Origin of the sequence: Arthrobacter sp. AOP36-A1-22 (assembly GCF_052377615.1) — a bacterium.
Classification (GTDB): domain Bacteria; phylum Actinomycetota; class Actinomycetes; order Actinomycetales; family Micrococcaceae; genus Arthrobacter_H.
The window spans coordinates 1-56398 of the sequence record NZ_JBQSWX010000023.1 but is presented as its reverse complement, the minus strand read 5'-3'; the positions used below and the strand labels follow the sequence as shown (position 1 = coordinate 56398).

Sequence of the window (56398 nt, the reverse complement as noted above, 5' to 3'; positions counted from 1 at the left end):
GCTAGGCTTCGACGGTAGTGACAGTGGTGGGGCCGGGGGGGGGCGCCCGGGGCCCCCCCCGCGGGGCCCCCCCCCCCGTTGGGACTTCGTTGGTGCCAGGCAACTTGCACCTTTTCAGGAAGAAGCTGCCGGTCGGCTACTTCACCTGGGCGATGATGGTCTCGGCGACCTCGCGCATGCTCAGTCGCCGGTCCATCGACGTCTTCTGGATCCACCGGAAGGCCTCGGGTTCGGTCAACCCCATTTTGGTAGTCAAGACGGATTTGGCGCGCTCGACCAGCTTGCGGGTGGCGAACTGCTCCTGCAGGTCATCGACCTCGCGTTCGAGGGCGATGACCTCCTCGTGGCGGGACAGGGCGATTTCAATGGCCGGGATCAAGTCGTTCGGGCTGAACGGCTTCACGACGTAGGCCATGGCACCGGCTTCGCGGGCCCGCTCGACGAGTTCCTTCTGGCTGAAGGCGGTGAGCAGGACGACGGGGGCGATCCGCTCCTTGACGATGATCTCCGCGGCAGAGATCCCGTCCATCACGGGCATCTTCACGTCCATCAGGACAAGATCGGGGCGGTGCTCACGGACCAGGTCCACCGCCTTCTCACCGTTATCTGCTTCGGCGACGACCTCGAACCCCTCACCCGTGAGGATCTCGACGATATCCAGCCGGATGAGGGTCTCGTCCTCGGCGACAACTACCCGGCGGGCCGGCGAGGGAGTTGCCTCGGCTGTGTCTTCTGTCATGGTGATTCTCCTGGCTGCCCCGGGAAATCGGGGCGGTGGGTTCTCGGATTCAGTAACAAGCCTATCGGCATGTAGAGTTGTTTAGCGCACCGCGTGACTGTGATGTTCTGCCCGTTTGATTCGGGCGGTTTGACAAGTCCGCGGGGCGAGTTGGGCCCGAGTGGCGGAATGGCAGACGCGTCGCACTCAAAATGCGATATCGAGAGATGTGTGGGTTCGAGTCCCACCTCGGGCACCGATCGGCCCCGACCCCCGGATGACCGGGGATCGGGGTCTTTTTCGTGGGCGGAGCCCCTGGCCTTTCCGGGTCTCCGGGGCGCTGGAAGTGGCGATCTTCAGACACCGCTGCGTGACCTTGTCTGCCGGTCGGTGCAGCAGCACAGGGCCGGCGACGCACGCGGCATGCACGAACCCAGCGAGGCGCTGGAAGGCCGGCAGGTTCTGGGCGGATGCCTCGCGGTCATGGGAGTGGGCAGCGGTCCCGCGTCTCACTGACCGCATACGGCCGGCGCGGTATCGGTGATGGACAAGTGCCCCGGGGGGAGCTGCTGCATGAGTTGGACCAAGACTTTGCCGCCCTTCTGCTCGTGTGGGCGCGCCACCATGATCACCCGATCGCCATGGCTGGTGGTGGTGTTTGAACATCGCGGAACCGTCGAGACGTCTTTCTCCGCCCCCGGCGTTTGGGCTGGGTGCTGACGCCCTGCAGTTCTGAACCGGACGGCGGGTACCTCGGCGAGCCAGGGGAGCGTCAGTCGTCCAGGATCATGGTCTTGTTCCTGGAGTCCTGTGGCGGGGCATGCTGGCCGACGCTGGTCGGAGGGGGCCTGGAGGCTCCCGGGGGGCGGCAGCGGCGGAAACCGGCTCCGTAGTCGGGAGCGCCCCGGGGGATGCGACGGCGACGAGGGGGAGGTCCTGCTCTTGGCCCCACGCCGTCCAATAGGCTGTGGGGCGGGTGGCAAAGGAACGAGTCAGTTCTTCGCGGGTGCCACCGACGAGGCGGGTGAGTCGTTCGGCGAAGTGTGGTTCGATCGCCGCGACGGCAACGAATCCGTCGGCTGTTGCGTACACTCCATACGCAGGTATCGCACCGCCGAGGACGGCACCGGGAGAGGTGAGTCCGTGCCGGGTGCCGGCGGCTGCGGCGTGCGCCGCCTCTTCGAGGACCACCTTCTCGTGGACGCCCTGAAGGCCCTGGTCGCGCTGACGCAACGCCGAAAGGGTGGCGACCACTGCGCGTTCGGAACCCAGGATGTCGGCGACCGGTACCAGCGGCAGGGCCGGGGGAAGCAGTGTTCCATGCTCGGCCTGGTAGGTGAGGTCGTGACCTGGCTGCTCGGCCCGGGCGCCGTCGTGCCCGACGATTTCCACCAGGGCGATGCCGCGGGTCTTCAGTATCTCGCCGAGATCAAGCCGGGCGAGGGCCGAGGGGCGCATCGACGTCAGCAGGACGTCGGCATCGGTGAGAAGTTCTTCGAACTCCGACCTGCTGGCCGGGTCCTTCAAGTCCAGGGGGACGACGTCCTGCCCCGTGACGAGTTCCTCATACCAGTGGGGGGCGACGCTCCGGAGCGGGTCGCCCTGCGGTGGTTCGACCTTGATGACGGTTGCTCCGAGCTCGGTCAGCCGGGATGCGGCCAACGGCCCCGGGAGGTTGATGGCAACCGAGACCACGACAATGCCTGACAGCGGGTGGGACATGAACTCTCCTAATGACTGTGACCTGAATTACTCTTTGTACAGTTGTGCAGCATGCAGTTCGATCGTTCAATGGTTTGTGGTCTAGCATAGCCTTGTGGATAGAACGAAGGCATCAAACCCGGCAGGCCTGTCGACGGCATGGTCCTCCAACGACCTGACCTCCAAGGCCCGGATCCGCAATGCGGCGCTCACCCTGTTTGCGCAGCAGGGGGAGGACGGCACTTCCATGCGGGCGATCGCCACGGCAGCCGGGGTGACCGTCGGGCTGGTCACCCATCACTATGGGACCAAGGACGGGTTGCGGGAGGCCGTGGACACCCTCGTCGTCGAGCTCTTCGCCGATACCCTCGCAGCCTTGCCGAACGAGGGGGGCCCTCGCCGGGTCCTCGGCTTGCGGGACGAGGCCGTGGCCGGGATGCTGCACGCCAATCCGACGATCGTCGACTATCTGCGGCGGTCCCTCCTGCACGGACCGGGACGCCCCGCCGACATCCTGAGCCGGCTGGCCGCGTTGACGGCCGAGCAGACCCGCGTCCTGCGGGACGCCGGAGTGGTGTCGACTGATCGCAGTGTCACCGAGCAGACGGTCACCACGATCGTCCGCCAGCTCGGGCGGCAGCTGCTGCAACCACTGGCCAATCGCATCGTCGACGAGTTCGGCGAACCCGGCGAAAACGCCCCGGAACTCTATGTGGGCGTCAAATCCTGATCGGCAGGCACCGTCCCCCCGGTGGGACCCCGGACTCCGTGCCCGGCACCGTATGATCGCCCTGTAAACGTTCAAAGGAGAATGATGTCAGCACGGATTCCGCCCGCCACCGCTTCCGATGTCCTGGACCTCGATGGTCTGTTGAGCGCCCCCGAGCTCGAACTGCGCTCCACGGTCCGCGCCTTCGTGGACTCACGGATCCGACCGAACATCGCCACCTGGTACGAGGAGGCCCGTTTCCCCGTGGAACTGGCCCGTGAACTCGGCAGCCTGGGCTTGCTGGGCATGCACTTGGAGGGGTATGGCTGTCCGGGCCGCAGTGCCGTCGAATACGGGATCGCGGCGATGGAACTGGAGGCCGGTGATTCGGGTCTGCGGACCTTCGTCTCGGTCCAGGGGTCCTTGGCCATGTCGGCGATCCACCGGTTCGGTACCGAGGAGCAGAAGAACAAGTATCTGCCGTCGATGGCCGCCGGAGAGGTCATCGGCTGTTTCGGACTCACCGAGCCCACCGCCGGATCGGACCCGTCGGCGATGGCCACCACCGCGGTGCACGACGGCGATGGATGGGTCCTCAACGGCGCCAAACGGTGGATCGGGTTGGCTACCATCGCCCAGATCGCCGTGATCTGGGCCATGACCGACGAGGGGGTCCGCGGTTTCCTGGTGCCCACCGACGTCGCAGGCTTCACGGCCACCGTGATCGAACCGAAGCTGTCGATGCGCGCCTCCATCCAATGCGATCTGACCTTCGAGGACGTGCGGTTGCCGGATTCGGCGTTGCTCCCCGGTGCGAAGGGGCTGCGCGGCCCGTTCTCCTGCCTGAACGAGGCCCGCTACGGGATCATCTGGGGCGCGATGGGAGCTGCCAGGGATTCCTACGAATCCGCCCTGGAGTATTCCAAGGAGCGGATGCAGTTCGATCAGCCGCTGGCCGGGTACCAGATCACCCAGGTCAAGCTGGTGGATATGCTTCTGGAGATCCAGAAGGGCACGCTGCTGGCCATCCATACCGGACGGCTCAAGGATGCAGGAACCCTGGAGCCGGTGCAGATCTCGGTCGGAAAGCTGAACAACTGCCGGGAGGCGATCTGGATCTGTCGGGAGGCGCGGACGGTCCTGGGCGGTAACGGGATCACCTTGGACCATGCGCCGATGCGCCATGCGAACAACCTCGAATCGGTGCGCACCTACGAGGGGACCGACGAGGTCCACACCTTGATCCTGGGCAACCACATCACCGGCATCCCGGCCTTCAGATGAGGACCGGCGGTGGGCCCCGCGACTGGTTCGGGGCCCGACCAGCTATTCGAAGGGCGAGGGGTCTCCCATGCCGACCCGGACGATCTCGGGCACCCCGCTGGAGAAATCCACCACGGTCGTCGGTTCTGTGCCGCATTCACCGGAGTCGATGACGGCGTCGACCTGGTGGTCCAGGCGTTCCTTGATCTCCCAGCCCTGGGTGAGGGGTTTCTCCTCGTCGGGCAACAGCAACGTGGTGGACAGCAGGGGCTCGCCCAGCTCCGCCAGCAGGGCCTGAACCACCCGGTGGTCCGGTATGCGGACCCCGACGGTTTTCTTCTTCGGGTGCAGCAGGCGCTTGGGCACCTCGGAGGTGGCCTTGAGGATGAAGGTGTAGCTCCCCGGCGTGGCCGCCTTCAGACTTCGGAAGACCGCGTTGCCCATCTCCACGAAACGTCCCATCTGGGCGAAGTTGCTACACATCAGGGTGAAGTGGTGTTTGTCATCAAGCTGTCGGATGGTGCGGATCCGATCCAAGGCCTTCCGGTTGCCCAATTGGGCGCCGAACGCGTAGCAGGAATCGGTGGGGTAGGCGATCAGCGCACCGTCCTGCAGCAGGTCAACGACCTGTCCGAGGGCACGGGGTTGCGGATCCTGAGGGTGGACGTCGAAGAATCTAGCCATGACAGGAGACTACGACCCGCAGGCGGAACTTGCACGCGACGCCCCGCCGTACGGACCGCGGAGTTGACTGGCGCCCCGCCGGCCCTAAGATGAATGTGCGCCGCGGGTGACGAATGTGTGACCATGGTATGACTTCCGGGTCGAACTACTCCCTGCGGTACGACCGCGCTCTTTTGCCATCTCAAGATTGGTTCCTAGATGGATCTCACACTCATCGTTGTCCTGGTGATTGCCCTGGCTCTGTTCTTTGATTTCACGAACGGGTTCCACGACACGGCCAACGCCATGGCAACCCCGATCGCCACCGGCGCCATCAAGCCCAAGACGGCAGTAGCCCTCGCCGCGGTCCTGAACCTGGTGGGTGCCTTCCTCTCCACCGAGGTCGCCACCACGATTTCAGGCGGACTGATCAACGAAGGGGACAACGGGTTCTCCATCGGACCCGAAATCATCTTTGCCGGCCTCATGGGCGCCGTCGTCTGGAACATGCTGACCTGGTTGCTCGGTCTGCCCTCCAGCTCATCCCACGCCCTCTTCGGCGGACTCATCGGTGCCGCGATCGCCGGTGCCGGTTTCTCCGTCGTCAACTACGGAACCGTGATCTCCAAGGTGCTGCTTCCGGCCTTGCTGGCTCCGTTGATCGCCGGCCTGGCTGCCTACCTATGTACCAAATTGGCCTATTGGGTGACCAAGCGCCCTTCGGGCCTCTCCTCGCCCAAGCGCGGAGGTTTCCGTGTCGGTCAGGTCTTCTCCTCCTCGTTGGTGGCCCTGGCCCACGGCACCAACGATGCACAGAAGACGATGGGCGTCATCACCCTGGCCCTGGTCGCCTCGGGGCTGCAGGAATCGGGAAGCCACGTCCACTTCTGGGTCATCGCCGCCTGCGCCTTGGCCATCGCTCTGGGCACCTACGTGGGCGGCTGGCGCATTATCGCCACCATGGGCACCGGCCTCACCGAGGTCAAGCCGGCCCAGGGCTTCTCCGCCGAGGCCTCGACCGCCGCGGCCATCCTAGCCTCCTCGCACCTGGGCTTCGCCCTGTCGACCACCCAGGTGGCCTCCGGTTCCGTGATCGGTTCGGGTCTGGGACGCAAGGGGGCCTCCGTCCAGTGGCGTACCGCCGGGAAGATCGCCACCGGGTGGCTCTTCACGCTGCCGGCAGCTGCCGTCGTCGGCGCCTTGGCCGCTACCCTGACCTACTTTGGGAACGTCGGTTTGGTTCTGGTGGCCGTCATCGGTTTCGGCGTCGTCCTGTTGATCTGGTGGCTCTCCCGCAAGGACATCATCGGCCCGCATAACGGGGTTTCCGATGTCGATGAAGCAGGTGGTGCCATCAGCATCCCCACGAAGAAGCAGCGTCGCAAGATGCGTAAACGCCAACGTGAAGCCGAGCGGGCCGAGGCCGAGCGCATGGCCCGCGAACTCAAGAAGGCTCAGAAGAACAAGAAGAAGGAAGCCAACGGCAAGACGAAGGTCCCCACGGCGTCGGGATCGAAGTCCCGGGCACAGGAAGCTTCGGCGCCGAAGCGCGAAGCACGCGGAACGGAGGAAAAGCGATGAACATCGAATGGCTCTCCTTCCTGACCGTCACGCTCGTGACCCTGATCGGCTCCCTCTCGCTCGTGGCGCTCTACTCCTTTGCCGTCCGGCTCAAGGCGATCGCCGAAGACGAAGTCCGGGGTGCCGGTCTGGCGAAATCCGGGGCCGTCGTCTGCTTCGTGCTGTGCGGCTGCCTGGTGCTGCTGGGCATCTACCTGATCGTGCCGCAGCTCGGGGGCTCGGGCGGTCACTGACGCACGCCCGGCGGGGCGACGGAACCGGTATGGCACCATGGGGCCATGACCCGCTTCCGCTATTTCGTAGCCGCCAGCGTCGACGGATACATCGCCGACGAGCACGACTCGCTGGAATGGCTGACCACCTACGACGACTACCATGTGGGGTTCCGCGATCCGGCAGCTGCCTTCCTCGAAGAGATCGGCGCCGTGGTCATGGGGGCCGACACCTACCGTTGGCTGAGCACCCATATGGACGACACCGGAGCCCCGTGGCCGTATGAGAACACCCCGTGCTGGGTCTTCACCCACCGGGAACTGGCGGCCGTGCCCGGCGCCGATCTGACCTTCATCCGCGGTGACGTCGGGGAATGGGCCGGCGATATCGCCGCGGACGCCGGAGACCAGGACGTCTGGGTACTCGGGGGCGGCGGGCTGGCCGGACAACTGGTGGACTCCGGTCATCTCGACGAGCTGATCCTGTTCACCATTCCCCTCCTGCTGGGCGGCGGACGGCCTTTGGCGAGCCTGCGCGCCCCGATGGGACTGAGTCCCACCGGCAGTCGTGAATTCGGCAGGGGAGTGCGTGAAACCCGGTACGACGTCGGCAAGCCTCCCTCCGTGCCCCACACCGGCTCCTAACCACCGATTGGCGCGACGCCGCCAGCGGTCCTAGGCTCGATCACTACCTCCGTATGCAGCGAAAGGACACGACCCATGAAACTCAGCCACCTGCCATTGCGTCTGACCACCGGCGCCTTCATTCTCAACTCAGGGGTGGGCAAGTTGCAGTTGGAGCCCGAAGCGGCGGCCGGACTGCAGAAGATGGGTGCCTCCGCCTTTCCCCAGCTGGCCGACCTCGACCCGGAGCAATTCGGCAAGGTGCTCAGCACGACGGAGATCGTCCTGGGGTCCTCCCTGCTGCTGCCGTTCGTACCGAGCCGCCTGGCCGGCCTCGGACTGACTGCCTTCTCGGCCTCCATGGCGACGATGTACTTCAAGACCCCGGGGATGACCCGCGATGACGGGCTGCGCCCCACCCAGGAGGGCACGGTCATCGCCAAGGACTTCTGGATGCTCGGCATCGGGCTGGCCCTCATCCTCGATTCGGCGCGGAAGAAGAAGCGCAAGACCACCTAGGACCCACCAGCCTCAGTTGGCCGCATCCCCCGGAGGACCCGTGGGGATGCGGCCGTTTTCTGCCACCAGTCGCAGCCAGCGGCGGGTGCGGCGTCGACTCCCGAAACGCACTGTCTTCATCGGGCCGTCGGCGGCGAGGAACGCCTTGACGTGCGCGCGCTTGGGCGCGAAGGAACGCCCGTGCCACAGCAGGATCGAGTCGTTCGAGAACAACTGCTTCCAGGTCTCCGTGTTGCCGTTGCAGACCGGTTCTTCGGTAACCACCCGACGGATGCTGCGGGGATGAGGACCCGGCTCGGGGCGTCGGATGTGGTGGCGGCCGGTGCGTCCCGGCCATCGGTCACGAGGGGCCCAGGATCATGTTCGTGATCCGGGCGGTGCAGACCCGTCGGCCTTCCTCATCGGAAATGATGATTTCGTGGGTCGTGGTGCTGCGGCCCAGATGGATGGGCGTGCACACCCCGGTGACGAGCCCCGAGATCCCGGCGCGATGGTGGGTCGCATTGATGTCCACTCCCACCGGGCGGCCTCCGGGGCCGGCATGCACCGCTGCGGCGAAGGAACCCAGCGTTTCGGCGAGCGCGACGCTCGCCCCGCCGTGCAGGATCCCCGCCACCTGCTGGTTCCCCTCCACCGGCATCGTGGCCACCACCCGTTCGGCGGTGATGCCCTCGAACATGATGCCCAGCTTCTCCACCAGGGGCCCGACTCCGTGCCCGCTGAGCATGGGCCACATCCGTTCCGGCACCTGATGCCGTGCGAGCTGCTCCTCGAAGGGGTTCGATCCGGCGTCATGCCCTGCGTTGGCGGCCGGGCCGCGTGTGTCTTTGTCCGTCATGGGAACTAGGCTGGCACCTGTGAGTCAATCAACCAAAACCGCTGCCAATGACCTTTCCCGTCTGCTCGTCATCGACGGCCACTCGATGGCCTTTCGTGCCTTCTACGCGCTGCCCGCGGAAAACTTCGCCACCGACACCGGACAGCACACCAACGCGGTCTACGGTTTTGTCTCGATGCTCATCAAAATGATCGAACAGCGCAAACCCACCCACGTGGCGGTGGCCTTCGATCTGGACACCCCCACCTTCCGTTCCGAGGAGTACAGCGAGTACAAGGCAGGCCGGAGCAAGACCCCGGAGGAGTTCCACGGCCAGATCGATCTGATCCAGAAGGTCATGGAGGCGATGAACATCCCCTCGATCACCATGGACGGCTTCGAGGCCGACGACATCATCGCCACCCTCGCCCGGGTCGGCGAAGATGAAGGCTGGGACGTGCTGGTGGTCTCGGGGGACCGGGACGCCTTCCAGCTCATTACCGAAAAGACCACTGTCCTGTACCCGAAGAAGGGCATCTCCGACATCCCGCCGATGGACGCCGCGGCCGTGGAAGCGAAGTACTTCGTCCAGCCGGGGCAATACCCGGACCTGGCGGCACTGGTCGGGGAATCCGCGGACAACCTGCCCGGGGTACCCGGGGTCGGACCCAAGACCGCCGCGAAGTGGATCAACCTATACGGCGGACTCGAAGCCATCTTGGACCAGGTCGATTCCATCAAGGGCAAGGTCGGCGAATCCCTCCGGGCGCATCTGGACGACGTCCGCCGCAACCGGCGGTTGAACCGGTTGCTCACCGACCTGGATCTGCCGGTCGAGCTCGGGGCCCTGGAACTGGAACACCCGAACCAGGACGCCATCGAGGAACTCTTCGACGCACTGCAGTTCAACACGCTGCGCAAGCGCCTGTTCGACCTCTTCGGAGCCGACGAGTCCGAACCGGAGCCGGAGATGCAGGTCCCGGCCCCGACCGAGCTGGACGACGCCGAGGCATTGACCGGGTGGTTCCGCGCCCACGGGGGACACCTGATCGCCCTGCAGCTGGATACGGTGCGCTCCGCCGGCGGCGGGGACGATGCGGTGGGTATCGCGCTGGCCGCCGACGCGGCGACCGCCTACATCGGGTTGGAGGAACTCGACGAGGCAGCCGACGGGGCCCTGGGCACCATCCTGGCCAGCGGTCACTACCCACTGGCCCTGCATGACTTCAAGACCGGCTACAAACTGCTGGCCGATCGCGGGATCGAACTGCGCGGGGTCGTGGACGATACGATGATCTCCGCCTATCTCATCCAGCCGGATCGGCGCAGCCACGAACTGGCAGATATCGCCCAGCACCATCTGCGACTGACCCTCAAGGCCGAGGAACAGGCGCAGGAAGGACAGCTGGCACTGGAACTCGAGGGGTCGGGCCAGGCCGCTGCGGCCGTGCGGGCCGCCTACATAGTGCGGGAACTGAGCCTGTACCTGGCCGGGCAGGTCCTCGAACGTGGAGCGACCGGATTGCTGGCGGAGATGGAATTGCCGTTGTCGGTGGTGCTGGCCGAGATGGAACGCACCGGAATCGCCATCGACGCCCGACAGCTCGATGACCTGCTGGCCGATTTCACCACCACCATCGATGCGGCAACGGCCGAGGCCTATGCGGCGATCGGTCATGAAGTGAACCTCTCGTCGCCCAAACAGCTGCAGGTCGTGCTGTTCGAGGAACTCGAACTGCCCAAGACCAAGAAGATCAAAACCGGATACACCACCGACGCCGATTCACTGGCCGACCTGCTGGCCAAGACCCGGCACCCGTTCCTGGCCTCGCTGATGGCCTACCGCGATGCCACCAAACTGCGGCAGACGGTCGAGGGGCTGAAGAAGTCCCTCGCCGAGGACGGACGGATCCACACGACGTACGCCCAAACCGTTGCGGCCACCGGGCGGCTGTCTTCGCTGAACCCGAACCTGCAGAACATCCCGGTACGCAGCGAGGCCGGACGGCGCATCCGTGAGGTCTTCGTGGTCGGCGACGGGTACGAGACCCTGCTGACCGCCGACTATTCACAGATCGAAATGCGCATCATGGCCCACCTCTCCGGAGACGAGGCACTGATCCAGGCGTTCAAGGACGGGGAGGACCTGCACCGGTTCGTCGGTTCACATGTCTTCGGTGTCGAACCGGCGGAGGTCAGCGGGGAAATGCGCGCCAAGGTCAAGGCCATGTCCTATGGTCTGGCCTACGGGCTCAGCTCCTTCGGCCTGTCCAAACAGCTCAACGTCCCCGTGGACGAGGCCCGTGGGCTGATGAAGGACTACTTCACCCGCTTCGGATCCGTCCGCGACTACCTGCGCTCGGTCGTCGACCAGGCCCGCCGGGACGGCTACACCTCCACCATCGAGGGACGCCGCCGCTACCTGCCGGATCTGGCCAGCGACAACCGCCAGCTGCGGGACATGGCCGAACGCGCTGCGTTGAACGCGCCCATCCAGGGGTCGGCGGCGGATATCATCAAACGCGCCATGCTCGGGGTCGACGGCGGGCTGCGCGAACAGAAGCTGGGTTCACGCATGCTCCTGCAGGTCCATGACGAACTCGTCCTGGAAATCGCCCCCGGCGAACTCGAGGCAGTCACCGCCCTGGTCCAGGACCACATGGGCTCCGCGGCCGAGCTCTCGGTCCCACTCGATGTCCAGATCGGCACCGGGCACAGCTGGCAGGAGGCAGCACACTGATGAATGATTCGACCCCCCATACCAACGGCTTGCGCCATGAGATCTTCGACGCGGGGATCCTCCCCGCCGCCGGCGAAGTCGAGCCGGCCCCTGACACGCGTACCGCCAACTGGTTCCGCGCGGTCCGTACCGGCTTCCACGCCCAGCCCTACACCACCGCCGAGGCGGCACGCATCGCCGCCACCTACCGGGTCGATGGGCGTCGGCTGTTGGGGGTGTACGACGACGATGCCCCGGCGCCGTCGCTGGACCCGGCCATCCCGGTGGCCACCTTCGCCGAATTCACCAAGACGCTGAACACCGGCGCGGGGCGGATGATCGACAGCCACCTCATCACCGTGGTCACCGTCCGGCCCAGCCATCGCCGCAGGGGCATCCTGCGGACGATGATGACCGATTCGCTGGACCGCGCCCGTGCTGCGGGTCTGCCCATGGCGGCACTGACCGCGACGGAGGGCACCATTTACGGCCGGTTCGGTTTCGGGCCGGCCACCACCCTGGACACGGTCAAGGTCGACGTGAAGGGCGGGTTGAACGTGGTGGCTCCGCCCGAAGGCACGGTCCTCACCGTGGATCCTTCCTCCCTGCTCGAGCTGGCCCCCTCCCTGTTCGAGGAGTTCCACGCCACACACCGCGGGTCGATCGGACGCCAGGAGGCCTACACCCTGCGCGCCACCGCCCGGCTGGCCCCCGAGGAGGCCAAGGATGATCCTGCCCTGCGGGCGGCGGTGTATCTGGATGCCGAGGGGGTCGCCCGGGGTTTCCTGACGTATGCCTTCGCCGGTTGGGAGACCACGCCGCTGACCATGGAGGTCCGCGATCTGGTGGCGACGACCGCGGCCGCCCGGCGTGAACTCTGGCGCTACCTTGGGGCCCATGACCTCATCGAGCGGGTCGTCTATGACTCTGCAGCCCCGGATGACCCGTTGCCGTGGTCCCTGGACGATCCGCGCAAGGTCGCCGTCACGGAGACCGAGGACCTGTTGTGGCTGCGCATCCTGGATGTCCCCGCGGCACTGGCCGCCCGGGAATACGCGGCGGACGGGGCCCTGCGGCTGCGGATCACCGACCCGCAGGGATATACGACGGGAAGCTACCAGCTGGTCGTGGAGGGGGGAATCGGATCCGTCCGGGTCGAAACCGACCCCGATGAGCCGTCGGATCTGGAACTGGATATCGGCTTGCTGGGCTCGCTGTACCTGGGCGGAACCGGCGTCCGGACATTGGCAGCTGCCGGGCGGGTGCTGGCCAGGAACGAGGACGCGGTGGATCGCGCAGCCCGGTTGCTGGACCTGGGGCGGGCCCCCTACGCGATCAACGGTTTCTAGACCCGGTTTCCGGGCCTGGATCCGGCCGCGAAGCCACGGTGCGATCGGCGCCATGGCGACGCGCCCGACGTTTTGACCGCTCGTGGGCCGGGGACTAAACTAATAAGGCGACTGCCGGGGTGTTTCATGCCCTGTCTCGCAACAATTTCAGTTCCATCTTCGGAATATGCCGGGACTTCCGGCCTTCCGACTGACGTTTCTATCCACATCGGAGCCCCTACTACATGACCATCACCTCCAACGAGAAGACCGGTACCCCGCAGGTCGCGATCAACGACATCGGTACCGCTGAAGACTTCCTCGCAGCTGTCGACGCCACCATCAAGTACTTCAACGATGGCGACCTCGTCGAAGGCACCGTCGTCAAGGTCGACCGCGACGAAGTCCTGCTCGACATCGGTTACAAGACCGAGGGTGTCATTCCGTCCCGCGAGCTTTCCATCAAGCACGATGTTGATCCGGGCGACGTCGTCGCCGTCGGCGACAACGTCGAGGCCCTCGTCCTCACCAAGGAGGACAAGGAAGGCCGCCTGATCCTCTCCAAGAAGCGCGCACAGTACGAGCGTGCTTGGGGCGACATCGAAAAGATCAAGGAAGAGGACGGCGTCGTCACCGGCACCGTCATCGAGGTGGTCAAGGGTGGGCTCATCCTGGACATCGGCCTGCGCGGCTTCCTGCCGGCATCGCTGGTCGAAATGCGCCGTGTGCGCGATCTGGCTCCGTACATCGGCCAGGAGATCGAAGCCAAGATCATCGAGCTGGACAAGAACCGCAACAACGTGGTCCTGTCCCGCCGTGCCTGGCTCGAACAGACCCAGTCCGAGGTCCGCTCCACGTTCCTCAACAAGCTCGAAAAGGGCCAGGTCCGTCCGGGCGTCGTGTCCTCCATCGTCAACTTCGGTGCCTTCGTGGACCTGGGTGGCGTCGACGGCCTGGTGCACGTCTCCGAGCTGTCCTGGAAGCACATCGACCACCCGAACGAGGTTGTCGAGGTGGGCCAGGAAGTCACCGTCGAGGTCCTCGAGGTCGATCTGGACCGCGAGCGCGTCTCCCTGTCGCTGAAGGCGACCCAGGAAGATCCGTGGCAGACCTTCGCCCGCACCCACGCCTTGGGCCAGGTCGTCCCCGGCAAGGTCACCAAGCTGGTTCCCTTCGGTGCATTCGTTCGCGTCGAAGACGGCATCGAGGGCCTCGTGCACATCTCGGAGCTGGCCGTGCGCCACGTCGAGCTGGCCGAGCAGGTCGTCTCCGTGGGTGACGAGCTCTTCGTCAAGGTCATCGACATCGACCTGGAACGCCGCCGTATCTCGCTGTCGCTGAAGCAGGCCAACGAAGGGGTCGACCCCGAAGGCACCGAGTTCGACCCGGCGCTGTACGGCATGGCCGCCGAGTACGACGAAGAGGGCAACTACAAGTACCCGGAGGGCTTCGACTCGGAGACCAACGAGTGGCTCGAAGGCTACGAGACGCAGCGCGCCGTCTGGGAGCAGCAGTACGCCGACGCCCAGGCCCGTTGGGAAGCCCACAAGGAGCAGGTGGCCGCACACCTGGTCCAGGACACCACGGCACCCGAGGCCGGCGGCGGTGGAGCGGGCGAGTCCGCTTCCACCAGCTACTCCTCGGAGGCCCCGGCGGAGGACGCCGGCACGCTGGCTTCCGACGAGGCCCTCGCCGCACTGCGCGAGAAGCTCACCGGAGCCTAGGCTTCAGCCACCGGGCTGAACCAGCCAGGGCGGGGCCCGCACACCATGGTGTGCGGGCCCCGCCTTTTTTAATAGGCGGCAGCCTAGCTCCGGTTGGAGACGGTGACCGTGAACTTCGGGTTGCGGGCCACCTGACGGGTGGGGCCCACCAGCCTGGCCAGGTGCTGACGATAGCCCAACGGGGTGTTCCAGACGCACCATAATTCCCCGCCGGGGGCCAGGACGCGGCCGGCAGCGGCGATCAGCTTCAGGGCGATGCCCGCATGGATGGCGTTGCCGACATGGAAGGGCGGATTCAGTACGACCAGCTCCCGCGAGCCATCGGCCAGACCCGACAGGGCATCATCTCTGACCGCCAGGATCTGATGGGCCACATCGTTGGCTTCGGCGGTGGCGTGGGTGGAGGCGACTGCGGCGGCCGACTGGTCGCAGGCGAGCACTCTTTGTCCCGGGCGGGTGAGGGCCAGGTAGGCGGCAATGGTGCCGTTGCCGCAGCCCAGATCGACCGCTTCCTCCGCGTCCCGGGCTTCGGCCAGATGCGGCAGCAGGAAACGCGTGCCCGGATCAAGTTTTGCGCCCCCGAAGGTGGCGCCGAAGGCCCGCAGTTCAAGCGGCTGGGCAAGCCCGACGTCGTGGGCGGAAGCCAGCGGGAAACGTGGCACGGGTCGATCACCGTCCTGGCGGGGCGCCCTGGCGGTCAGCACGCGTGATTTCCGGGCCCCCAGGCCGGCGCTGACGTGGCTGAAATGGCGTTCGAGGACGTCGTTCATCGCCCGGGACATGTGTTTGGTCCGCCCCCCGGCCAAGAGAGCCACGTCGGGGTCCGCGTGCGCTGCCGCCCAGGCCGCGATCTCCTCCAGCGCCGCCAAGGACCGGGGCAGTTGCAGGATGACCAGCCGGGCCCCGGCGAAGAGTCCGGCGCCCAACGGCATCAGAGTGAGGCTGGATTCCCCCTGGCCGGGGGAGCCGACCCCGGTCCTCTCGGCATTGGCTTCGATGGCTTGTTCACCCGATAGCGCGTCCTGGTGGACCCGCACCCCGCGGGCCCCGGCGGCCACGGAGCCCAGGGCCAGGGCCCCATAGTGGTCGTTGACCACCGTCGTCGTCCCCTCCGAGGTGCCGAGCCCGTACCCGGCCGCGGTATCGAGCAGGAGGAGATCGGCGCCGTCGTACGCCTGCAGTTCGGGGGACTCCACATCGGGCCAGCGCCGGAGACCTTCGGGAATCGGGGTGTTCATCGTTGTCCCGTCACGGCAATATCCGTCCATTCGGTACCCTGCGCTACGGCTGTTCCGGCTCCCGCCGTCAGGGTGGCCAGCCGTTCCGCGAAGTCCGTCGCCGCAGTGGGTCCGTCGGGGACAGCCACCCGCAACGTGGCCGACGAGGGTCCGTAGTCGGTACCTAGAATCGTGGTGCCGTCCTGACGCAATTCGTTGTCCCACCGTCCGGACTCGGCATGGGGCGCGTCGATGGCAAATACTGCCAGGCGTTTTCTCACGAGAAGATCGGCGCTGTCCATGGCTCCGGAGACGGACTGGGAGTAGGCGCGCACCAGACCCCCCGCGCCCAGGAGCACACCGCCGAAATACCGGACGACGACGGCGGTGATGTCACTGACATCGCATTGTCCGGAAGGCATTTCGCGTTTGGCCAGGGCCTCGAGCATCGGCAGACCAGCGGTCCCCGAGGGCTCGCCGTCGTCACTACTGCGTTGTACCATCCGGTCGGGGCCCAGCAGGAACGCCGAGCAGTGGTGGCGCGCATCGAAATGCCTGCGGCGCAGTTCGGCGATGAAATCCCGGGCTTCGGCTTCGGTGGTGGTGCGTCGCAGGTAGGTGATGAACCGGGACCGTTTCACCTCGAGCTCATGCTGGTGATCGCCGGCCACCGTGGTGTATTGAACCACCGCACTCCCCGTTTCGCCCATCGGTCCAGTCTAATGCGAGTTCACGGGACCAGGGCTGCGGAGCACGGCCCGTCGGACTACCGGATGGTCACATCGCCCGTAGACTCTCCACCACCGGGTGGTCCGTCCGGCCCGCGCATCATGGGGCGTGGGCCTGGAGGGATGGCGACTGTGTCGTCCTGACTCCGGACAGCTCGGAGGAAACGGGGAAGTCGTGGACGTAGTGGTCATTGGCGCGGGCCTGGCGGGCCTGCACGCCGCCGGACTGGCAGCCGCCCAAGGACATGAGGTCACGGTGCTGGAGGCCACCAGTCGGGTCGGTGGACGGGTCGATACCGAGGTCATTGATGGTTTCCGGTGCGACCGCGGATTCCAACTCCTGAACCCGCGCTACCCCGAGGCGCGTCGCGCGTTGGATCTGCAGGCTCTTGGTCTGCAGGCCTGGGGACGCGGAGTCGCAGTGCGCGGCGACGAGGGGCTCCGCGTCCTCGCTGATCCGCTCCGCCATCCCTCCCGGCTCCGAGGGCTGGTCAGCGGTTTGCTGGCGCCCAGGGATCTGCCGGCTGCCCTGCGGTGGGTACGAAAGGCCGGCGATGACTCGCTATCGCTCCACGAATCCCTGGACGGAGCGGCATTCTCGACACCGTTGCGAGGGATCATGGGCCTGTTCTTCGCAGGAGTCCTCGGGGATCCTGATCTTGAGGTTTCCGCCCGCTTCGCCCGTCGGCTCGCCGGATACTTCGCGGTGGGAACCCCCGCCTTGCCGGGGCAGGGAATGGCGGCGATCGCGCATCAGCTGGCCACGCCACTGGCGGGGCGTATCCGGTATGGGCACGTGGCGGAGAGCCTGACCCGCCAGACAGGTCGCTGGACCGTCAGCTGTGGTGCGGGAGAACGCTTCACCGCCGACCGGGTCGTGGTCGCTGCCGGTCCGACGGCGAGCGCTCGTCTGCTGGGCGAGACGGCCCCGCCGATGCACTCCCTGACGACGTGGTGGTTTTCGACCGAACACCAGCCCAGCCGACTGCCGTTCCTGCATCTTGATCCGCGCGCCGGTGTCCGGCTCGCCCACACGTCGGTCGTCTCCAATGTCTGTCCTTCCTACGCTCCGGTGGGTCGGCACCTGGTTCAGGCGACCGCTGTGGGAGCACATGGTCTGGACGACGAATCGGCGCTGAATCAGGCCGCAGCCATCCTCGGTGTCCAGACCCCCGACTGGCAGCTGCTCGTTCGCCATGACATCAGGGACGCCCTGCCCGTCATTTCCCCGGGGCATGCCCCACCGACCAGTGCGTTGGACGGCGTCGTGCTAGCCGGTGATCAGAGCGAGGCTTCCATCCAGGGTGCGCTGGCCAGCGGGGCGGCGGCTGCCGCAACACTCGGCAGTGGAGGGCCAGGCAGCCCTGCTGCGTCGAAGACCCCCGGTACCTTTGAAGTGCGGCTGCGGCGTCCCGGTGATGCTGCCACCCTGTGGGCAAGACTCACGGATCTGGACACCCACAGTGCTGCCATCCCGTTCACTAACGTGACCCCGCGGGGTGCCCGGATGAGTGAGGGCCTGGCATTCGTCGGGCTGACCCGGCTGGGCCCTTTCGCCCTGTCGGACCGGATGCTGGTGCGCCGCGCCGAGGCACCCACGGGGAATCGTCGCGGCAGGTTGGCCGTGTCGAAATTCGGACCCGTGGCCGGTGAGGTCGAGGCCACTGTCGAACAGCAGGGCTCCGACGTGGAGGTCGTGTGGCGCCAAAGCCTGCGACCTTCCTGGCTTCCCCGCCCGCTCAGACCGGCTGCCGCGCTGGTCGCGAAGACCGCCTATGCGGTGGGCCTGCGCAAACTGCTCGCGTGACCTGTTTCCGGACCCGCCTGTGGACGCGGTGCCATAAGCTGGAGCCATGCTTGATGTTGGACTGACGGGCGGGATCGCCTCGGGAAAATCCGCGGTGGCCACGCGCCTGGCCGAACGCGGTGCGGTGCTGATCGATGCCGATGCCATTGCCCGCCGGGTGCTCGAACCCGGCACCGAGGGGCTGGCCGCGGTCGTGGAGGCTTTCGGCCCGGACCTGGTCGACGCCGATGGTGAACTGGACCGTGCCCGGCTGGGCGGCATCGTGTTCGCCGATCCGCAGGCCCGCGAGACACTGAACGGGATCGTCCATCCACGGGTCCGCGCCGAAGCAGCCCGGATCCGTGGTGAAGCCGCCGACCGGGAAACGGCGGACCGGCCCGTGGTCGTGGTCCAGGACATCCCACTGCTGGTCGAGACCGGGCAGGCCGCCTCCTTCGACGTCGTCGTCACCGTCCAAGCACCCCGTGCCGAACGGGTCCGCCGGATGGTCCAGGACCGGGGGATGGGCGAGGACGACGCCGTGGCCCGGATGGCTGCCCAGGCCACCGATGAACAGCGGGCCGCCGTCAGTGATGTGGTGTTGGAGAATTCCGGGACCCTGCAGGAGCTGCAGTCGGCGGTGGATGACCTCTGGACCGGGACTTTGCAGCGGCTGGCCGGACGCCCGGGCCCACGCGACGGGGATCCGGGATGAGGCGCAAGGGTCCGGCCGCGACCTACCGGTTCGGGTACGGGATGAAATGGGTGACGTGGCTGTTCATGGCCACCGGGGTGCTCTGGGTGGCGGCGATCGTGCTGTGGCTCGTGGCCGGTGGCCGCGTTGAATTCACGACCGGGTCGGCGCCGTGGAGCTGGCAGGTGCTGGTGCCGGCCTGGATGACGTTGGCGGGGATCGTGCTGGCCCTGGGGGGATGCGTGGTCTTCGCGCAGCAGATGTTCGTTGCCATCCTCGGCAGGTTCGAACACGACGGCTTATTGGACCCTCCTGGACGGTCGGGCAAACGCCAGCGCCCACCGGCCTGAAGCCCGGTGCGACTGCGGGTCCATCCCGGTCCGTGCCCTGCGGGTTTAAGCCCTGAGCCGTAGCCGTGCACAGCCCTCGACGCAGAGCGTAGCCTTGGACCCATGAGTCTTGCCCAGGAGATCAACCGCGTCGTCGCCCCGTTCGAGGTCATCAGCGATTTCGAACCGGCAGGAGACCAGCCGCAGGCCATCGCCGAGCTTGCCGAACGGATCAACGGCGGGGAGAAGGACGTCGTCCTGCTGGGGGCCACGGGTACCGGCAAGAGCGCCACGACTGCCTGGCTGGTGGAGCAGGTCCAGCGTCCGACCCTGATCCTGGTCCAGAACAAGACCCTGGCGGCCCAGCTGGTCAACGAGTTCCGGGAACTGCTGCCGAACAACGCCGTCGAATACTTCGTCTCCTACTACGACTACTACCAGCCCGAGGCCTACGTCCCGCAGACCGATACGTTCATCGAAAAGGACTCCTCCATCAACGAGGAGGTCGAACGGCTGCGCCACTCGGCCACCAACACGCTGCTGACCCGCCGGGACGTGGTCGTGGTCGCCACCGTCTCCTGCATCTACGGTCTGGGGACGCCGGAGGAATACGTCGCCGGCATGGTCACCCTGCGCAAGGGCATGGAAATGAACCGGGACGAACTGCTGCGCAAATTCGTGTCGATGCAGTACGCCCGCAATGACATGGATTTCCACCGCGGGACCTTCAGGGTGCGCGGGGACACCGTGGAGATCATCCCGATGTACGAGGAGCAGGCGCTGCGCATCGAGTTCTTCGGTGACGAGATCGAGCAGATCCACACCTTGCACCCCCTCACCGGTGACGTGATCCGCGAGGAGGAGGAGATGTACATCTTCCCCGCCAGCCACTATGTCGCCGGGCCGGAACGGATGAACCGGGCCATCAAGGACATCGAGGACGAGCTGCAGGTGCGGCTGGAGGAACTCGAGGGGCAGAACAAGCTGGTGGAGGCCCAACGCCTGCGCATGCGCACCACCTACGATCTGGAAATGATGCAGCAGATGGGGTTCTGCAACGGCATCGAGAACTATTCGCGGCATATCGACGGTCGTGGCCCCGGCACCGCCCCGCACTGCCTGCTGGACTACTTCCCCGACGACTTCCTTCTGGTCGTCGACGAATCACACGTGACGATCCCGCAGATCGGCGCCATGTACGAGGGCGACATGTCGCGGAAGCGCACCCTGGTGGAGCACGGTTTCCGGCTGCCCTCGGCCATGGACAACCGTCCGCTGAAATGGGATGAATTCCTGGAGCGGATCGGACAGACCCTCTATCTCTCGGCGACCCCGGGCAAATACGAACTCGGCAAATCCGACGGATTCGTCCAGCAGATCATCCGACCCACCGGACTGCTGGACCCGGAGATCATCGTCAAACCCACCAAGGGCCAGATCGATGACCTCCTCGAGGAGATCCGGACCCGGACCGCGAACAACGAGCGAATCCTGGTGACCACGCTGACCAAGCGGATGGCCGAGGACCTCACCGGCTACCTCAGCGAACACGGCGTCAAGGTGGAGTACCTGCACTCCGACGTCGATACCCTGCGCCGGGTCGAATTGCTGCGTGAACTGCGGATGGGGGTCTTCGACGTGCTGGTCGGCATCAACCTGTTGCGTGAGGGGCTGGACCTGCCGGAGGTCTCCCTCGTGGCGATCCTCGACGCGGATAAGGAAGGTTTCCTGCGTTCGGGGACCTCGCTGATCCAGACCATCGGCCGTGCCGCACGCAACGTCTCCGGCCAGGTGCACATGTATGCCGACCGGATCACCGACTCCATGTCCCACGCGATCTCCGAAACCAACCGGCGCCGCGAGATCCAGGACGCCTACAACCAGGAGCGCGGTGTCGACCCGATGCCGTTGCGCAAGAAGATCGCGGACATCACCGACCAATTGGCCCGCGAGGATGCCGATACCCAGGAGCTGCTGAATAATCAGCGGTTGGCCAAGGGGGCCCGCCGCTCCAAATCCACCACCGACAAGGCCGAATCCCAGGTCCGACAGGACGGGTTGGCGGCGGCGCCGGCCGAGGACCTGGTGGGGCTGATCACCGATCTGACCGAGCAGATGCACGGGGCCGCCGCGGAACTGAAGTTCGAATTGGCGGCGCGACTCCGCGACGAGGTCGGGGACCTGAAGAAGGAACTGCGTCAGATGCAGCAGGCCGGCCACGCCTGATCCGCGACAGGCCCCAAGCGCAGTGGGGTAGGCTTGTGCCCGGCGTAGGGGAGTATCCCGAACACTGTGGACGTCAACACGCCCGGCAATGCCGCCGGGCCGGGCACAGTGGCCGATCCCGATCCCGGGCGGCGGAGAGACTTGCGGCAATGCCCCCTGTCCCCTGCCGGCGCTTCCTGCGCCCCGAGAGGTTACCGTGTCGGACCATCTGACCACCCAATTCGAAGTCATTTCCCTGGCCGCCCTGGGCCTGATCCTGCTGTTCGACCTGCTCTATGTGGTCAAGCGTCCCCATGAGCCTTCGATGAAGGAAGCCGGCCTGTGGGTCGGTTTCTACGTCACCCTCGCGCTCGTCTTCGCCGGGGTGCTCTTCTGGCAGGCGGGCCCCGACTACGGCCAGGAGTTCGTCGCCGGCTGGATCACCGAATACAGCCTGAGCGTGGACAACCTCTTCGTCTTCATCATCATCATGGCCCGCTTCGCCGTCCCGCGGAACTACCAGCAGGAAGTGCTGATGTTCGGCATCATCATCGCGCTGATCCTGCGCGGCGGGTTCATCCTGGTCGGGGCGACATTGATCGAGCACCTGACCTGGATCTTCTACATCTTCGGCGCCTTCCTGCTCTGGACCGCCTGGAAGCAGGCCACCGACAGCGACGACGACGAAGGTGAAGGCGAAAGCAGCCTGGTCGCCAAGGTGACCGCCAAGCTCCCCGTCGCCAAGAAGTATGACGGAAACAAACTGCGCACCACCGTGGGTGGAAAACGCATGTTCACCCCGATGGTGCTGGTCTTCGTCACGATCGGCATGACCGACCTGCTCTTCGCCGTCGACTCGATCCCCGCCATCTTCGGCCTGACCCAGAGCCCCTTCATCGTCTTCACGGCCAATATCTTCGCCCTGATGGGATTGCGCCAGCTCTACTTCCTGCTCGGCGGGTTGATGGAACGACTGATCTTCCTCAAACACGCCCTGTCGATCATTCTGGCGTTCATCGGGGTCAAGCTCATCTTCCATGCCATGCACGAGAACGAGCTGCCGTTCATCAACGGGGGCCAGGGCATCGACTGGATCCCGGACATCAGCACCGGTCTGTCTCTGATCGTCATCGTCGCCACCCTCGTGATCGCCACCGTCGCCAGCCTGCTCAGTCCGGCAGGCAAGCGCGCGGCTGCCGAGGCGCAGGCCAGGAGCAATGCCGACAAACACGACGAGGACGACATCTAGCCCCCGTCCCGGGGCCGCCGCGGCACCCCGGCGTTGGTAGGCTACAGCGGTGAGCGAGAACCAGGGCGCCGTTCCGGTGCAGTCAATCCCCGGAAACCACCAACGCCGGGTGGTCCTCTCGCTGTCCCTCGGCCAGCTCTTCAGCGGCCTCGGAAACGGTTCGGGGTTGGCCCTGGGATCGCTCATGGCAGTGGATCTGACCGGGAGCAATGCCTACGCCGGCGCCACCACGATGGCGATCTCCGTCGCCGGCGCCCTGACCGCCCTTCCGCTGGCCGGATTGGCCATCCGGCGCGGACGACGGGTGGCGCTCTCCGCCGGCATGCTCGTCGCCGCGCTGGGTGCCCTGGGAATGCTCCTGACCCCGATCCTTGAGAGTTTCCCGCTGCTCCTGGTTTCGGCCGCGCTGTTGGGGGTCGGAAATGCCGCCAACCTGCAGGCCCGCTTCGCCGCGACCGACCTCGCCGAACCGGCCACGCGGGGTCGGGACCTCGGGCTGGTGGTCTGGGCCATCACCATCGGCGCCGTCACCGGACCGAACCTGATCGGCCCCGGCGCCGCCATGGGCCGGTCCCTGGGCCTGCCCGATGAAAGCGGACCCTTCATCTTCTCCATGGCAGGAATGCTGATCGCCGTCCTGATCCTCAATATCGGGCTGCGGCCCGATCCGCTGGGCAGCTCCCGGGAACCGGGCACCCCGGCACCGGTACGGCTCTCGCTGGGCGGCGGCCTGTCGGTGCTGCGGCATAATCCGGCGGCCCGGCTCGGGGTCATCACCATCGTGATCTCCCATCTGGTGATGGTCGCCGTGATGTCCATGACCCCGGTGCACTTCAAGGACCTGGACGCCATCGCCGCGGGGGCGAGCGGGGGAGCCATGGCAGGGCACCATGCGAGCCTGGATGTCCTGGTGCTCATCGGGTTCACGATTTCACTGCATATCGCCGGAATGTATGCCCTCTCGCCGTTCATCGGGATCCTGGCCGATCGATGGGGGCGCCGGCAGACGATGCTGGCCGCACAGGCGGTGTTGGCCTCCTCGCTGGTCTGCTGCGCGGTGGGGGCGGCAAGTCAGCTGGCCGTCACCGTGGGGCTGGTCTTTTTGGGGGTGGGCTGGTCGTTGGCGACGGTGGCCGGCTCCGCGTTCGTCTCCGAAAGCGTTGAGCTCGGCCACCGGGTCCCCGTCCAGGGACTGTCCGACGCCCTCATGGGGGCCGCCGGGGCCATCGGCGCCGCCGGCTCGGGCCTGGTGCTCGCCTTCTGGGGCTTCAGCGGGCTGAACGTGGCCTGCCTGGTGCTGGTGGTGCTGGTCGGGCTCGGGGGAGTCGCCGAACTGCGTCGGCACCGTAGGACGATCCTCGAGGTCGGGTACGACGACGCCGTCGCCGGCTGAGCCGCCGGGAACCCTCAGTCAGGCCGACTGATGGCCGGCTCCGCCGATTCCGCGTCGGAAGGGGACGTCATGCCCAGCAGCCGGGCGAAGATGCCCGCCCCGTCGTCGGCGATTCCGTCATGGTGGAAGTCGGCGGTCTCCCAGACGCGTAGGCCACGGACCTTTTCTGCCGTGGCGCGGCTGATGTCCCGGTCCACGTACACGTCATCGGAGTACACGGCGGCCGCCACAGGCACCGTGGTGGCGGCGAGCTGTTCGGCGTCGTACAGGGCCGGCCACTGCTCATGATCCGCGAGGATCCGGGCCACGTCCTCCAACGGTCGGAGGAGGGGATCCTCCCGGAAGTACCAGCTGTAGACCATCTCCCCGGTAAGCAGGGGCTCGGCGGAGGCCGGATCGAACTCGGGGAACTCGGCGGCGACGCGTTCGGCGGCCCAGCGGGTGGCCCGCCCGTGCGCGTAGATCGATTCGTGCAGTAGGGCGTAGAGCGGATTCGGGCCCCGGCTGGCCTGCTGGAACAGCACCCCCGTGAAGGCATCCGACAGCCGGGGGCCGTCGGGGGTGGGGATGAACGCCGATTCGAAGACGAAGTGGAGCTGGTCCATCCGGGTGTTTCCGCCCAGGAACTGGCCCAGGATCTGGACGAGGCCACCCGTGACGCCCCGTCCGTCGGGGAGTTGCTCATGTTCCTGCTCGACGTGGCGCATGATCCGGTTCAGGACCAGGCGGTCCTCGGGATACCGGGCGAAGTACTCGGTGTTGCGCGCGGCCATGCGCGCATACGTGGCCCGGTAGACCTCTTCGGGGTCGCCGTCGACCGGCCCCAGGCCCCCGGTGACCAGACAACGGTCCAGCGATCCGGGGGCCAGCGACAGGTAGGTCAGGGTACAGAATCCCCCGAAGCTCTGCCCGAAGGTGCTCCACGAATCGATGCCCAGTTCGGCACGGATGGCCTCGGCATCACGCACGATCGAATCGGCACGGAAGTGCGTCAGATAGGAGGCCTGCGCCGCGGCATCACCCCGCAGTGGCAATGATTGCCGGTTGGCGGGGGTGCTCAGCCCGGTCCCGCGCTGGTCCAGCAACAGGATCCTGAAGGTCTTCGCTGCCTCGGCCATCCATCCCGTCAGCGAGGAGACCCGGGGGCTGGCAGCTCCCGGCCCGCCTTGCAGATAGAGCAGCCACGGCAGCTGGCCGGGGTCCTCGTGCTCCAGGGAGGAGACCTCCCGGGCGAAGACGGTGATGGTCTCACCATCGGGCCGGCCATGGTCGAGCGGGACGGTGAAGTAGTGTTCGGTGGCGCGGAGGCCGCGGAACTCGTGGGTGGCGGACACACGGTGCATCAGGGCGGTCATGTGATCAACACTACCGGCCCCGGCGCCGGCCCCCGACGTCCAATCGACACCGGGGGCCCCTAGGCTGGGACCCGCCGTGGCCGCCGGTCGGAGGCCGAAGCACCAACCCGTCTTCCATCGGATGAAAGAGAGCCAAGCCCATGATGGGAGGCCACCATGCTGCCAGTGGTGCAGCGGTCTGGATCGCCGTCACCACCCAGCCGGTACTGGGCTTGGGTCCGGTGGCGGAGTGGCTCTCCTTCCTCCCTGCCCGCATCCCGTTGGGTTTCGGCCTGCTGGAGGTCTCTGACGCCGGGGTGCTCGCCGGGGCGCTGGTCTGCGCCGGGGCGGCCCTGCTGCCCGACGCCGACCACCGACACGCCAGCATCGCCCAGTCGCTGCCGCCGGTGTCGAACCTGATGTGCGCCGGGATCGGCCGGGTGGCCGGGGGACATCGCAACGGCACCCATTCCCTGCTCGGGATCGCCCTCTTCACCCTGATCGCCCATGCATTGGGCCTCTGGGAGGTCCATTCCCCCCGGTGGGGAACGGTCTTTCCCGGGGCGGGACTGTCGGCGGTACTGCTGATCGCCTTTGCCCTGAAGGCGTTGAAGTTCATCCCGGATGCCATGCGCAAACTGCCGTGGGTGGTGTCCATTCCCGCCGGGGCCTTCGTGGCCCTCTTCGCCCCCGAGGAGCAGTACTGGTTCGTGTTGGCCGTGCTGCTCGGAACGGCGACCCATGTCCTGGGGGACCTGCTGACCGTCGGTGGCTGCAACCTGCTGTGGCCGCTTCGACTACGCGCGCCAAGTAAGCTGCGCAGACTCCCGTTGCTGCGCCAGATCTGGCGTCCCAGCGGCAGGCTGGCCGTCCCGGTCCTGGGTGTGGCCGGGTCCTGGCGCGAATGGTTGCTCTGCGTACCGGTCTCGCTCTACGCATTCCTGGGGATCATGGCGCCCGTCCTGGGCATCGCCGCGGCCAGATCCCAGCCGTTGTATGCCGCGTTCCTTCCCTGAGACACCACCCCGGGGCGACGGCGCCGGGGCCCGGGCCCTAGTCGAGCCGGCCCACACCAGTGACGGTCACCACGGCGGTCCCCGCCTCGTCGGAGTCCGCCAGATTGATCACGGCGTCAATGCCCCAGTCGTTGTTCCCGGCAGGATCCTTGAAGATCTGCCTGACCTTCCATTCGGTGGGGGACGGGGTGATGATCAACAGTTGGGGGCCGCGGGCGGCCGGCCCGTCATCGATGTCGTCGTGTTCGTCGAAGTAGTCGTCCATGGCGTCCGCCCAGGCATCGGCGTCGAAGCCGTGGTGCCCGTCGAGCTGGCCCAGGGTTTGTTCCTGCTCATCGGCGAAGAGCTGGACACGACGGAACATCTCGTTGCGGACCATCACCCGGAAGGCCCGCTCGTTCGAGGTCAGGCGTTCGGGCTTCGGCGGGGTGATCTGCGCCGAGGGGTCCTGGGGCATCTCCCCGCTGGAGAGCTTCTCCCATTCGTCCAGCAGCGAGGAGTCGGTCTGGCGGACCAGTTCGCCCAGCCACTCGATGAGGTCCTCGAGATCCTCACGCAAGGCATCGCGGGGCACCGTCTGGCGCAACGCCTTGAAGGCATCGGTCAGGTAGCGCAGCAGGATGCCCTCCGAGCGCGCCAACGAATAGAAGGCGATGTACTCCCCGAACGACATGGCCCGTTCATACATGTCGCGGACCACGGATTTGGGGGCGAGCTCGAAATCACCGAGCCAGGGGGCCCCGCTGCGGTAGGTCTCGAAGGCCTCGCCCAACAGTTCGGCCAACGGTTGCGCATAGGTGACTTCGTCGAGCGCGTTCATCCGCGCCTCGTATTCCATCCCCTCGGCCTTCATCGCGGCCACGGCTTCGCCGCGGGCCTTCTTTTCCTGGGCGTTCAGTACCTGGCGTGGCTTCTCCAGGGTTGCTTCGATGACCGAGACCACGTCGAGGGCGTAGCTGGGTGAATCCCGGTCCAGGATCTCCAGGCTGGCCATCGCGAACGGGGAAAGCGGCTGGTTCAGCGCGAAGTTCTCCTGCAATTCAACGGTCAGGCGCAGCATGTTCCCGTGTTCGTCGGGCTCTTCCAGACGTTCGACCACCCCGGTGGCCAGGAGCTCGCGCAGGATTCCCAGGGCCCGACGCAGCAGGGCACTCTGTCGAGCCGGCGGCTCATGGTTTTCGGTCAGCAGCTTGCGGGCCGCGACAAAGGAGTTCCCGGGGCGCTCCAGCAGATTGAGCAACATCGAGTGGGTGACCTTGAACGACGAGGTCAGGGGCTCGGGGGTGGAGGCCACCATCTTGTCGAAGGTCTTCTCGGACCAGGAGACGAAACCCTGCGGCGGCTTCTTCTTGACCACCTGGCGTAGCTTCTTCGAGTCATCGCCGAACTTCGCGACGGCCTTGGTCATCGACTTCTTGTTTTCGATGGCGAATTCCGGGGCCTGGACGACGACGGTTCCCGCCGTGTCGTAGCCGGCTCGTCCGGCCCGGCCGGCGATCTGGTGGAACTCGCGGGCATTCAGCGGCCGGGTGCGGATGCCGTCGTATTTGGAGAGTGCGGTCAGCATCACCGTGCGGATGGGGACATTGATGCCCACCCCGAGGGTGTCGGTGCCGCAGATGACCTTGAGCAGGCCGGCCTGGGCCAGCTGTTCGACCAGTCGGCGGTATTTGGGCAGCATGCCGGCGTGGTGGACCCCGATCCCGTGACGGACCAGGCGGTTCAGTGTCTTGCCGAAGCCCGTGGCGAAACGGAACCCGGCGATCAGTTCGGAGATCCGGTCCTTCTCCTCCCGGGTGCACACGTTGATGCTCATCAGGGACTGGGCGCGTTCGATGGCTTCGAGCTGGCTGAAGTGCACCACATAGACGGGAGCCTGCTGGGTGGACAACAGTTCCTCCATGGCTTCCTGGACCGGCTCCTCGGAATAGTAGTAATGCAGGGGGATGGGGCGCTCGGCGTTGGCCACCGTCGTGGTGTGCCGACCCGTGCGCTGGGTGAGTTCGTCCTCGAAGCGGGTGACGTCGCCCAGGGTCGCGGACATGAGCAGGAACTGCGCCTGGGGCAACTCCAGCAGCGGGACCTGCCAGGCCCAACCGCGTTGCGGGTCGGAGTAGAAGTGGAACTCGTCCATCACCACAGGGCCCAGATCGGCGTCGCCCCCTTCGCGCAAGGCGATGTTGGCGAGGATCTCCGCGGTGCAACAGATGATCGGAGCGTCCTGGTTCACCGAGGAATCCCCGGTGACCATCCCGACGTTCTCGGCTCCGAAGATCTCACAGAGGGCGAAGAACTTCTCCGAGACCAGCGCCTTGATCGGCGCCGTGTAATAGCTGCGGTCCCCGCGGGCCAACGCATGGAAGTGGGCGGCGACGGCCACCAGGGATTTCCCGGAGCCGGTCGGGGTCGCCAGGATGACGTTGTTGCCCTCGACCAGTTCCATCACCGCCTCGTCCTGCGCCGGATACAGGGAAATCCCGCGATCCTCCGCCCAGGTCAGGAAAGCGGCATAGGTCGATTCGGCGGTGGCCCCACGCGGCGGGGAATCAGGCAGCAGGTCAGTAAGATTCATGGTCCCTCCAGCCTATCGTCCAGCGACCCCGGCGTCGGTGTGCACGCGTCGAACCCGTCGAGGCCGGAATAGGGTGGGGCCATGAAATGGAACCCCGCCAAGTACGTCCAATTCGCCACCCACCGCGACCGCCCCTTCTTCGAGCTGATCGCCCGGATCGAAGAAGACGCCCCGAGGCGGGTCGTCGACCTGGGTTGCGGTCCGGGTCCGCTGACCGCCGCACTGGCCGATCGGTGGCCCGACGCCCGGATCACCGGGCTGGATGCCTCACCCGAAATGATCGGGAAGGCCACCGCGGATCATCAGCGGCCCCGTGTGGACTTCGCCGAAGCCGACGCCGCAACCTGGACTCCCGAAGCGGAAACCGACGTCCTCATCAGCAATGCGATGATGCAGTGGATTCCCGGGCACGGGGAGCTCATGGCGGGATGGCTCGATGCCCTCAAGCCGGGCGCGTGGTTCGCGGCCCAGGTACCGGGCAACTTCGAGGCCCCCTCGCATGCGTTGATGCGAGGACTTGCCGCGGAAGCGCAGTGGGCGGACCGCTTGCAGGGATTGGTGCTGCGCAAGGACGCGGTCGCCGAACCGGAGACGTACCTGCGCCTGATGTTCGACCATGGTTTCGAAGCAGACGTGTGGGAGACCACGTACGAGCAGATCCTGCACGGTCCCGACCCGGTGCTCGACTGGGTCCGCGGTACGGCACTACGCCCGATCCTCTCGGTGCTGGAGGATGCCGACGCCGCGGAGTTCGAGGCGGAGTACGCCGCGCTGGTCCGTGAGGCCTACCCTCCCTTCACCGGCCCGGATGGCGGGGAACTGACGGTCTTCCCCTTCCGGCGCATCTTCATGGTCGGGCGCAAGGAGGACCGGCGGTAGGCATGGAGGCCCGCATGAGGCCGATAGGGCCGCGGTCTTGGCACCGGCCTAGCCGCCGGATTCGTTGCACTGCTGCGGATCCCCGTAGGGGCTACGTGCACCGTTGATCAGCCAGTTGAGTCCGTCCCAATGCATTTTGTACTCGATCGCCCAGTCTGAACAGTCCTGCTGGCCGTCCTTGCTGTCTTCAGTGTCCTGCACCGTTTGTAGCTGGACGAGGGCCACCAGGTCGTCGCCGTGTCCGCTGACATCAACGACGTTGAATCCGAGCCAGTACGACGAGGCCAGACCTGCCTGCCATGTGCCCAGTCCGCCCATGCCCTCCTGCATTTCAGGAGTGAAAAAATCGAATGCCGCCTCGTAGGCGCCATCGTTGATGCCCTGACCGTGGATCTGCAGGCTCTGGGCAATGTTCATGGCCTGATCGTGCTCTGAGTCGATGGAGACCTCGACCTCGACGCTCCGGGCCAGGGCATCTTCGCACTCGGCAGGCCGCACCGGGACGTTCCGTTGCTGCCATGCCTCGACTGCTTGTGCCGTACGGGGTCCGGAGACGGCATAGGCCATGCCAGCGACGGATCTCTCACTGCGGCGGTCCGGACGCATGCTCATGACCCCTGCAACCGAGCCGTCCCGGGTGATGAGAGGGCCACCGCTGTTCCCGGGGTTGACCGGTGTGTCTGTCAGGACGAAGTTGCCGGAGTCCACTTCGGATTCGGGCGCGCCTCGTTTCAGCCCGCTGACCGTTCCCTTGGAGAAGGAAAGGTCGTCGCCAAAGGGGAAACCCAGCGCCGCCACCTCGGTCCCGACGGGTGGATCCTCCTGCCGCAAGGTAAATACATGGCCCGGGGCGGTGTTGTTCAGGCGCAACAAGGCGAGATCAGCGTTGTTGTTCACTCCCATGACTTGAGCCCCGGAGAGATCGCCGTCGATCTGGGTCGTGACTGAAGTTGCCCCCTGTACGACATGGGCTGCCGTCACGAGCAAGTCATCCGCGACCAGGAAACCCGAGCCGGTCCCTCCACCGTCACAGGTGACGACCTGGATTTTTGCCAGGCCGCTGGTGACGTCCTGTGCCGTCTCGGGCCACGTCGCGACCGACTCACTCGAGGCGGCTGGTGTAGTGGGTGGGGAGCTTGGTGGTGGGGATGGAGTTTTCGGTTCCGGTGCGGAGGAGGTCGCTGGTGACGAGGGGGCCGCAGGTCTTGGCACATCGGCTTGGGGTGAAGCAGTCAGGGCCGCTCCGCCGCCTGATAAGGCACTGCAGCCGGTGATGGCAGTTCCGATGATGGTTCCCAACGCGATCAACTGATACGTTTTTCCGGTCCGGGGCTTCACGTCGGCTCACTCTCCTTGTCGTCGGAGCCGCCCGGGCAATCTTGGTGGACAGCGCGAAAGTTGACTTAGCTTAGAGCGTTCTGCCGGCTAGGACCAGTGTTCAAGGGATCCCGTTCTACGGGGGCTGGTGAAGGGCGCGGCCTTTAGTCAGCGGACCACGTGGTGACCGATGGTGGGAGGAGTGGCTGCGGAATCTGGGGGGCCCGACGCCGGGGGTATCTGTTGCCGCACGGAAGTGTCTGCGTATGGACGGCGCCTGCCCTGGGGTGCTGCCCTCGGGAACTTGAAGTATCACCGAGGCTTCGAAACCCCCGGAATGGGGAGCCGTGGGACGTCCCGTCCAGCTACAGTTCCATGGTCGGGAACCGTGGCCCGACCGGGAGGCCTCCGCGCAGTCAAACCTTCCCGTGCCGTGTCCGGGGTGGTAGAGCTGGGGTCAGCAGCGACGGAACACCGCACAGGAGGAACCGGCCATGGAAAACCCACTACCCCGCGCCTACCAGAGCTATCTGGAGGGGGCCGAACCAGCCTTCCTCGATACCGTCCGACCCGTCATGCAGGAATCCGTGGCCGAAGGCGAATACGGGGTCCTCGTGAGATTCCTCGGATCTGGCGTCCAGGCCCTGGTGTCGGAGACGGTCCCGTTCGGAGAGGTCCGGGAACTGCATAACGAGTAGGGGGCGCCAGCCAGCCGTCTACCAGCCGCGCTGTTTCCATTCAGCCAGTTGCGGGCGTTCCGCGCCCAGGGTGGTGCCCTTCCCGTGACCGGGATGGACGAATGCGTCATCCGGGTACTGCCCGAAGAGACGCTCAGAGACGTCCTCATGCAGGGAGGCAAACCGGGAGGGGTCGCCATCGGTGTTCCCCAAGCCTCCGGGGAAGAGGCTGTCACCGCTGAAGATATGCGTCGGGCCCGAGGGGTCCTCATACACGTAGGCGATGGAGCCGGGGGTGTGTCCACGCAGGTGCACGGCCCGCAGATCGAAGCCGTCGAAGTTCCCGATATCGTCCTGGCCCAGGACCACAGCGGGTTCGACTCCCGTGGCCGCCCGGATCCCTTCCACGTCGTCGGCCCCGCAGGCCGTCCGCACGCCGGTCTCATCGGCCAGCTCGCGCAGCGCCCGGACGTGGTCCCAATGCTGGTGGGTGGTGGCGATCAGCTCAAGGTGCGGGGTCACCGCCGCGTCCTCGGCGGCCTCACTGATCAGACCGCGCAGTGCCGGTGCGTCGGCGGCGGCATCGATCAGCACCTGCGCGCCGGTCTGCTTATGGGTGATGAGGTAGGCGTTGTTGTCCATCGACGAAACGGACACGCGGCGGATGGTGACCTCCGCCAGGTCATGCAACAGCGAATTCTCTGGGCTCATGCCGCCAGCCTAGGCGCTCGCCGGAGCGGGGGAAAAGCGCCGGCGGGTACTGTGGGGGGCACCCGAAGCCACGGCCAGCGATGACCGGCCCGGATCCCCGAGGAGACCCAGTGAACGACGACGTCTTGGATTTTGTCGCCATCAGCAAGGACGTGCCTGAGAACCCGTATGACCAGATCCGCCAACAGATCCTGGAGGCCATCGGTTCGGGGAAGCTGGTTCCGGGAACCCGGCTGACTTCGGTCCGGGCGCTCGCCGGACGACTGGGGGTCGCCGTGAACACGGTGGCCCGGTCCTACCGGGAACTCGAACAGGCAGGAGCAGTCCAGACCCGAGGGCGTCACGGGACCGTCGTCCTGGCCACGGGCTCCGAGGGCGACCGCAGACTCGCGTCCGCGGCCCAGGAACTGGCCTCGCAGGCCAGGACCTGGGGCGTGGGGGAGGACCGCGCCGTTGAATTTCTGCGGGCCGCCTTCCGCGTGCAGTGAACACCGGCGGTCCAAACCCGCTGAAACCCGCAAAAACATGAGTCTTCGAACGTGTGTTCGAGGCCGAATTCGACTACTCTGGACCCGTGGCTATTTCCTCCAGCGAATTGCAATCCGTTCCCAGCGTTTCCATGGAATCCATCGAGCGTGCCCACGACCGGTCGCGACTTCTCGTGAAGGGCGCCCGGGAGCACAACCTGCGCAATGTGGATCTGGATCTCCCGCGGGACGCGATGATCGTCTTCACGGGCTTGTCCGGATCGGGCAAGTCCTCCCTGGCTTTCGACACGATCTTCGCCGAGGGCCAGCGCCGCTATGTCGAATCGCTCTCCGCCTATGCCCGCCAGTTCCTCGGCCAGGTCGACAAGCCGGACGTGGACTTCATCGAAGGACTGTCCCCGGCGGTCTCGATCGATCAGAAGTCGACGTCGAAGAACCCGCGTTCCACGGTCGGGACGATCACCGAGATCTACGACTACATGCGCCTGTTGTGGGCCCGTGTCGGCCACCCGCACTGCCCGGTGTGCCATGAACCGGTCACCCGGCAGACCCCGCAGGCGATCGTGGACCAGCTGCTCGAGCTCGAGGAGGGGATGCGTTTCCAGATCCTCGCTCCGGTGGTCCGCTCACGCAAGGGCGAGTTCGTCGACCTTTTCAAGGAGCTGGCTGCCAAGGGCTATGCCCGTGCCCGGGTCGACGGGGACACCATCCAACTCAGCGACCCCCCGAAGCTGGGCAAGCAGTACAAACACACCATCGAGGTCGTCATCGACCGGTTGGTCGCCAAGGACGGCATCCGGCAACGGCTGACGGATTCGATCGAGACGGCCCTGGGCCTGGCCGACGGCCGCGTGCTCGCTGACTTCGTCGACCTGCCCGCCCAGGACGACGCGCGGGTCCGGGCCTTCTCGGAACATCTGGCCTGCCCCAACGAACACCCGTTGGCGATCGACGAGGTCGAGCCGCGCTCGTTCTCCTTCAACAACCCCTTCGGTGCCTGCCCCGCGTGCACCGGCATCGGGACCCGGTTGGAGGTCGACGAGGAACTCGTCGTGCCCGATCCGGGCAAGACATTGGCCGAAGGGGCCATCGCGCCCTGGTCGCTGGGCGTGGCCACCACCCAATACTGGAACCGGCTGCTGCAGGGCCTGGGCGACGACCTGAAATTCGATCTGGATACCCCCTGGCGCAAGTTCACCGACGTCCAGCGCGATGCGATCCTCAACGGCAAGGACCATAAGGTCGTGGTCCAGTACCGCAACCGTTTCGGACGGGAGCGCAAATACAGCACCGGGTTCGAAGGTGTCATCCAGTACATCCACCGCAAACACCTGGAAACCGAATCCGATCACGCCCGGGACCGGTACGAGGAATACATGCGGCAGATTCCCTGCCCCGTGTGCAACGGCGCCCGGCTGAACCCCGCCTCCCTGTCGGTGCTGATCAACGGCAAGTCCATTGCCGAAGTCTCCGCCATGCCGATGCGCGAATGCGCCGACTTCCTCAATGCCCTGGTCCTGTCGGGACGCGAAAAGCAGATCGCCCACCAGGTGCTCATCGAGATCCAGGCCCGGCTGCGCTTCCTGCTCGACGTCGGACTCGAGTACCTGAACCTCGAACGAGCCGCCGGAACGCTCTCCGGTGGGGAGGCCCAGCGCATCCGCCTGGCCACCCAGATCGGTTCGGGGCTGGTCGGCGTGCTCTACGTCCTGGACGAACCCTCCATCGGCCTGCATCAGCGCGATAACCGACGCCTGATCGAGACCCTGAACCGCCTGCGCGACCTCGGGAACACGCTCATCATCGTCGAGCATGACGAGGACACCATCCATCAGGCCGACTGGATCGTCGATGTCGGCCCGGGGGCCGGCGAACACGGGGGCACCGTCGTGCACTCGGGGTCGTTGGAAGGGCTGATGGCCAATACCGATTCGATGACGGGCGACTACCTCGCGGGCCGCCGCAGGATCGAATTGCCGGCCAAGCGCCGCAAGGTCGATCGCAAACGCCAGGTCACCGTCGTCGGCGCCCGGGAGAACAACCTGCAGGACGTCACGGTGAAGTTCCCGCTCGGGGTGCTGACCGGCATCACCGGGGTCAGCGGCTCCGGGAAGTCCACGCTGGTCAACGACATCCTCTATAAGGTGATGGCCAATAAGCTCAACGGCGCCAAGCAGGTGGCCGGACGGCATACCCGCGTCGAAGGCCTCGACCAGCTCGACAAGGTGGTCCACGTGGACCAGAGTCCGATCGGCCGGACCCCGCGTTCCAACCCGGCGACCTACACCGGGGTCTTCGACCATGTCCGCAAGCTCTTCGCCGAGACCAACGAGGCCAAGGTCCGTGGCTACCTGCCCGGGCGCTTCTCCTTCAACGTCAAGGGCGGGCGCTGCGAATCCTGTTCCGGCGACGGCACGCTGAAGATCGAAATGAACTTCCTGCCCGATGTGTACGTCCCCTGCGAGGTCTGCCACGGGGCCCGGTACAACCGCGAAACACTCGAGGTCCAGTACAAGGGCAAATCCATCTCCGATGTGCTGAACATGCCGATCGAGGAGGCGGCGGAGTTCTTCGCGGCCTTCACCCCGATCGCCCGCCATCTGAAGACGTTGGTGGACGTGGGGCTGGGATACGTCCGGCTCGGCCAGCCCGCCACGACCCTGTCCGGCGGCGAGGCCCAGCGGGTGAAGCTCGCGTCGGAACTGCAGAAGCGTTCGAACGGGCGCAGCATCTACGTGCTCGATGAACCGACCACGGGTCTGCACTTCGAGGACATCCGCAAACTGCTGCTGGTCCTGCAGGGGCTGGTCGACAAGGGCAACACGGTCATCACGATCGAACACAACCTCGACGTCATCAAGAGCACCGACTGGGTCATCGACCTCGGACCCGAAGGCGGCCACGGCGGGGGACAGGTCGTCGCCCAGGGCACCCCCGAACAAGTCGCCAAGGTCGAGGCCAGCCACACCGGCAGGTTCCTGGCCGAGGTCCTCGGCTAGGGTCCCGGCCGGCGTCCCGGCGCGGCGTAGGCGCCGCGTGAGTATGCCGTGGCGGGCATGCCTGCCGTGGAGCCCGGGTGGTCCGTGCGACAATATCCCGGTGATGATTCCTGCCCGCACCGTGCTTTTTGACCTCGACGGCACCCTCGTGGACCCCGCCGGAGGCATCACCGGAGGCATCCTGCATGCTTTGGAACGCAATGGGCTGGACCACCCGGGCGACGACGCCCTGAACCTGTTGATCGGGCCCCCGCTGGCCATCGGATTGCTGGGCCTCCCGGGCATGACAGAGGAACTCCTGCCTCGGGTCATCGCCGACTACCGGACCGAATATGACCGCCACGGCCTGGACGCCAGCCGGGTCTATTCCGGCATCCCCGCACTGCTGGGCCAGCTGCGTGAGGCAGGATGCCGTCTGGCGGTCGCGACCTCCAAGCCCGAACCGCTGGCCCGCCGGCTGCTGGCCGCCAAGGACCTGGATGCCTTCTTCGATTCCATCCACGGATCGGCCCCGGAAGAGGCCTCCACAGCCCCGGCAACCGCCGGGAAAGCCCATATCGTGGCCGCCGCACTCCACGCCACCGGCGGCGGGACCGGAGACACCGTCATGGTCGGGGACCGGCTCTACGACATCGAAGGAGCCCGGGCGAACTCACTGACCGCCCTCGGCGTGTCCTGGGGCTTCGCCGCCGACGGCGAGTTGGAAGCGGCAGGCGCGGCCGCCGTCGTGCACTCCGCCGAGGAACTGGGGCGCCTGCTGGGCCCGGCCACTGCCGGTACACAAGCGCACCGGGGGGCTTCCGCCTAGATGGGGATGTTCGAAGGAGTCCGCGCCGGTTTCCGCGGAACCATCCGTACGCTCTGCCGCCCGGAGATCATCGGGCTGGAGAACGTACCGACCGATGGTCCGTTCATCGTCGCCTCCAACCACCTGTCCTTCCTGGACAGCATCATCATCCAGGCGATCTGTCCGCGTCCTGTCGCCTTCTTCGCGAAGGCCGAGTACTTCACCACCCCGGGGGTCAAGGGACGGGCGATGAAGGCCTTTTTCGAGTCCGTGGGGTCCATCCCCGTCGAACGCGGGGAACAGGCCGCCAGCGTTGCCGCGCTGGACTCGTTGGTGGACCTGCTCGAATCGGGCCAAGGCGTCGGGATCTACCCGGAGGGGACCCGGTCGCGGGACGGGCGGCTCTACCGGGGGAGGACGGGGGTGGGCTGGCTGGCCCTGTCCACCGGGGCGCCGGTGGTTCCCGTGGGGTTGATCGGCACCGAACGCCTGCAACCGGCCGGGAGCAACAGGATCGTCCCGCATCGGTTCACGCTCTCGGTGGGGGAGCCCCTGCAGTTCGAGCATGTCGGGCGTAAGCACCCGCTGCCGCAACGACGCCAGGCCACCGATCAGATCGTCGATGCCATCGCCGGGCTCAGCGGGCAGGAACGGTCAGGCAACTACAACCAGTCGCCCTCGGCAGAGTAGCGTTGGGGGTATGGCCGATCCCAGCAGTTACCGTCCGCGGACCGGCGAGATACCCACGTCTCCCGGCGTCTACCGCTTCCGCGACCCCGCGACACGGGTCATCTATGTAGGCAAGGCCAAGAACCTCCGGTCGCGACTGAATTCCTATTTCGCCAATCCGACGACGCTGGCCCCCAAGACCCACGCCATGGTCCATACCGCGGCCAGTGTCGAGTGGACCGTGGTGGGCAGCGAACTCGAGGCGTTGCAGCTCGAGTACACGTGGATCAAGGAGTACGCCCCGCGGTTCAACATCATGTTCCGCGACGACAAGTCCTACCCGTACCTGGCGGTGACGATGGGGGACAAGTTCCCTCGCGCCCAAGTCATGCGGGGAGACCGCCGCAAGGACGTGAAGTACTTCGGTCCGTTCTATCCGGCCAAGGCGATCCGCGAAACCCTCGACACGTTGTTGCGGGTCTTCCCGGTACGCACCTGTAGCCCCGGGGTCTTCCGCCGGGCCCAATTGACCGGACGTCCCTGCCTGCTGGCGGACATCGGCAAATGTTCGGCGCCGTGCGTGGGCCGGATCAGCCCCGAAGACCACCGGAAACTGGCCGAGGAACTCTGCCAGTTCATGGGAGGCGAAGGCACCCGGTTCATCCGGGATCTGGAAGGCCGGATGAAGGCCGCGGTCGCCGAACTGGATTACGAACAAGCAGCCCGGCTGCGTGACGACATCGCAGCCCTGCGCCGGGTGTTCGAACGCAACGCCGTCGTGCTCTCCGAGGACACCGAGGCGGATATCTTCGCCGTCGCCGAAGACGACCTCGAGGCCTCGGTGCAGGTCTTCCACGTCCGCAACGGCCGGATCCGCGGGCAGCGGGGCTGGGTCGTGGAGAAGGTGGAGGACACCGACGGACCGAAGTTCATCGAACACCTGCTGCAGCAGGTCTACGGGGAGAACACCGGTGGGGACCGGATCCCCCGGGAGGTCCTGGTGCCGGTTGAACCGGAGAACCGGCAGGAACTGGCGATATGGCTGCGCGGGCTGCGCGGCAGCGCGGTGAACCTGCGGGTGCCCCAACGCGGGGAGAAGGCCACCTTGATGGGCACCGTGAAGGAGAACGCCGAGCAGTCCCTGCGCCTGCATAAATCACGCCGCGCCGCCGATATCACCACGCGCAGTGCCGCTCTGCAGGAACTCCAGGAGGCACTCGCGCTGCCGATACCGCTGATGCGCATCGAATGCTATGACATCTCCCATGTCTCGGGTACCAATGTCGTGGCCTCCATGGTGGTGGTCGAGGACGGCATGCCCAAGAAGTCCGAATACCGCAAGTTCTCCATCAGCGGTGAAGCGGCCCGGGATGACACGGCCTCCATGTACGACGTCATCACCCGCAGATTCCGCCACTACCTCGAGGACCAGGCGGCCATGGCGCCGGTGATTTCCGGAGAGATCAGCATTGAGGAACAGGGTGAGAAGGCCCCGCCGAAGAAATTTGCCTACCCGCCCTCCCTGGTCGTGGTCGACGGCGGTCCGCCGCAGGTCGCCGCGGCAGTCCGGGCGTTGGAGGACCTGGGGATCGACGACGTCTACGTCGCCGGGCTGGCCAAGCGACTGGAGGAACTCTGGCTGCCCGAGGATCCGTTCCCCGTGGTTCTGCCGCGGGCGTCCCACGGGTTGTACCTGCTCCAGCGCATCCGTGACGAGGCGCACCGGTTCGCCATCACCTTCCACCGGCAGAAACGTAGTTCGTCGATGGTTTCCTCGCTGCTTGACCAGGTTCCCGGGCTGGGGCCGGCCAAACGCCAGGCGGTCATCAAGCACTTCGGTTCGCTCAAGCGCATGCGGGCGGCGACCGCCGAGGACTTCACCCGGGTCAAGGGGGTCGGAACCGTCCTGGCCGGACACCTGGTCGAGGCGCTGGCCCTGCCGCAGGAGCCCGACGACACCGCAGAGGACGACGACGGTGCCACCCCGGCGGTCAACACCACCACCGGGGAGCTGCTCGACTGAGAACGGCCGTGTCGGAACACGACTAGACTGAAACCATGAGTATCGAGCTGAGCCCCGTCAAGCCCGAAGCATCAGAAATGCTGGTCGTGACCGGCATGTCCGGTGCCGGCCGCACCACCGCCGCCCACGCCCTGGAGGACCTGGGCTGGTACGTGGTGGAGAACCTGCCCCCGCAGCTGCTGGGCACCCTGACCGATCTGGTCGCCCGCACCCCCGGGTCCATCCCCAAGCTGGCCGTGGTCATGGACGTCCGGAGCCGGGCGCTGTTCGCCGAACTGCGCGAGAACCTGGGCCAGCTCAGGGCCGCCGGGATCGAATACCGGGTGTTGTTCCTCGACGCCAGCGACGAACTGCTCATCCGCCGTTTCGAACAGGGCCGGCGTCCCCACCCGCTGCAGGGGGAGGGGCGGATCTCCGACGGCATCACCGCCGAACGCGAGGTCCTGAAGGAAATCAAGGACCACGCAGAGATCGTCATCGACACCACCCCCTTGAACGTCCATGCCCTAGGCCGGTCGATCATCGAACTGTTCTCCGATTCGGGACCGGTGGTCCTGCGGCTGAACGTGATGAGTTTCGGTTTCAAATACGGCTTGCCCACCGATGCGAACTTCCTGGCCGATGTCCGGTTCATCCCGAACCCGCACTGGGTACCCGCGCTCCGCCCGCATACCGGCCAGGAGAAGGTCGTCAGCGACTACGTCCTGGAAGCCGACGGGACGGCCGACTTCATCTTCCACTATCTTGAAGCGCTCGAACCGGTCCTGGAGGGGTATCGCCGCGAGAACAAGCACTACGCGACCATCGCCATCGGGTGCACCGGTGGCAAGCACCGGTCGGTGGCCGTGAGCGAGGAGATGGCGCGCCGACTCAGGCAGATCCCCAACGTCACGGTCATGGTCAACCACCGCGATCTGGGCCGGGAGTAAGTCCATGACGTTCCTGACCGGACAGATGCCGATGCTTCCCCCACGTCCGGCGGGCAGCGGCGATGAGATGACCACCACCCGGGTCGCAGCACTCGGCGGCGGACATGGCCTTTCGGCCTCCCTCTCGGCGCTCCGGCGGCTCACGAATGACATCACGGCCATCGTCACGGTCGCCGACGACGGCGGATCCTCCGGACGATTGCGCCGCGAATTGGGCGTCCTGCCGCCCGGTGACCTACGCATGGCCTTGGCCGCCCTTTGTGACGAATCGGACTGGGGACGGACCTGGCGCGACGTCATGCAGCATCGTTTCGTCGGCTCCGAAGGGGTAGAAACCTCGCTGGAGAACCACGCGGTGGGCAACCTGCTGATCATCACCCTATGGGAGCTGCTGGGAAATGCCGTGGCCGGGCTGCGCTGGGCCGGTGCCCTGCTCGGGGCCCGCGGCGCCGTGCTGCCGATGAGTACCGTGCCGCTATACATCTCCGGGGAGGTCCTGGCCACCGCCGGGGACGGAAGCCTAGTCCGACGACGGATCCATGGGCAGGCGGCTCTGGCCGAAGCCGGAAACGACACCCTGGTCAGCAATGTGACGTTGGCCCCCACCGATGCCCCGGCCTGCCCCGAGGCGTTGGACGCCATCGAACTGGCCGACTGGGTCATCCTGGGCCCCGGCTCCTGGTACACCTCGGTTTTGCCGCATCTGCTCCTCCCGGAAATGCGTGAGGCACTGCAGAACACCCCGGCCCGTCGCCTGCTGACGATGAACCTGGTCACCGATACCCAGGAGACCTCGGGAATGACCGCCGCAGCACATCTTGACGTGATTGCCCGCTACGCCCCGGACCTGAGAATCGACGCCGTTCTGGCCGATCCATCGTCCGTCGATGACGAGCAGGCCTTCCGTGCGGCAGCCGGCCGGCTCGGCGCCGAGTGCTTTTTCGGTAAGGTGGCTACTGGGCATGACCGTGCCGTCCACGAGCCCCTGCGGCTTGCGGCGGAGTATCAGGATGTCTTTGAGGCGTTTGCCCGGAATACAACGCGACGTGAGGAAGAGTAGCCATGGCACTGACCGCTTCGGTCAAGGACGAGCTGTCCCGGCTGGACGTCAAGAAGTCCTCCGTGCGTAAAGCCGAAGTGTCGGCGACCCTGCGCTTCGCCGGGGGACTGCACATCATTTCAGGTCGCATCGTCATCGAGGCGGAAGTCGATCTTGCCGCCACCGCCCGGCGGCTGCGTCAGGCCATCTCCGAGGTCTACGGACACATCGCCGAGATCATCGTCGTCTCCGCGGGGGGCCTGCGCCGGGGCAGCCGCTATGTCGTCCGGGTGGTCAGGGACGGCGAATCGTTGGCCCGCCAGACGGGTCTGCTCGATGGCCGGGGCCGCCCGGTCCGGGGACTGCCCTCGGTCATCGTCAACGGTTCCACCGCCGACGCCGAAGCCGTCTGGCGCGGAGCCTTCCTCGCCCATGGCTCGCTGACCGAACCCGGCCGCTCGTCGGCACTGGAGGTCACGTGCCCGGGCCCCGAAGCGGCCCTGGCCCTGGTCGGGGCCGCCCGGCGGCTCGATATCGTCGCCAAGGCCCGCGAAGTGCGGGGGGTTGACCGCGTCGTCATCCGCGACGGCGACAGCATCGCCGCATTGCTGACCCGCATGGGCGCCCACGACACGTTGTTGGTGTGGGAGGAACGGCGCATGCGCAAGGAGGTCAGGGCGACGGCCAACCGGCTGGCGAACTTCGATGACGCCAACCTGCGCCGCTCGGCCCAGGCCGCCGTGGCGGCGGGTGCCCGGGTGGAACGGGCCCTGGAGATCCTGGGAGACGACGTCCCGGACCATCTGCAATATGCCGGGGCCCTCCGCGTGGCGCATAAACAGGCCAGCCTGGATGAACTGGGCCACCTGGCCGACCCCCCGATGACGAAGGACGCCATCGCCGGAAGGATCCGTCGCCTGTTGGCGATGGCGGACCGCCGGGCCGCTGAACTGGGAATACCCGGGACCGAGGCCAGCGTTACCGCAGATATGCTCGACGGCTGATCAAGCCGCTGGATTTCCGTCGCCGCGAGGCACGGGAAGCACTACCCACCAGCATGCCCGTAGAGCGGGCGTGTGAGAGACAAATGGAGGAGATCATGGCGAAGTACGAACTTCCTGACCTGCCGTACGACTACGCGGCGCTGGAGCCGAACATTTCCGCGCGCATCATGGAGCTGCACCACAGCAAGCACCACGCGTCGTATGTCGCCGGCGCCAACACCGCGCTGGACAAGCTGGCAGAGGCCCGCGAAAAGGGCGAGTACGGCAACATCCCGAAGCTGTCCAAGGATCTGGCGTTCCACCTCGGTGGGCATACCAACCACTCGATCTTTTGGCAGAACCTTTCCCCCGAAGGCGGGGACAAGCCCGAGGGTGAGCTCGCTGCGGCCATCGATGACGCCTTCGGCTCGTTCGATGCCTTCCGCAACCACTTCACCAACGCCGCACTGAGCCTGCAGGGCTCGGGCTGGGCGCTGCTGGCCTTCGAGGGCCTGGGTGAAAACCTGGTCATCGAGCAGCTCTACGACCAGCAGGGCAACGTGCCGGTGGGCACCACCCCGCTGCTGATGTTGGACATGTGGGAGCACGCCTTCTACCTGGACTACGTCAACGTCAAGGCGGATTACGTCAAGGCGTTCTGGAACATCGTGAACTGGGCCGACGTGTCGGCCCGCTTCGAGGCGGCGCGCTCCGGCGCGAAGTCGCTGATCGTTCCGGGCAAGTAGCCCGCGCCCCCGGGTCCTCGGACCCGGGGAAAAGAGCAGGTAATTTTGCTCACACATCAAAGGCCTTATGGCGTAAGATGTTATCAACGGCTTCAGTGGGCCCCGCATCCGGTTTTCCCCGGATCGGGAGCCCGCTGAACCGGTCGGCCCACAGGCCAAGGACACAACGGGGTGTCACAAAATTTCCATTGCCATCCCCGCGTCCATATCTCCCTACCCGGAGCACGGTGGTGGCTACCTTCCGGCAAGGAGAATATTCACGTGACTACCCGTGTTGGCATCAATGGCTTCGGACGCATTGGACGTAACTACCTGCGCGCCGCGCTCATGAACCAGGCAGACGTCGAGATCGTCGCCATCAACGACCTGGCTGACATCGACAGCCTGGCCATGCTCCTCAAATACGATTCGGTCCTCGGCCGGCTCTCCGAGGAAGTGTCCGTCGATGGGCAGGATCTGGTCGTTGGCGAACGCCGCATCCGCATCCTCGCCGAGAAGGATCCGGCCGATCTGGGCTGGGGCGCACTCGGTGCCGACGTCGTCATCGAATCCACCGGCCGTTTCACCAAGGCCGAAGGCGCCCGCAAGCACCTGGAAGCCGGCGCCAAGAAGGTCATCATCTCCGCCCCCGCCAAGGGCGAGGACATCACCATCGTGATGGGGGTCAACGACAACCTGTACGACCCGGAGAACCACGACATCATCTCCAACGCCTCCTGCACCACCAACTGCCTCGGCCCCATGGTCAAGGTCCTCAACGACCAGTTCGGCATCGTCGACGGGTTGATGACCACCATCCACGCCTACACCGCCGACCAGAACCTGCAGGACGGCCCGCATAAGGATCCGCGTCGTGCCCGGGCCGCCGCGCTGAACATGATTCCCACCTCCACCGGTGCCGCCAAGGCGATCGGCCGGGTCCTGCCCGAGCTCAAGGGCAAGCTCGACGGCTATGCAATGCGCGTTCCGGTCCCGACCGGCTCCTCCACCGACCTGACCGTGACCCTGGCCCGCGAAACGACCGTCGAGGAAGTCAACGCGGCATTCCGCGCGGCCGCCGAGGAGGGCCAGCTGGCCCCGTACCTGAAGTACAACGAGGACCCGATCGTCTCCAGCGACATCGTCACCGATCCGCACTCGACGATCTTCGACGCGCCGCTGACCAAGGTCATCGGCAGTACCGTGAAGGTCATCGGCTGGTACGACAACGAATTCGGCTATTCCAGCCGCCTGGTCGACCTGACCGAATACGTCGGCTCGAAGCTGGCGTAGTCGCGGCGATCCGATAGCCTGAAGTCATGACTTCCAACACTCTCGACGATCTGCTCGCCGATGGTGTCCGTGGGCGGCACGTTCTGGTCCGTAGCGACCTGAACGTGCCGCTCGATGGCTCCACCGTCACCGACGACGGACGTGTCCGCGCGTCCCTTCCCGTCCTCGCGAAACTCTCCGAGGCCGGTGCCCGGGTCCTGGTGATGGCCCATCTGGGCCGCCCGAAGGGGGCCCCGGAGCCGAAGTACTCCATTCGTCCCGCCGCCGACCGGCTGGACGAGCTCGCCGATTTCCCGGTCGAGGTGGCCCAGGACGTCGTGGGCAGCAGCGCCCGCGAACTGGCCTCGAAACTCCAGGACGGCTCCGTGCTGGTCCTGGAAAACGTCCGCTTCGATCCGCGCGAGACCAGCAAGGACGACGACGAACGGGCCTCGTTCGCCCGTGAGCTGGCCGACCTGACCGGCAGCAACGGTGCCTACGTGGATGATGCCTTCGGTGCCGTGCACCGCAAGCACGCATCAGTGGTCGACATCGCCGCACTGCTGCCCTCCTACCAGGGCGATCTGGTCAGGACCGAGATGGAGGTGTTGCGTCAGCTCACCGAGGGCCCCCAGCGGCCCTACGTCGTCGTCCTGGGCGGGTCCAAGGTCTCCGATAAGCTCGCGGTGATCGACACGCTCCTCGGCCGCGCCGACCACCTGCTGATCGGCGGTGGCATGGCCTTCACCTTCCTGGCCGCCCAGGGACACCCGGTCGGGAAATCATTGCTGGAGGAAGACCAGCTCGAAACCGTCCGCGGATACCTGGCCCGGTCCAAGGAAACCGGCTGCGACATCATCCTGCCCACCGACGTCGTGGTGGCCTCCAAGTTCGGGGCCGACGCCGAACACGAGGTGCGCCCCGTCGACGGGATCGAAAACGGTCGGTTCGGCGATACCGGACTGGGCCTCGACATCGGACCGGCCTCGGGAGAGGCCTTCGTCAGTTACATCCGCTCCGCCAACACCGTGTTCTGGAACGGCCCCATGGGGGTCTTCGAGATCGAGGCCTTCTCCGGGGGAACCCGGGCCGTGGCCCAGGCCCTGGCGGACTCCGAGGCGTTTTCCGTCGTCGGGGGCGGGGACTCCGCCGCAGCCGTCCGCACCCTGGGTTTCAGCGAGGACGATTTCGGCCATATCTCCACCGGAGGCGGGGCCAGCCTCGAATACCTGGAGGGCAAGGAATTGCCCGGACTCACCGCGCTCGAAGGGAACTAGCCACCTATGACCACCTCCACGAACGGTCAATTCGACCGGAAGCCGCTGATTGCCGGCAACTGGAAGATGAACATGGACCATGTCCAGGGCATCACGCTGCTGCAGAAGCTGGCGTGGACCCTCGAGGATGCCAAACACGACTTCAACCGGGTCGAGGTCGCCGTCTTCCCGCCGTTCACCGATCTGCGCGGCGTCCAGACGCTGGTCGCCGGCGATGACCTGCCGGTCGTCTACGGGGGCCAGGACCTCTCACCGGAGGATTCCGGCGCCTTCACCGGGGACATCTCCGGGGCCTTCCTCTCCAAGCTCGGCTCACGGTATGTCCTGGTCGGGCATAGCGAACGCCGGGCCATCCACGGCGAAACCGATGAGTTGCTTTCCCGCAAGGTCGCAGCAGCCTACAGGCATTCAATGGTGCCGGTGCTCTGCGTGGGCGAGGGCCTGGAGGTCCGGCAGGCCGGGCGCCATGTCGAGCACACGCTCGAGCAGTTGCGTGGCTCGCTGGCGGGATTGGATGCGGCCCAGGCCGCCGATCTCGTGGTGGCCTACGAGCCCGTCTGGGCCATCGGCACCGGGGAAGTCGCCGGACCCGAGGACGCCCAGGAGATGGCCGCGGCGCTCCGCGCCGAGCTCGTGAGTCTCTACGGAGCCGACACGGCAGCAGGAATCCGGCTGCTTTATGGCGGTTCGGTCAAGGCCGCCAACGCCGCCGCCATCATGCGTGGCAGCGATGTCGACGGGCTGCTCGTCGGGGGTGCCAGCCTGGACGCCGCGGAATTTGCTAACATTATTAGGTTCGAGCATCATCTGGTGACGGACTAACCGGCTGCGGCCGTTCTCGACCGAAAGGTAGTAGTGGACACACTCAAGATTGTCCTGCAGGTGGTGCTGGGACTCGTGAGCCTGTTGCTGGTCATGCTGATCCTGCTCCACAAGGGACGTGGAGGCGGCATGTCGGACATGTTCGGCGGCGGCATGACCACCAGTCTCGGGTCCTCAGGTGTTGCCGAAAAGAACCTCAACCGGATCACCGTCGTGCTCGGGGTGTCCTGGGGCGCGATCATCGTGGCGCTGGGCATCATCATGCGCTTGAGCTCGGAGATCTAGGACCCCGCAATCCCCGCGGGGGCATCCCGGGCCCAGGCCCGGCGCGCCCACCGCCGTAGAACCATGAAGAGGCGGCTTCCCCCACGGGGGAAGCCGCCTCTTTGGCGTTTCGTGGTGCCCGCAGGCTCAGCGTTCGGAAGCGGTCACGGAGCGCAGGTTGGTCTGGGCCAGACCCTCCCGCAGGACCTCGCCGAGGACCTCGTCGGGGTCCAGCCGGCGCAGTTCCTCCGCAAGACAGACCGAGGTGTTGCGCCGCGGCAACGACACCCGTTGGACGGGCTGTCCCGGCTGGTACAACTCGGCCACGTCGTCATGGGGGCGGGTCAGCACCACGTCGCCGTCCTCGCGGGAGAACCTCACGCTGCGCACCCCGGTCCCGTTGGAGGAGGAGGCGATCGTGACCGGGATGTCCAGCCGGAGCGTCAACCAGGCAGCCAGCAGCAGCACGCTGGGGCTCGAGGACGAACCCTTCACGGTGGCGGCCGTCAGGCAGGAGGCATCGAGCTGGTCTAGGACGGCGGCCAATTGGGCCCGCCAGAGGGTCAACCGCGTCCACGCCAGGTCGGTGTCCCCGGCCACATGGCTCTTCGCCAGGGCGAAGAGCGCCTTTTGCGGCTCATCGGCGGTCCGGCTATCGGTGATCCGGCGGTGCGCGATCCTGCCGATGGCCGTTTCGGAGGCACATTCGGGCATCCCATGGGGCCACCAGGCGACGATGGGGGCATCGGGGAGCAGGAGCGCGTTGACCAGTGATTCGTTGGCCGTGGCCAGGTCCCCGTCGGCATGGAGGACGATGACTTCCGAGGCCCCGGCATCACCGCCGACCCTGATCTGTGCCCCGAGGCTCGTCGGGGCGTCGGTGGCCCCTTCGACCACGACGATGATGCGGCACGGGTGCTCCCGGCTGGCCAGGTTCGCCGCGGCGATGGCCTCCTCCTCGAACCCGGACTGCGTGACCACCACAAGCGTCAGCACGCGGCTCAGGGCGACGACACCGCCGGTCTCGCGGAGGTTCATGACCTTCTTGGCCACCTTCGAGGTGGTGGTGTTCGGCAGGTCTACGATCATGGTCGCCGCCACGTCCTTCCATCTCGGGCCAGCAGTTCATCAGCCGAACTCGGGCCCCAGCTTCCGGGGGCATACGGTTCGGGCTGTTCGTCCAGGGACGCCCAATAGTCCTCGAACGGGTCGAGGATCTTCCAGGACAGCTCCACCTCCTGATGCCGGGGGAACAGGGGGGGTTCGCCGAGCAGGACGTCCAGGATGAGCCGCTCATAGGCTTCGGGGCTGGACTCGGTGAAGGAGTGGCCGTACCCGAAGTCCATGGTCACGTCCCTGACCTCCATTTGCGTGCCCGGGACCTTGGAACCGAAACGGATGGTGGCGCCTTCGTCGGGCTGAACGCGGATGACCACCGCATTCTGGCCGAACTCCTCGGAGGCGTTGTCGCGGAAGAGCAGGTTGGGCGCCCGTTTGAAGACGACGGCGATCTCGGTCACCCGACGCCCCAACCGCTTGCCGGCGCGCAGATAGAAGGGCACCCCGGACCATCTGCGCGTGTTGATGTCCACGCGGATGGCGGCATAGGTCTCGGTTTGCGATTCCGGGTTGAACCCTTCCTCGTCGAGGAAACCGGTGACCTCCTCGCCTCCCTGCCAGCCCCCGGTGTATTGACCGCGGGCCGAGTGCCGGGAGAGGTCCTCGGGGAGTTTGACCGCGGCGAGGACCTTTTCCTTTTCGGCGCGCAGGTGATCGGCGTTGAAGGAAATCGGTTCCTCCATCGCGGTCAGGGCCAGCAGCTGGAGCAAGTGGTTCTGGATGACGTCGCGGGCGGCCCCGACGCCGTCGTAGTATCCCGCCCGGCCACCGATGCCGATGTCCTCGGCCATGGTGATCTGCACATGGTCCACGTAGTTGGCGTTCCACAGCGGCTCGAACAGCTGGTTGGCGAAACGCAGGGCCAGCAGGTTCTGGACGGTTTCCTTGCCCAGGTAGTGGTCGATGCGGAAGACCGCGTCGGGGGGAAAAACGGATTCCACGATGGTGTTCAGTTCGCGGGCCGATTCCAGATCGTGGCCGAAGGGCTTCTCGATGACCACCCGGCGCCAGGGGGCCGGCTCCTGCGGCTCCGCGGAGGCGTCGGCGTGGATCTGCTCGTCCTGGGCCAGCCCGTGGCGGGAAAGCTGCTCACAGACCTGCTCGAAGGAGTTCGGGGGGATGGAGAGGTAGAAGACGTGGTTTCCGCGGGTGCCGCGGGAGATCTTGAGCTCATCCAGGGTCTCGCCGAGACGTTCGTAGGCTTCTTCATCGCCGAACCCGCCGGTGACGAAGCGGAAGCCGCCGGCTAGTTGGGCCCAGACGGTTTCGTTGAAGGGGGTCCGGGCGCTGGCCAGGACCCATTCCCTGGCCTGGGCGACGAAGTCCTCGGGCGACCAATCGCGGCGACCGAAGCCGACGACGGCGAAGCTGGGCGGGAGGAGCCCGCGGTTGGCGAGGTCGTAGACCGCGGGGATGAGTTTCTTGCGGGCCAGGTCGCCGGTGACGCCGAAGAACACCAGGGCAGATGGCCCGGCAATCCGGTTCAGGCGGCGGTCCCGACGATCGCGCAGGGGGTTGTGCGCGGTGGTATCTGCCATGGGGTGCTTTCTGTGGTGAAACAACGGGGGGAGCGGGCGGCCACCGGGGCCGCCCGCCCCCGATGTTACTGGTGAATTCCGGGCAGTGCGCTGATCGCGGCACGCAGCTGGCGGATTCCTTCGTCCCGGGAGCCCAAATGCAGGCGCAGGACCGGGCGGCCGTTGTCGGCGAGCACCTGGGCGTCACCGGTGGCCTGGGCGGAGATCAATTCACCGAACGTGAATGGACGGTCGGGGATGCTGATGTCCGTATCGGAGTCGGCGGTGATCTGCAGGTAGACCCCGATGCGGGGTCCACCCTTGTGGAATTGCCCGGTGGAGTGCAGGAAGCGTGGGCCCCACCCGAACGTCGTCGGACGGTTCGAGGCCACGGACAGATCCTCGCGCAGGGTCGCCAGATCGGCGTGCCCGATGCGATCCAGATACGCCTGGATGCTCAGGTAGCCGTCGGCCGGCAGGGCACCGAGCAGGTTGGCCACGGCGTCCGTGACGCCTGCCGCCCCCTCGAGCAGGCCTTCGGTGGCCCGGAGCTCGATGTCGCCGTCGACCAATTGGGCGGTCTCCGGCTCGGGGGTGGCATCGAGGAGCCCGCGGGCAGCGATCTTCGCCGCCTCGACATCCGGCTGGTCGAAGGGGTCGATGCCCAGCAGCTTGCCGGCCACGACGGTGGCGTACTCCCACAACAGCATCTGGCTGCCCAACGATCCCGAGACATACACATGGTGTCCCTGGGTGGCGATGACCGGGTCCTCGTCGTCGGAGACCAGGTGGACCAGGAGCACGTCGTCGGCCTGGTGGACCGTCTCCTCGGCCCCGGGTTCCACCACGACCGGTAGCAGGCCGGTGCCGTGCTTGCCGGTGGATTCGGCAATGAGCTGTTCGGCCCAATCGGCGAATCCGACGATGCCGGATCCCTCGTCGACGAAGACGATCTTATTGCGCAACGGCGTGGTCCCGGCCAGGGCCGCGCCCAAGGCGAGTCCGAGGTTGTCCTCGTCGTCGTCGGCCAGGAATTCCGCGGCTTCCTCCGCCTCGTCCAGCAAGGTGGCGATATCCACACCGGCCAGACCGGAAGGCACCAGCCCGAAGGCGGTGAGGGCGGAATACCGTCCTCCGACGTCCGGGTTGGCGTTGAAGACCGCCCGGTAGCCGGCCTTGCGCGAGGCCTTATCCATGGGGGACCCCGGGTCGGTGACCACGATGATGCGCGATGCCGCATCGATTCCCGCATCCTCGAACGCCTGGGAGAACACCCGTCGCTGGGAATCGGTTTCCACGGTCGACCCGGATTTCGAGGAGACGACCAGAGCCGTGGTGGCCAACCGGTCGGTCAGGGCATTGCCGACCATTTCGGGGTCGGTGCTGTCCAGGACGACGAGTTCGACGTCGGCGGTGGCGGTGATGACCTCGGGTGCCAGCGAGGAACCGCCCATTCCGGCCAAGACGATCCGGTCGATGCCGTCCGCCTGCAGTTCCCGGCGCAGATCCAGGATGGGCTCGACCAGGGGATGCGAGGTCTCGGCCAAGTCGACCCAGCCGAGGCGCTTGGAGGCCTCGGCCTGGGCCTCGGGACCCCAGAGGGTGTCGTCCTTGGCCGCGATGCGCGAGGCCGTCTTCTCGGCGACCAGGGCAGGGACATGCGCCTGGATGGCAGCTTGTGCGGCTCCGGTGGCCGTGAACCCCAGGGCACTCATGCCGACGCCTTTCCTGCTGCTTCCAGTGCCTGGCGGACATCGGCCAGCAGATCGGTCCAGGCGGCCTCGAACTTCTCCACCCCTTCGTTCTCCAGCAGCAGGACGACCTCGTTGTAGTCGATGCCCAGTGCGGCCAGCGAATCCAGGACCCGGTTCGATTCGTCGTAGGTGCCGGTGATCGTGTCGGCGGTGACCTCGGCGTGGTCGGCCGTGGCATCCAGCGTCTTCTCTGGCATCGTGTTCACGACCTGTGGGGCAGTGAGCCCGGTGACGTACAGGGTGTCGGGCAGCGCGGGATCCTTCACCCCCGTGGACGCCCAGAGCGGACGCTGCGGACGGGCGCCGGACGCGGCTAGGACGCCCCAGCGTTCGGAGGAGTAGTCCTCCTCGAAGACCTGGTAGGCCAGACGGGCGTTGGCCAGACCGGCCTTGCCCTTGAGCGCGGTGGCTTCTTCGGTACCGATGGCGTCGAGACGCTTGTCGATCTCGGTGTCCACGCGGGATACGAAGAAGGAGGCAACGGAGTGCAGTTTGGACAGGTCGTGGCCGTTTTCCTTGGCCTGCTCCATGCCCGAGAGGAACGCGTTGATCACGGCGCGGTAACGCTCCAGCGAGAAGATGAGCGTGACGTTGACGCTGATGCCTGCCGCCAGCGTCGCGGTGATGGCTTCGAGCCCTTCGACGGTGGCCGGGATCTTGATGAAGACGTTCTCGCGGTCGACCTTGGCGGAGAGCTTCTTGGCCTCGGCGATGGTGGCGGCTGCGTCATGCGCCGAACGGGGATCGACCTCAATCGAGACCCGCCCGTCGATGCCTTGGCTGGCGGTGGCCACGGGGGCGAAGAGGTCGCAGGCCCGGGTGACGTCCTGGGTGGTGATCTGGAAGACCGCTTCTTCGACGTCGGCGCCGGCGGCAGCGAGTTCACCCACCTGCTCGGTGTAGTCGGCGTCGCCCTTGGACAGGGCCGCGGCGAAGATCGAGGGGTTGGTGGTCACACCGACCACGTTCCGCTCGCCGATGAGCTTCTGCAGCGAACCCGAGGTCAGGCGGGAGCGGGAGAGGTCATCGAGCCAGATGGAGACGCCGGCATCGGAGAGGGCCTGGGTGTTGGGGTTGCTCATGAGATGGATCCTTCCAGGAGGGAAATGAGGTCTGCGCCGTTCCTGCGGGTTCGGGCCACGGGAACGGAAACCGGTCGGCCACTATTCCAGTGGCCGACCGGCGTCGTGCTATTTCGCTGCGTTGATCGAGTCGCGCGCCGCCTGGGCCACGGCCTCGGCCGTGATGCCGAATTCGGTGTAGAGGCGCTTGTAGTCTGCCGAGGCACCGAAGTGCTCCAGCGAGACCATGCGGCCGGCGTCGCCGACCAGTTCGCGCCAGCCCTGGGCCACGCCGGCCTCGACGCTCACCCGGGCCTTCACCGACGGCGGGAGGACGGAGTCGCGGTAGGACTGCTCCGCACGGTTGAACCACTCGACGCAGGGCAGCGAGACCACCCGGGCGGCAATGCCTTCAGCGGCCAATGCCTCGCGGGCATCGACGGCGAGCTGGACTTCCGAACCGGTGCCCATGAGCACCACGTCCGGGTCCACGACCTGGCCGTCACGCATGGCATCGACGAACACGTAGCCACCGTCGGCGACTCCGGAAGCCGGCCCGAATCCTGGCTGGTTCCTGTCGTAGACCGGCAGTCCCTGACGCGAGAGCACGAGCCCCGCGGGGTTGGAGGTGTTCTCCAGGACCGTCTTCCAGGCCCAGGACACCTCGTTGGCGTCCGCCGGGCGGACGACGTCGAGGTTCGGGATGGCACGTAGCGAGGCCAGCTGCTCGACCGGCTGGTGGGTCGGACCGTCTTCGCCCAGACCGATGGAATCGTGGGTCCAGACATAGATGGACGGCACACCCATCAACGCCGAGAGCCGGATGGCCGGCCGCTGGTAGTCGGAGAAGATCAGGAACGTACCGGAGAACGCCCGGGTCGGCGACGCCAGGGTGATCCCGTTGACGATGGCTGCTGCGGCGTGCTCGCGGATGCCGAAGTGCAGGACCCGGCCGAACGGGTCGCCCTTCCAAGAGTCCGTCTGCTTGGTTTCGGGGATGAACGACGGCGCCGATTTGATGGTCGTGTTGTTCGAGCCGGCCAGGTCGGCCGAACCGCCCCAGAGTTCCGGCAGGACATCGGCGATGGCATTGATGACCTGTCCCGAGGCGGCACGGGTGGCCAGATCCTTGCCCGCTTCGAACTCGGGGAGGTTGGCATCCCATCCCTCCGGGAGCCTTCCGGCCTGGATGCGCTCGAGCAGGGCGGCGTTCTCCGGGTTGGCTGCCTTCCAGGCGTCGAAACCCTTCTGCCATTCGGCGTGGGCGGCGGCCCCGCGATCGGCGACTTCGCGGGCATGGGCCAGGACCTGGTCATCGAGGGCGAAGTGCGCGGCAGGGTCGAAGCCCAGTTCCTTCTTCAGTGCCTCGAGTTCCTCGGTTCCCAGCTTCGAGCCGTGGATGCCACCGGTGTTCTGCTTAGTCGGCGCGGGCCATCCGATGATGGTGCGCAGCGAAATGATCGACGGGCGGCTGGTCTCGGCCTTGGCCTCGTTGATGGCCAGGTGCAGGGCCTCGACGTCTTCGACGTAGTTGCCGGTGCGGGTCCAATCCACGCGCTGGGTGTGCCACCCGTAGGCGGAGTACCGGCCGAGGACGTCCTCGGTGAAGGACACGTCGGTGTCGTCTTCGATCGAAATGTGGTTTTCGTCATAGATGACGACCAGGTTGCCCAGTTCCTGGTGGCCGGCCAAGGAGGAGGCTTCGGAGGTCACGCCTTCCTGTAGGTCGCCGTCGGAGGCGATCACGAAGACGGAGTGGTCGAACGGGCTGGTCCCTGCTGCCGCCTGCGGATCGAGCATGCCGCGCATGCGACGCTGGGCGTAGGCGAATCCGATGGCGGAGGCCAGGCCCTGTCCCAGCGGGCCGGTGGTGATCTCCACGCCCTTGGTATGGCCGACCTCCGGGTGTCCGGGGGTGAGTGAATCCCAGGTGCGCAGCGCTTCGATGTCCTTCATCTCCAGGCCGTAGCCGGAGAGGAAGAGCTGGAGGTAGAGCGTCAGGGAGGTGTGCCCGGGGGAGAGGACGAACCGGTCGCGGCCGATCCAATGCGGGTCGCTCGGATCGTGGCGCAGATGCTGCTGGAACAGGAGATAGGCCGCGGGGGCCAGGCTCATCGCCGTACCGGGGTGGCCGCTTCCGACCTTCTCCACCGCATCGGCTGCCAGGACGCGGATGCTGTCCACGGCCTTCTGATCCGATTCCGTCCACGACAATTCCCGAACATCTGACTGTGGCGCCACGTGGCGGCCCCTCTCTCTGGTCCTGTATTGGCGGTCGGTGCCGAGGAGTGGAGTCGGGGGAAGCACAGATGCTGCACGCCCACGTACGAATACTGAGCTCCAGCGCTCCGGCACATCGCTTCAACCATATCTCTTTGGGGGTGCCCGTGGCCTGTTTATTCCGATAATTTCCGGGGCGTTCGCGGCTGGGGGAAAGATGCCTGAGTTCTACAGCCGGTAAAAGGGTATGATTGGGGTTGTCTGTGTATTTCCCGCGAAGAACTGAGTGGCATGTCCGTGAAGACCGTACCGACCGACGTAGAGCTCGCACCTCGTGCGTCACGTCAAACCGATGAATCCCTGGGTGGTTTCATCGGACGCAAGGCCCGGGCCTATGTGGCCCTGACCAAGCCGCGAGTCATCGAGTTGCTTCTGGTCACCACGCTGCCGACCATGATCTTCGCGCAGCGCGGCTTCCCCGACCTGATCACGATCGTGGCGACCCTGCTGGGTGGCGCCCTGGCCGCCGGAAGCGCCGGCGCCTTCAACTGCTATTTCGACCGGGACATGGACCGGCTCATGCACCGGACCTCGAAGCGTCCGCTGGTCACCGGCGAAGCCACGCCCCGTGAAGCACTGATCTTCTCGTACGTGATCGGCTTGGCCTCGATCGGGATCCTCTGGGCCGGTGCAAACCTCTTCACCGCTGTCCTCGGACTCACCGCGATCCTGCTGTATGTGGTCTTCTACACACTGATCCTCAAGCGCCGCACCTCGCAGAACATCGTCTGGGGCGGAATCGCCGGCTGCATGCCCGTGCTCATCGGGTGGGCAGCGGTCACCGGGACCCTGGCTTGGCCGGCCATCATCCTGTTCCTGATCATCTTCCTCTGGACCCCACCGCACTACTGGCCGTTGTCGATGAAGTATGCCGACGACTACAACAACGCCCACGTCCCGATGCTCGGGGCCATTGCCGGGGCCCGGACCGTGTCCGTGCAGGTCGTCCTGTACGCCTGGGCCACCGTCGCCTGCTCCTTGCTGCTGGTTCCGATGGGTGACGCCGGTATCGTCTACACAGTGCTGGCCGCGGTTTCCGGTGGCTGGTTCATCTTCGAATCCCATGTGCTCTACCGCGAGGCACAGCGAGAACACCTGCCACGCGACATGAACCGCAAGGCGATGAAGGTCTTCCACATCTCCATCAGCTACCTCACGGTCCTGTTCGTCGGGCTGGCGATCGACCCGTTCGTCGGGACTCCGATCTTCGGCTAAATCTTTTGCTCAATGGCCGGCCCCTGCACTGCGGGGGCCGGCCGCTTGGCTTCTGCCTGCCGACGACTATGAGCAGCTAATTGTTCGAAATCGAGCGCATGTAATGTCAGGGGCTTCCGTGGTTTGCGTTGCGCAGCCGCCCGCGTTCAATGGCTCGATAGACAGTGGAGCGACCGACGCTAAACAGCTCAGGTAGCTCCGCCTTGCTGTGTTCCCCAGCGGCGTGCAGTTCGAGGAGGTGCTCTTCCTGCTTCGCTGAGAGTTTGGGCTGCTTGCCCCGCAGCCTGCCCTTGGCCTTGGCAACCTTCATTCCTTCGCGGGTGCGCATCCGAATAAGGTCAGCTTCGAACTCGGAGATCATCGCCAACACGTTGAACAGGAGTTTGCCCATTGGGTCGGTAGGGTCATGGACGGGACCGCCGATGCTGAGTTTGATTTCGCGTCTGGCGAGGTCATCGGCAATTTCGTGGGCGTCCCGGACGGAGCGGGG

49 protein-coding genes and 1 tRNA gene are annotated in these 56398 nt (G+C 66.2%); 33 read left to right on the top strand and 17 right to left on the bottom strand.

Annotated elements, in window-relative coordinates; all coding sequences use genetic code 11:
• Positions 1–136 precede the first annotated feature (136 nt).
• Positions 137–739, bottom strand: coding sequence for an ANTAR domain-containing response regulator (locus ACT3S2_RS12920; protein ID WP_444553967.1), 603 nt, complete (start codon positions 737–739; stop codon positions 137–139).
• 154 nt (positions 740–893) lie between these two features.
• On the opposite strand from ACT3S2_RS12920, the gene ACT3S2_RS12915 reads away from it, so the two are divergent.
• Positions 894–974: transfer RNA gene (locus ACT3S2_RS12915), tRNA-Leu, on the top strand.
• A 530-nt stretch (positions 975–1504) separates the two neighbouring features.
• Here ACT3S2_RS12915 and ACT3S2_RS12910 read toward each other — a convergent pair.
• Positions 1505–2440 (bottom strand): CoA transferase, encoded by a 936-nt coding sequence (locus ACT3S2_RS12910; protein WP_444553966.1) that lies wholly within the window; start codon positions 2438–2440, stop codon positions 1505–1507.
• 94 nt (positions 2441–2534) lie between these two features.
• Here ACT3S2_RS12910 and ACT3S2_RS12905 point away from each other — a divergent pair, with 94 nt between their 5' ends.
• On the top strand, positions 2535–3149 hold the full coding sequence (locus ACT3S2_RS12905) for a TetR/AcrR family transcriptional regulator (protein WP_444561775.1): 615 nt from the start codon (positions 2535–2537) through the stop codon (positions 3147–3149).
• 84 nt (positions 3150–3233) lie between these two features.
• Positions 3234–4412 carry an acyl-CoA dehydrogenase family protein gene (locus tag ACT3S2_RS12900; RefSeq protein ID WP_444561774.1) on the top strand — a complete coding sequence of 393 codons (1179 nt, stop codon included), beginning with the start codon at positions 3234–3236 and terminating at the stop codon, positions 4410–4412.
• Positions 4413–4454: 42 nt separating this feature from the next.
• On the opposite strand, the gene ACT3S2_RS12895 is transcribed toward ACT3S2_RS12900, so the two are convergent.
• Positions 4455–5075, bottom strand: coding sequence for an L-threonylcarbamoyladenylate synthase (locus ACT3S2_RS12895; protein ID WP_444553963.1), 621 nt, complete (start codon positions 5073–5075; stop codon positions 4455–4457).
• A gap of 198 nt (positions 5076–5273) precedes the next feature.
• Between ACT3S2_RS12895 and ACT3S2_RS12890 the strand changes: the two genes are divergently transcribed.
• The 4 genes from ACT3S2_RS12890 to ACT3S2_RS12875 all read left to right on the top strand — a co-directional run bounded on the left by ACT3S2_RS12890 (position 5274) and on the right by ACT3S2_RS12875 (position 7990).
• Entirely contained in the window at positions 5274–6635 is a 1362-nt protein-coding gene (locus ACT3S2_RS12890; protein ID WP_444553962.1) for an anion permease, read from the top strand.
• Positions 6632–6868, top strand: a complete 237-nt coding sequence (locus tag ACT3S2_RS12885; RefSeq protein ID WP_444553961.1) for a hypothetical protein — start codon at positions 6632–6634, stop codon at positions 6866–6868. The genes ACT3S2_RS12890 and ACT3S2_RS12885 overlap by 4 nt, the downstream gene beginning before the upstream one ends.
• Positions 6869–6913: 45 nt before the next feature.
• On the top strand, positions 6914–7492 hold the full coding sequence (locus ACT3S2_RS12880; RefSeq protein WP_444561773.1) for a dihydrofolate reductase family protein: 579 nt from the start codon (positions 6914–6916) through the stop codon (positions 7490–7492).
• Positions 7493–7567: 75 nt separating this feature from the next.
• Positions 7568–7990 carry a hypothetical protein gene (locus ACT3S2_RS12875; protein WP_444553959.1) on the top strand — a complete coding sequence of 141 codons (423 nt, stop codon included), beginning with the start codon at positions 7568–7570 and terminating at the stop codon, positions 7988–7990.
• A 12-nt stretch (positions 7991–8002) separates the two neighbouring features.
• On the opposite strand, the gene ACT3S2_RS12870 is transcribed toward ACT3S2_RS12875, so the two are convergent.
• Together ACT3S2_RS12870 and ACT3S2_RS12865 are read right to left on the bottom strand one after the other, a co-directional pair.
• Entirely contained in the window at positions 8003–8254 is a 252-nt protein-coding gene (locus ACT3S2_RS12870) for a hypothetical protein (RefSeq protein ID WP_444553958.1), read from the bottom strand.
• Positions 8255–8330: 76 nt separating this feature from the next.
• Complete coding sequence (locus ACT3S2_RS12865; RefSeq protein WP_444561772.1) at positions 8331–8828, bottom strand: hotdog fold thioesterase; 498 nt, start codon at positions 8826–8828, stop codon at positions 8331–8333.
• An 85-nt stretch (positions 8829–8913) separates the two neighbouring features.
• Between ACT3S2_RS12865 and polA the strand changes: the two genes are divergently transcribed.
• The 3 genes from polA (at position 8914) to rpsA (ending at position 14578) form a co-directional block, all read left to right on the top strand.
• Positions 8914–11547 (top strand): DNA polymerase I, encoded by a 2634-nt coding sequence (gene polA, locus ACT3S2_RS12860; RefSeq protein ID WP_444554050.1) that lies wholly within the window; start codon positions 8914–8916, stop codon positions 11545–11547.
• Positions 11547–12875, top strand: a complete 1329-nt coding sequence (locus ACT3S2_RS12855) for a GNAT family N-acetyltransferase (RefSeq protein WP_444553956.1) — start codon at positions 11547–11549, stop codon at positions 12873–12875. Before polA ends, ACT3S2_RS12855 begins: the two co-directional genes overlap by 1 nt.
• A gap of 224 nt (positions 12876–13099) precedes the next feature.
• Complete coding sequence (gene rpsA / locus ACT3S2_RS12850; protein ID WP_444553955.1) at positions 13100–14578, top strand: 30S ribosomal protein S1; 1479 nt, start codon at positions 13100–13102, stop codon at positions 14576–14578.
• 83 nt (positions 14579–14661) lie between these two features.
• On the opposite strand, the gene ACT3S2_RS12845 is transcribed toward rpsA, so the two are convergent.
• Together ACT3S2_RS12845 and ACT3S2_RS12840 are read right to left on the bottom strand one after the other, a co-directional pair.
• Positions 14662–15816 (bottom strand): class I SAM-dependent methyltransferase, encoded by a 1155-nt coding sequence (locus tag ACT3S2_RS12845; protein ID WP_444553954.1) that lies wholly within the window; start codon positions 15814–15816, stop codon positions 14662–14664.
• Positions 15813–16505, bottom strand: coding sequence for an IMPACT family protein (locus ACT3S2_RS12840; RefSeq protein WP_444561771.1), 693 nt, complete (start codon positions 16503–16505; stop codon positions 15813–15815). Before ACT3S2_RS12840 ends, ACT3S2_RS12845 begins: the two co-directional genes overlap by 4 nt.
• Positions 16506–16698: 193 nt before the next feature.
• Between ACT3S2_RS12840 and ACT3S2_RS12835 the strand changes: the two genes are divergently transcribed.
• The 6 genes from ACT3S2_RS12835 to ACT3S2_RS12810 all read left to right on the top strand — a co-directional run bounded on the left by ACT3S2_RS12835 (position 16699) and on the right by ACT3S2_RS12810 (position 24179).
• Positions 16699–18330: an FAD-dependent oxidoreductase gene (locus ACT3S2_RS12835; RefSeq protein WP_444561770.1), complete on the top strand. Its 1632-nt coding sequence runs from the start codon at positions 16699–16701 to the stop codon at positions 18328–18330.
• 46 nt (positions 18331–18376) lie between these two features.
• On the top strand, positions 18377–19024 hold the full coding sequence (gene coaE / locus ACT3S2_RS12830) for a dephospho-CoA kinase (protein WP_444553951.1): 648 nt from the start codon (positions 18377–18379) through the stop codon (positions 19022–19024).
• Positions 19021–19353: a hypothetical protein gene (locus ACT3S2_RS12825; protein WP_444553950.1), complete on the top strand. Its 333-nt coding sequence runs from the start codon at positions 19021–19023 to the stop codon at positions 19351–19353. Before coaE ends, ACT3S2_RS12825 begins: the two co-directional genes overlap by 4 nt.
• Positions 19354–19455: 102 nt before the next feature.
• Entirely contained in the window at positions 19456–21558 is a 2103-nt protein-coding gene (gene uvrB / locus ACT3S2_RS12820; protein ID WP_444553949.1) for an excinuclease ABC subunit UvrB, read from the top strand.
• A gap of 196 nt (positions 21559–21754) precedes the next feature.
• Positions 21755–22786: a TerC family protein gene (locus tag ACT3S2_RS12815; protein ID WP_444553948.1), complete on the top strand. Its 1032-nt coding sequence runs from the start codon at positions 21755–21757 to the stop codon at positions 22784–22786.
• Between the two features lie 49 nt (positions 22787–22835).
• Positions 22836–24179: an MFS transporter gene (locus ACT3S2_RS12810; RefSeq protein WP_444553947.1), complete on the top strand. Its 1344-nt coding sequence runs from the start codon at positions 22836–22838 to the stop codon at positions 24177–24179.
• A 14-nt stretch (positions 24180–24193) separates the two neighbouring features.
• Here ACT3S2_RS12810 and ACT3S2_RS12805 read toward each other — a convergent pair whose 3' ends face one another.
• On the bottom strand, positions 24194–25534 hold the full coding sequence (locus ACT3S2_RS12805) for an alpha/beta fold hydrolase (RefSeq protein WP_444553946.1): 1341 nt from the start codon (positions 25532–25534) through the stop codon (positions 24194–24196).
• A gap of 140 nt (positions 25535–25674) precedes the next feature.
• On the opposite strand from ACT3S2_RS12805, the gene ACT3S2_RS12800 reads away from it, so the two are divergent.
• Complete coding sequence (locus ACT3S2_RS12800) at positions 25675–26529, top strand: metal-dependent hydrolase (protein WP_444553945.1); 855 nt, start codon at positions 25675–25677, stop codon at positions 26527–26529.
• 37 nt (positions 26530–26566) lie between these two features.
• On the opposite strand, the gene ACT3S2_RS12795 is transcribed toward ACT3S2_RS12800, so the two are convergent.
• Positions 26567–29101 carry a DEAD/DEAH box helicase gene (locus ACT3S2_RS12795; protein ID WP_444553944.1) on the bottom strand — a complete coding sequence of 845 codons (2535 nt, stop codon included), beginning with the start codon at positions 29099–29101 and terminating at the stop codon, positions 26567–26569.
• Between the two features lie 81 nt (positions 29102–29182).
• Between ACT3S2_RS12795 and ACT3S2_RS12790 the strand changes: the two genes are divergently transcribed.
• Positions 29183–29980 (top strand): trans-aconitate 2-methyltransferase, encoded by a 798-nt coding sequence (locus ACT3S2_RS12790; protein ID WP_444553943.1) that lies wholly within the window; start codon positions 29183–29185, stop codon positions 29978–29980.
• A gap of 48 nt (positions 29981–30028) precedes the next feature.
• Here the strand turns inward: ACT3S2_RS12790 and ACT3S2_RS12785 are convergent, their stop codons facing one another.
• Positions 30029–31192, bottom strand: a complete 1164-nt coding sequence (locus ACT3S2_RS12785) for a S1C family serine protease (RefSeq protein ID WP_444554049.1) — start codon at positions 31190–31192, stop codon at positions 30029–30031.
• Between the two features lie 599 nt (positions 31193–31791).
• On the opposite strand from ACT3S2_RS12785, the gene ACT3S2_RS12780 reads away from it, so the two are divergent.
• On the top strand, positions 31792–31995 hold the full coding sequence (locus ACT3S2_RS12780; RefSeq protein ID WP_444553942.1) for a hypothetical protein: 204 nt from the start codon (positions 31792–31794) through the stop codon (positions 31993–31995).
• Positions 31996–32013: 18 nt separating this feature from the next.
• Here the strand turns inward: ACT3S2_RS12780 and ACT3S2_RS12775 are convergent, their stop codons facing one another.
• Positions 32014–32685: an MBL fold metallo-hydrolase gene (locus ACT3S2_RS12775; RefSeq protein ID WP_444553941.1), complete on the bottom strand. Its 672-nt coding sequence runs from the start codon at positions 32683–32685 to the stop codon at positions 32014–32016.
• A gap of 110 nt (positions 32686–32795) precedes the next feature.
• Between ACT3S2_RS12775 and ACT3S2_RS12770 the strand changes: the two genes are divergently transcribed.
• The 13 genes from ACT3S2_RS12770 to secG all read left to right on the top strand — a co-directional run bounded on the left by ACT3S2_RS12770 (position 32796) and on the right by secG (position 46983).
• A complete protein-coding gene (locus tag ACT3S2_RS12770) occupies positions 32796–33173 on the top strand; it encodes a GntR family transcriptional regulator (protein ID WP_444553940.1) in 378 nt (125 codons plus the stop codon).
• Between the two features lie 131 nt (positions 33174–33304).
• Positions 33305–36172: an excinuclease ABC subunit UvrA gene (uvrA, locus tag ACT3S2_RS12765; RefSeq protein ID WP_444554048.1), complete on the top strand. Its 2868-nt coding sequence runs from the start codon at positions 33305–33307 to the stop codon at positions 36170–36172.
• Positions 36173–36275: 103 nt separating this feature from the next.
• On the top strand, positions 36276–36980 hold the full coding sequence (locus tag ACT3S2_RS12760) for an HAD hydrolase-like protein (protein WP_444554047.1): 705 nt from the start codon (positions 36276–36278) through the stop codon (positions 36978–36980).
• Entirely contained in the window at positions 36981–37649 is a 669-nt protein-coding gene (locus ACT3S2_RS12755; RefSeq protein WP_444553939.1) for a lysophospholipid acyltransferase family protein, read from the top strand.
• A 10-nt stretch (positions 37650–37659) separates the two neighbouring features.
• Entirely contained in the window at positions 37660–39651 is a 1992-nt protein-coding gene (gene uvrC / locus ACT3S2_RS12750) for an excinuclease ABC subunit UvrC (protein WP_444553938.1), read from the top strand.
• A gap of 35 nt (positions 39652–39686) precedes the next feature.
• Positions 39687–40580 carry an RNase adapter RapZ gene (gene rapZ / locus ACT3S2_RS12745; protein WP_444553937.1) on the top strand — a complete coding sequence of 298 codons (894 nt, stop codon included), beginning with the start codon at positions 39687–39689 and terminating at the stop codon, positions 40578–40580.
• 4 nt (positions 40581–40584) lie between these two features.
• Positions 40585–41640: a gluconeogenesis factor YvcK family protein gene (locus ACT3S2_RS12740; RefSeq protein WP_444553936.1), complete on the top strand. Its 1056-nt coding sequence runs from the start codon at positions 40585–40587 to the stop codon at positions 41638–41640.
• Between the two features lie 2 nt (positions 41641–41642).
• Positions 41643–42623 carry a DNA-binding protein WhiA gene (whiA, locus tag ACT3S2_RS12735; protein WP_444553935.1) on the top strand — a complete coding sequence of 327 codons (981 nt, stop codon included), beginning with the start codon at positions 41643–41645 and terminating at the stop codon, positions 42621–42623.
• A 95-nt stretch (positions 42624–42718) separates the two neighbouring features.
• Entirely contained in the window at positions 42719–43348 is a 630-nt protein-coding gene (locus tag ACT3S2_RS12730) for a superoxide dismutase (RefSeq protein ID WP_444553934.1), read from the top strand.
• A gap of 261 nt (positions 43349–43609) precedes the next feature.
• Positions 43610–44620 carry a type I glyceraldehyde-3-phosphate dehydrogenase gene (gene gap, locus ACT3S2_RS12725; protein ID WP_444553933.1) on the top strand — a complete coding sequence of 337 codons (1011 nt, stop codon included), beginning with the start codon at positions 43610–43612 and terminating at the stop codon, positions 44618–44620.
• Positions 44621–44646: 26 nt separating this feature from the next.
• A complete protein-coding gene (locus ACT3S2_RS12720; RefSeq protein ID WP_444553932.1) occupies positions 44647–45876 on the top strand; it encodes a phosphoglycerate kinase in 1230 nt (409 codons plus the stop codon).
• A gap of 6 nt (positions 45877–45882) precedes the next feature.
• On the top strand, positions 45883–46698 hold the full coding sequence (gene tpiA / locus ACT3S2_RS12715; RefSeq protein ID WP_444553931.1) for a triose-phosphate isomerase: 816 nt from the start codon (positions 45883–45885) through the stop codon (positions 46696–46698).
• Between the two features lie 33 nt (positions 46699–46731).
• The gene (secG, locus tag ACT3S2_RS12710; protein ID WP_444553930.1) at positions 46732–46983 is read left to right on the top strand and encodes a preprotein translocase subunit SecG; all 252 of its coding nucleotides are present in this window, start codon (positions 46732–46734) and stop codon (positions 46981–46983) included.
• 126 nt (positions 46984–47109) lie between these two features.
• Here the strand turns inward: secG and ACT3S2_RS12705 are convergent, their stop codons facing one another.
• The 5 genes from ACT3S2_RS12705 to tkt form a co-directional block, all read right to left on the bottom strand.
• Positions 47110–48051, bottom strand: coding sequence for a glucose-6-phosphate dehydrogenase assembly protein OpcA (locus ACT3S2_RS12705; protein ID WP_444561769.1), 942 nt, complete (start codon positions 48049–48051; stop codon positions 47110–47112).
• Positions 48048–49619 carry a glucose-6-phosphate dehydrogenase gene (gene zwf, locus ACT3S2_RS12700; RefSeq protein WP_444553928.1) on the bottom strand — a complete coding sequence of 524 codons (1572 nt, stop codon included), beginning with the start codon at positions 49617–49619 and terminating at the stop codon, positions 48048–48050. The genes ACT3S2_RS12705 and zwf overlap by 4 nt, the downstream gene beginning before the upstream one ends.
• A 65-nt stretch (positions 49620–49684) precedes the next feature.
• Positions 49685–51313 carry a glucose-6-phosphate isomerase gene (locus tag ACT3S2_RS12695; protein ID WP_444561768.1) on the bottom strand — a complete coding sequence of 543 codons (1629 nt, stop codon included), beginning with the start codon at positions 51311–51313 and terminating at the stop codon, positions 49685–49687.
• Complete coding sequence (tal, locus tag ACT3S2_RS12690) at positions 51310–52434, bottom strand: transaldolase (protein ID WP_444553926.1); 1125 nt, start codon at positions 52432–52434, stop codon at positions 51310–51312. Before tal ends, ACT3S2_RS12695 begins: the two co-directional genes overlap by 4 nt.
• Before the next feature lie 108 nt (positions 52435–52542).
• On the bottom strand, positions 52543–54627 hold the full coding sequence (tkt, locus tag ACT3S2_RS12685) for a transketolase (protein ID WP_444561767.1): 2085 nt from the start codon (positions 54625–54627) through the stop codon (positions 52543–52545).
• A gap of 297 nt (positions 54628–54924) precedes the next feature.
• Between tkt and ACT3S2_RS12680 the strand changes: the two genes are divergently transcribed.
• Complete coding sequence (locus ACT3S2_RS12680; RefSeq protein WP_444553924.1) at positions 54925–55908, top strand: heme o synthase; 984 nt, start codon at positions 54925–54927, stop codon at positions 55906–55908.
• Between the two features lie 106 nt (positions 55909–56014).
• Here ACT3S2_RS12680 and ACT3S2_RS12675 read toward each other — a convergent pair.
• A partial coding sequence (locus tag ACT3S2_RS12675; protein ID WP_444553923.1) for a recombinase family protein occupies positions 56015–56398 on the bottom strand: 384 nt, incomplete at its 5' end.

Excerpts from the sequence above, each read along its gene's own strand:
- uvrA (WP_444554048.1), top strand. The coding sequence starts at position 33,305 with ATGGAATCCATCGAGCGTGCCCACGACCGGTCGCGACTTCTCGTGAAG.
- ACT3S2_RS12900 (WP_444561774.1), top strand. The coding sequence starts at position 3,234 with ATGTCAGCACGGATTCCGCCCGCCACCGCTTCCGATGTCCTGGACCTC.
- rapZ (WP_444553937.1), top strand. The coding sequence starts at position 39,687 with ATGAGTATCGAGCTGAGCCCCGTCAAGCCCGAAGCATCAGAAATGCTG.
- whiA (WP_444553935.1), top strand. The coding sequence starts at position 41,643 with ATGGCACTGACCGCTTCGGTCAAGGACGAGCTGTCCCGGCTGGACGTC.
- ACT3S2_RS12840 (WP_444561771.1), bottom strand. The coding sequence starts at position 16,505 with ATGGGCGAAACGGGGAGTGCGGTGGTTCAATACACCACGGTGGCCGGC.
- rpsA (WP_444553955.1), top strand. The coding sequence starts at position 13,100 with ATGACCATCACCTCCAACGAGAAGACCGGTACCCCGCAGGTCGCGATC.
- ACT3S2_RS12875 (WP_444553959.1), top strand. The coding sequence starts at position 7,568 with ATGAAACTCAGCCACCTGCCATTGCGTCTGACCACCGGCGCCTTCATT.
- ACT3S2_RS12805 (WP_444553946.1), bottom strand. The coding sequence starts at position 25,534 with ATGACCGCCCTGATGCACCGTGTGTCCGCCACCCACGAGTTCCGCGGC.
- ACT3S2_RS12855 (WP_444553956.1), top strand. The coding sequence starts at position 11,547 with ATGAATGATTCGACCCCCCATACCAACGGCTTGCGCCATGAGATCTTC.
- ACT3S2_RS12865 (WP_444561772.1), bottom strand. The coding sequence starts at position 8,828 with ATGACGGACAAAGACACACGCGGCCCGGCCGCCAACGCAGGGCATGAC.
- ACT3S2_RS12720 (WP_444553932.1), top strand. The coding sequence starts at position 44,647 with ATGACTTCCAACACTCTCGACGATCTGCTCGCCGATGGTGTCCGTGGG.
- ACT3S2_RS12800 (WP_444553945.1), top strand. The coding sequence starts at position 25,675 with ATGATGGGAGGCCACCATGCTGCCAGTGGTGCAGCGGTCTGGATCGCC.
- ACT3S2_RS12790 (WP_444553943.1), top strand. The coding sequence starts at position 29,183 with ATGAAATGGAACCCCGCCAAGTACGTCCAATTCGCCACCCACCGCGAC.
- ACT3S2_RS12775 (WP_444553941.1), bottom strand. The coding sequence starts at position 32,685 with ATGAGCCCAGAGAATTCGCTGTTGCATGACCTGGCGGAGGTCACCATC.
- ACT3S2_RS12795 (WP_444553944.1), bottom strand. The coding sequence starts at position 29,101 with ATGAATCTTACTGACCTGCTGCCTGATTCCCCGCCGCGTGGGGCCACC.
- ACT3S2_RS12910 (WP_444553966.1), bottom strand. The coding sequence starts at position 2,440 with ATGTCCCACCCGCTGTCAGGCATTGTCGTGGTCTCGGTTGCCATCAAC.
- ACT3S2_RS12780 (WP_444553942.1), top strand. The coding sequence starts at position 31,792 with ATGGAAAACCCACTACCCCGCGCCTACCAGAGCTATCTGGAGGGGGCC.
- ACT3S2_RS12705 (WP_444561769.1), bottom strand. The coding sequence starts at position 48,051 with ATGATCGTAGACCTGCCGAACACCACCACCTCGAAGGTGGCCAAGAAG.
- uvrC (WP_444553938.1), top strand. The coding sequence starts at position 37,660 with ATGGCCGATCCCAGCAGTTACCGTCCGCGGACCGGCGAGATACCCACG.
- ACT3S2_RS12895 (WP_444553963.1), bottom strand. The coding sequence starts at position 5,075 with ATGGCTAGATTCTTCGACGTCCACCCTCAGGATCCGCAACCCCGTGCC.
- ACT3S2_RS12920 (WP_444553967.1), bottom strand. The coding sequence starts at position 739 with ATGACAGAAGACACAGCCGAGGCAACTCCCTCGCCGGCCCGCCGGGTA.
- ACT3S2_RS12890 (WP_444553962.1), top strand. The coding sequence starts at position 5,274 with ATGGATCTCACACTCATCGTTGTCCTGGTGATTGCCCTGGCTCTGTTC.
- ACT3S2_RS12730 (WP_444553934.1), top strand. The coding sequence starts at position 42,719 with ATGGCGAAGTACGAACTTCCTGACCTGCCGTACGACTACGCGGCGCTG.
- ACT3S2_RS12755 (WP_444553939.1), top strand. The coding sequence starts at position 36,981 with ATGGGGATGTTCGAAGGAGTCCGCGCCGGTTTCCGCGGAACCATCCGT.
- ACT3S2_RS12880 (WP_444561773.1), top strand. The coding sequence starts at position 6,914 with ATGACCCGCTTCCGCTATTTCGTAGCCGCCAGCGTCGACGGATACATC.
- coaE (WP_444553951.1), top strand. The coding sequence starts at position 18,377 with ATGCTTGATGTTGGACTGACGGGCGGGATCGCCTCGGGAAAATCCGCG.
- zwf (WP_444553928.1), bottom strand. The coding sequence starts at position 49,619 with ATGGCAGATACCACCGCGCACAACCCCCTGCGCGATCGTCGGGACCGC.
- ACT3S2_RS12885 (WP_444553961.1), top strand. The coding sequence starts at position 6,632 with ATGAACATCGAATGGCTCTCCTTCCTGACCGTCACGCTCGTGACCCTG.
- uvrB (WP_444553949.1), top strand. The coding sequence starts at position 19,456 with ATGAGTCTTGCCCAGGAGATCAACCGCGTCGTCGCCCCGTTCGAGGTC.
- polA (WP_444554050.1), top strand. The coding sequence starts at position 8,914 with ATGGCCTTTCGTGCCTTCTACGCGCTGCCCGCGGAAAACTTCGCCACC.
- tpiA (WP_444553931.1), top strand. The coding sequence starts at position 45,883 with ATGACCACCTCCACGAACGGTCAATTCGACCGGAAGCCGCTGATTGCC.
- ACT3S2_RS12760 (WP_444554047.1), top strand. The coding sequence starts at position 36,276 with ATGATTCCTGCCCGCACCGTGCTTTTTGACCTCGACGGCACCCTCGTG.
- ACT3S2_RS12695 (WP_444561768.1), bottom strand. The coding sequence starts at position 51,313 with ATGAGTGCCCTGGGGTTCACGGCCACCGGAGCCGCACAAGCTGCCATC.
- tal (WP_444553926.1), bottom strand. The coding sequence starts at position 52,434 with ATGAGCAACCCCAACACCCAGGCCCTCTCCGATGCCGGCGTCTCCATC.
- ACT3S2_RS12825 (WP_444553950.1), top strand. The coding sequence starts at position 19,021 with ATGAGGCGCAAGGGTCCGGCCGCGACCTACCGGTTCGGGTACGGGATG.
- ACT3S2_RS12740 (WP_444553936.1), top strand. The coding sequence starts at position 40,585 with ATGACGTTCCTGACCGGACAGATGCCGATGCTTCCCCCACGTCCGGCG.
- ACT3S2_RS12680 (WP_444553924.1), top strand. The coding sequence starts at position 54,925 with ATGTCCGTGAAGACCGTACCGACCGACGTAGAGCTCGCACCTCGTGCG.
- ACT3S2_RS12845 (WP_444553954.1), bottom strand. The coding sequence starts at position 15,816 with ATGAACACCCCGATTCCCGAAGGTCTCCGGCGCTGGCCCGATGTGGAG.